Origin of the sequence: Candidatus Liberimonas magnetica (assembly GCA_020523885.1) — a bacterium.
Lineage (GTDB): Bacteria > Elusimicrobiota > Endomicrobiia > Endomicrobiales > JAFGIL01 > Liberimonas > Liberimonas magnetica.
This window is the reverse complement of sequence record JAJAPY010000004.1, coordinates 166,275-223,945: the sequence shown is the minus strand read 5'-3', so window position 1 is coordinate 223,945 and position 57,671 is coordinate 166,275. Positions and strand designations below refer to the sequence as shown.

Annotated in this window: 37 protein-coding genes, 1 tRNA gene, 1 pseudogene and 1 riboswitch; of the genes and pseudogenes, 22 read left to right on the top strand and 17 right to left on the bottom strand. The window is 40.2% G+C overall.

The features are described 5' to 3' along the window. Positions 1-225: 225 nt before the first annotated feature. The 10 genes from LHV68_04795 (at position 226) to LHV68_04750 (ending at position 15,896) form a co-directional block, all read left to right on the top strand. A complete protein-coding gene (locus LHV68_04795) occupies positions 226-1,539 on the top strand; it encodes a tetratricopeptide repeat protein (protein ID MCB4791186.1) in 1,314 nt (437 codons plus the stop codon). Position 1,540: 1 nt separating this feature from the next. After that, positions 1,541-2,500 carry a glycosyltransferase gene (locus LHV68_04790; GenBank protein MCB4791185.1) on the top strand — a complete coding sequence of 320 codons (960 nt, stop codon included), beginning with the start codon at positions 1,541-1,543 and terminating at the stop codon, positions 2,498-2,500. Beyond that, complete coding sequence (locus LHV68_04785; GenBank protein ID MCB4791184.1) at positions 2,482-3,501, top strand: hypothetical protein; 1,020 nt, start codon at positions 2,482-2,484, stop codon at positions 3,499-3,501. The genes LHV68_04790 and LHV68_04785 overlap by 19 nt, the downstream gene beginning before the upstream one ends. A gap of 93 nt (positions 3,502-3,594) precedes the next feature. After that, entirely contained in the window at positions 3,595-4,893 is a 1,299-nt protein-coding gene (gene eno, locus LHV68_04780; GenBank protein MCB4791183.1) for a phosphopyruvate hydratase, read from the top strand. A 58-nt stretch (positions 4,894-4,951) separates the two neighbouring features. Then, entirely contained in the window at positions 4,952-5,281 is a 330-nt protein-coding gene (locus LHV68_04775; GenBank protein MCB4791182.1) for a septum formation initiator family protein, read from the top strand. Between the two features lie 215 nt (positions 5,282-5,496). Further along, complete coding sequence (gene thyX / locus LHV68_04770; protein ID MCB4791181.1) at positions 5,497-6,429, top strand: FAD-dependent thymidylate synthase; 933 nt, start codon at positions 5,497-5,499, stop codon at positions 6,427-6,429. Positions 6,430-6,637: 208 nt separating this feature from the next. Beyond that, positions 6,638-6,724, top strand: a tRNA-Ser gene (locus tag LHV68_04765). A 265-nt stretch (positions 6,725-6,989) separates the two neighbouring features. Beyond that, positions 6,990-7,082: riboswitch (cyclic di-GMP riboswitch) on the top strand. Between the two features lie 256 nt (positions 7,083-7,338). Then, the gene (locus LHV68_04760; GenBank protein MCB4791180.1) at positions 7,339-12,357 is read left to right on the top strand and encodes a fibronectin type III domain-containing protein; all 5,019 of its coding nucleotides are present in this window, start codon (positions 7,339-7,341) and stop codon (positions 12,355-12,357) included. 53 nt (positions 12,358-12,410) lie between these two features. Continuing rightward, on the top strand, positions 12,411-14,408 hold the full coding sequence (locus LHV68_04755) for a LysM peptidoglycan-binding domain-containing protein (GenBank protein ID MCB4791179.1): 1,998 nt from the start codon (positions 12,411-12,413) through the stop codon (positions 14,406-14,408). Between the two features lie 108 nt (positions 14,409-14,516). After that, positions 14,517-15,896, top strand: a complete 1,380-nt coding sequence (locus tag LHV68_04750) for a hypothetical protein (GenBank protein MCB4791178.1) — start codon at positions 14,517-14,519, stop codon at positions 15,894-15,896. A 13-nt stretch (positions 15,897-15,909) separates the two neighbouring features. Here LHV68_04750 and LHV68_04745 read toward each other — a convergent pair whose 3' ends face one another. The 4 genes from LHV68_04745 to LHV68_04730 all read right to left on the bottom strand — a co-directional run bounded on the left by LHV68_04745 (position 15,910) and on the right by LHV68_04730 (position 19,814). Beyond that, positions 15,910-17,112 (bottom strand): response regulator, encoded by a 1,203-nt coding sequence (locus LHV68_04745; protein ID MCB4791177.1) that lies wholly within the window; start codon positions 17,110-17,112, stop codon positions 15,910-15,912. Between the two features lie 102 nt (positions 17,113-17,214). Then, positions 17,215-18,432 (bottom strand): response regulator, encoded by a 1,218-nt coding sequence (locus LHV68_04740; GenBank protein MCB4791176.1) that lies wholly within the window; start codon positions 18,430-18,432, stop codon positions 17,215-17,217. Positions 18,433-18,452: 20 nt separating this feature from the next. Further along, on the bottom strand, positions 18,453-18,815 hold the full coding sequence (locus LHV68_04735; protein MCB4791175.1) for a response regulator: 363 nt from the start codon (positions 18,813-18,815) through the stop codon (positions 18,453-18,455). A gap of 87 nt (positions 18,816-18,902) precedes the next feature. Beyond that, a complete protein-coding gene (locus LHV68_04730) occupies positions 18,903-19,814 on the bottom strand; it encodes an ABC transporter substrate-binding protein (GenBank protein ID MCB4791174.1) in 912 nt (303 codons plus the stop codon). Between the two features lie 933 nt (positions 19,815-20,747). On the opposite strand from LHV68_04730, the gene LHV68_04725 reads away from it, so the two are divergent. From LHV68_04725 to LHV68_04700, 6 genes are all read left to right on the top strand, one after another. Beyond that, positions 20,748-21,254 (top strand): chemotaxis protein CheW, encoded by a 507-nt coding sequence (locus LHV68_04725; protein MCB4791173.1) that lies wholly within the window; start codon positions 20,748-20,750, stop codon positions 21,252-21,254. A gap of 108 nt (positions 21,255-21,362) precedes the next feature. Next, complete coding sequence (locus LHV68_04720; GenBank protein MCB4791172.1) at positions 21,363-23,333, top strand: methyl-accepting chemotaxis protein; 1,971 nt, start codon at positions 21,363-21,365, stop codon at positions 23,331-23,333. A 227-nt stretch (positions 23,334-23,560) separates the two neighbouring features. Beyond that, positions 23,561-24,466 (top strand): protein-glutamate O-methyltransferase CheR, encoded by a 906-nt coding sequence (locus tag LHV68_04715; protein ID MCB4791171.1) that lies wholly within the window; start codon positions 23,561-23,563, stop codon positions 24,464-24,466. 21 nt (positions 24,467-24,487) lie between these two features. Further along, the gene (locus LHV68_04710) at positions 24,488-26,110 is read left to right on the top strand and encodes a response regulator (GenBank protein MCB4791170.1); all 1,623 of its coding nucleotides are present in this window, start codon (positions 24,488-24,490) and stop codon (positions 26,108-26,110) included. A gap of 61 nt (positions 26,111-26,171) precedes the next feature. Further along, positions 26,172-26,582, top strand: a complete 411-nt coding sequence (locus tag LHV68_04705) for an Hpt domain-containing protein (protein ID MCB4791169.1) — start codon at positions 26,172-26,174, stop codon at positions 26,580-26,582. A gap of 224 nt (positions 26,583-26,806) precedes the next feature. Then, the gene (locus LHV68_04700; protein MCB4791168.1) at positions 26,807-27,574 is read left to right on the top strand and encodes a substrate-binding domain-containing protein; all 768 of its coding nucleotides are present in this window, start codon (positions 26,807-26,809) and stop codon (positions 27,572-27,574) included. A 115-nt stretch (positions 27,575-27,689) separates the two neighbouring features. Here LHV68_04700 and LHV68_04695 read toward each other — a convergent pair whose 3' ends face one another. The 6 genes from LHV68_04695 to LHV68_04670 all read right to left on the bottom strand — a co-directional run bounded on the left by LHV68_04695 (position 27,690) and on the right by LHV68_04670 (position 33,095). Next, on the bottom strand, positions 27,690-28,376 hold the full coding sequence (locus LHV68_04695) for a polysaccharide deacetylase family protein (GenBank protein ID MCB4791167.1): 687 nt from the start codon (positions 28,374-28,376) through the stop codon (positions 27,690-27,692). 80 nt (positions 28,377-28,456) lie between these two features. Next, positions 28,457-30,094, bottom strand: coding sequence for a hypothetical protein (locus LHV68_04690; GenBank protein MCB4791166.1), 1,638 nt, complete (start codon positions 30,092-30,094; stop codon positions 28,457-28,459). Positions 30,095-30,414: 320 nt separating this feature from the next. Further along, positions 30,415-30,879 (bottom strand): transposase, encoded by a 465-nt coding sequence (locus LHV68_04685; protein ID MCB4791165.1) that lies wholly within the window; start codon positions 30,877-30,879, stop codon positions 30,415-30,417. Between the two features lie 101 nt (positions 30,880-30,980). Beyond that, positions 30,981-31,739, bottom strand: coding sequence for an ABC transporter ATP-binding protein (locus tag LHV68_04680; protein ID MCB4791164.1), 759 nt, complete (start codon positions 31,737-31,739; stop codon positions 30,981-30,983). 112 nt (positions 31,740-31,851) lie between these two features. After that, entirely contained in the window at positions 31,852-32,433 is a 582-nt protein-coding gene (locus LHV68_04675) for a hypothetical protein (GenBank protein ID MCB4791163.1), read from the bottom strand. After that, a complete protein-coding gene (locus tag LHV68_04670) occupies positions 32,406-33,095 on the bottom strand; it encodes a hypothetical protein (GenBank protein MCB4791162.1) in 690 nt (229 codons plus the stop codon). The genes LHV68_04675 and LHV68_04670 overlap by 28 nt, the downstream gene beginning before the upstream one ends. 420 nt (positions 33,096-33,515) lie before the next feature. Between LHV68_04670 and LHV68_04665 the strand changes: the two are divergent. The 3 genes and pseudogenes from LHV68_04665 to LHV68_04655 all read left to right on the top strand — a co-directional run bounded on the left by LHV68_04665 (position 33,516) and on the right by LHV68_04655 (position 35,039). Next, positions 33,516-34,010: pseudogene (locus tag LHV68_04665) on the top strand (peptidylprolyl isomerase). After that, entirely contained in the window at positions 33,990-34,571 is a 582-nt protein-coding gene (locus LHV68_04660) for a DJ-1/PfpI family protein (protein ID MCB4791161.1), read from the top strand. The pseudogene LHV68_04665 and the gene LHV68_04660 overlap by 21 nt, the downstream one beginning before the upstream one ends. 12 nt (positions 34,572-34,583) lie before the next feature. Further along, complete coding sequence (locus tag LHV68_04655) at positions 34,584-35,039, top strand: C-GCAxxG-C-C family protein (protein ID MCB4791160.1); 456 nt, start codon at positions 34,584-34,586, stop codon at positions 35,037-35,039. Positions 35,040-35,144: 105 nt separating this feature from the next. On the opposite strand, the gene LHV68_04650 is transcribed toward LHV68_04655, so the two are convergent. The 7 genes from LHV68_04650 to LHV68_04620 form a co-directional block, all read right to left on the bottom strand. Next, positions 35,145-35,882 (bottom strand): substrate-binding domain-containing protein, encoded by a 738-nt coding sequence (locus LHV68_04650; protein MCB4791159.1) that lies wholly within the window; start codon positions 35,880-35,882, stop codon positions 35,145-35,147. A 236-nt stretch (positions 35,883-36,118) separates the two neighbouring features. Next, positions 36,119-36,625 carry an NADH-quinone oxidoreductase subunit B family protein gene (locus tag LHV68_04645; protein ID MCB4791158.1) on the bottom strand — a complete coding sequence of 169 codons (507 nt, stop codon included), beginning with the start codon at positions 36,623-36,625 and terminating at the stop codon, positions 36,119-36,121. Continuing rightward, entirely contained in the window at positions 36,622-38,205 is a 1,584-nt protein-coding gene (locus tag LHV68_04640; protein MCB4791157.1) for an NADH-quinone oxidoreductase subunit C, read from the bottom strand. The genes LHV68_04645 and LHV68_04640 overlap by 4 nt, the downstream gene beginning before the upstream one ends. Position 38,206: 1 nt before the next feature. Next, positions 38,207-39,664 carry a hydrogenase 4 subunit F gene (locus LHV68_04635; protein MCB4791156.1) on the bottom strand — a complete coding sequence of 486 codons (1,458 nt, stop codon included), beginning with the start codon at positions 39,662-39,664 and terminating at the stop codon, positions 38,207-38,209. A 7-nt stretch (positions 39,665-39,671) separates the two neighbouring features. Continuing rightward, on the bottom strand, positions 39,672-40,304 hold the full coding sequence (locus LHV68_04630; protein MCB4791155.1) for a hypothetical protein: 633 nt from the start codon (positions 40,302-40,304) through the stop codon (positions 39,672-39,674). Positions 40,305-40,380: 76 nt separating this feature from the next. Further along, on the bottom strand, positions 40,381-41,304 hold the full coding sequence (locus LHV68_04625; protein ID MCB4791154.1) for an NADH-quinone oxidoreductase subunit H: 924 nt from the start codon (positions 41,302-41,304) through the stop codon (positions 40,381-40,383). Between the two features lie 75 nt (positions 41,305-41,379). Beyond that, complete coding sequence (locus LHV68_04620) at positions 41,380-43,230, bottom strand: hypothetical protein (GenBank protein ID MCB4791153.1); 1,851 nt, start codon at positions 43,228-43,230, stop codon at positions 41,380-41,382. A 408-nt stretch (positions 43,231-43,638) separates the two neighbouring features. On the opposite strand from LHV68_04620, the gene LHV68_04615 reads away from it, so the two are divergent. The 3 genes from LHV68_04615 to LHV68_04605 all read left to right on the top strand — a co-directional run bounded on the left by LHV68_04615 (position 43,639) and on the right by LHV68_04605 (position 57,549). After that, on the top strand, positions 43,639-45,657 hold the full coding sequence (locus tag LHV68_04615) for a TonB-dependent receptor (protein ID MCB4791152.1): 2,019 nt from the start codon (positions 43,639-43,641) through the stop codon (positions 45,655-45,657). Between the two features lie 321 nt (positions 45,658-45,978). Further along, positions 45,979-56,448 carry a hypothetical protein gene (locus LHV68_04610; GenBank protein ID MCB4791151.1) on the top strand — a complete coding sequence of 3,490 codons (10,470 nt, stop codon included), beginning with the start codon at positions 45,979-45,981 and terminating at the stop codon, positions 56,446-56,448. A gap of 312 nt (positions 56,449-56,760) precedes the next feature. Continuing rightward, the gene (locus tag LHV68_04605; protein ID MCB4791150.1) at positions 56,761-57,549 is read left to right on the top strand and encodes a hypothetical protein; all 789 of its coding nucleotides are present in this window, start codon (positions 56,761-56,763) and stop codon (positions 57,547-57,549) included. Positions 57,550-57,671: the final 122 nt, after the last annotated feature.

Below are 57,671 nucleotides of genomic sequence, written 5' to 3'. Positions count from 1 at the left end.
AGCCAAAAAGTATATAAATCGCAAAGAAGCAGATGTGATAACGAAGAATTTCTTGTAGATAAACCGAAAAATGTAAGAAGAGTATTTATAATAGGTGAATCTATTGCCAATATATTTGGACAAAGAAGCAAAGAAAAACTTAATAAGGCTTTAAATACCCAATTTCCTGATCATCAATATGAAATTATAAACTGCGGTACAGGCGGCTATGAAAGTAACCGAATCTTGCTGGTTTTTAAAGAAATTGTTGAATATTCACCCGATTTAATATTATTGTTAATGGGTAATAATATTTCCAAAGAATTTCTTGAAATGAATCAACATTTACTTAATGAATATACAAGGTACTTCTATGAAAATTACTGGGTTTGCAGGAAGATATTTAATCTTACACGTAATAAATTAAAAAACAACCCGAAAAATATAGGCGGCATTTATGTTTTCAGGGTTAATTATAATGAGATTTTAGAAATTTCAAAAGCTAAAAATATACCGCTTATCTTATTTACTGTCCCGGCAAACATGAAAGATTATCCGCCAAGCAGCCCCAGTATTCCTATAGATGATAAGGATTTTATTATTGCAAGGCTCGAAATGGAGGAAAATAAATATAACTCTGCAATAGAAATATTTACTAAATTAATAAAAACGGAGGAATACAAAGCAAATCCTTACGTATATTTTTATGCTGCTAAATGTTTTGAGAATATGTCAAAATATAAAAAAGCAAAAGAAATGTATTATGAAGCGATTGACCTGGACTATGGCGTAAGGCGCCATAGCAGAATAAACGAGATAATTAGAGAAATTGGAAGGCAAAAGAGCTATATGTTTGTTGATATCGAAAAGATATTTACAGAATTTAGTGAAAATGGACTGCTTGGTTTCGATTTTTTTTCTGATCCTTGTCATTGGAGAAGCGCTTATGACGAATTGATTATTCCGGAAATTCTAAAAGAGGTTAGCAGGTTTAGTGGCAAAGGCCCGATACTCAATCTGAATACGGATGGCTTTAACAGAGAAATAAACCGAAAAGCTATTAGCGAAGAAGCTTCAAGAGCGATATTATATGAATGTAATGAAGGTTTTTATGGTGTTTTTAACGTTTTTTTATCGGCGGAAGAAGGGGTGCCCTTAAAAGAAGCTTTTGTTTCAAAATTAAGGTATATATATCCAAAATGCAATAAGAAATTGCAGGCTCAGGTTGGCTTAAAGGATAATATAATTGAATATCTAAAATTAAATATCTGGCAAAATAATACTGAAGCATTAAATAAAAATTGGAATGTTGTATTATGGAATATTGGAGAAGCATTCAGGCAAATGAAGGATTATGCTCCTGCTCTTGAATATTTTAATGCTTCTATAAACACAAAGAGTGATGATATTAATGCGTATTATTTCCGGGGCATGACTTATTATATGCTTAAAGATTACCAGAAAGCGAGAAATGATTGGAATATAGTTATTAATAAGGATGCAAAATATAGCTGGTTAAACGATTTAGTGCCTTTAAACGATAATAAAAACATTAAATAAAATGAAGATATTGATAAATTTAGTAACTCATAGGATTGAAAAACTCAAAGCCTGCTTGGGCAGAATTGCAAATAACGATATTTTGATTGTTGTTAACGGATATGACAAGGAAATAGTGGATTATTTGAGCGAGTTTAAAACTGACAAGCTTAGCTATATTGTAATAGAAAACAAAATTGGCAAAAGCAAGGCAAGAAATATCGGGATAGAAAAGTCCCAAGCCGATATAATATATTTCCTGGATGACGATGTTTTTTTTGAAAAAGACAACATTAAAATCCTCGAAGATAAATATGAAAAATACCCTGATGTTAAAATAATAGGCGGGCCTAACCTGACACCCGTGAATAGTTCTTATTTCCAGAGAATATCGGGATATATATTTGAATCTCCTTTTACGGCCTGGAAAATGGGTAATAGATATAAAATAAAAACACCAGGTGATGTATATTGTGATGATAAAAAGTTGATACTATGTAATCTGGCCATTAAAAAAGAAGTATTTGACAAAGAAAATATATGTTTTGATGAAAGGTTGTATTATAATGAAGAAAACCTGCTTTTAGAAAAATTAAAAGAGAAGGGATATAAAATGCTATATTCTCCTGAACTGACGGTTTATCACTACAGGAGAGAAGATACTTTTGGCTTTGCAAAGCAGATATTCGCTTCAGGAAAAGGCAGGGCGATAATGACATTCATAATGCCGAAAACATTGTCTTTATATCATATAATTCCTTCACTATTTTTAATTTACATAGTTTCATTGATTTTTAGCCCTGTATGGCCTGTACCCGTGTATGTGTACATTATTGCGAATTTAAGCAATTCAATATGGGTCACAATAAAAAATAGGGAAAATATATTTAGTTTTATAACAGTTTTTATTTTATCATTCATCGCACATATCTCATATGGCTTTGGATTTTTAAATGGATTGGCATGGAAAAAACACAGTTAATTATTAATATTTACGGTATAACGCTAAAGATAGATTCTAATTTCGAACTTATTAGCAGGTTGAAAAGAGATTTTTCATATTTTCTAAATACTGTAACAAAACCGGTTGTGCAAAAAACTTATAAAATTGATATTATTGCAAACCTTCAAAAACCGCCGTATGATATTTTGCCTAAGAACAAAATCTTTATAAAAAAAGAAGACCTAAGTTGGCATGAGTTAAATGAGAAAAGATTTATTGACTACAACGGAAAAGCTTTGAGTATTTATGATTATAAAAATGATAAGTGCGAAATATTTTCAGATGAGCTTGACCTGTTGCATGAACTTGTATATCTTTTGATACATTCAAGAACCGGTGAGATTTTAGACAAACACGGAGTCCACAGGGTCCATGCCCTGGGTGTTTCTTATAAAGGCAAAGGCCTGCTGTGCCTGCTTCCTCAAGGCGGGGGGAAAACAACACTTTGCCTTGAATTATTAAAAAATGACAAAATAAAACTTTTATCGGATGACACGCCTCTTATAACGGATTCCAGACAAATATTGCCGTTTCCGTTAAGGATAGGCTTAAGCCAGGATTCCGGGTCAGATATACCTGAGGCTTTCCAGGGTAAAATGATACGCAGAAAGTTCGGGCCAAAAACACTTATAGATATTGCGTTTTTCAAAGATAAGATATCTCAATCTGTACCGGTGTCCGTACTTTTAGTGGGCAAGAGAATAAATTCAAGTGAATCAAAAATAATTAAAATAAACAGGCTGTCTGCCGTAATACCGTTATTTAAAAATTGTATTTTGGGAATAGGTATTGCACAGATGCTGGAGTATTTTATCAGGTTCAACATAAAAGATATCATCTCTAAAGTTGAAATACTTGTTTCAAGGCTAACCGCTTCTTTAAGTTTACTTATGAATTCCCGGGTTTATATTTTTAATATAGGAACGGATACAAGTAAAAATGCTTTGCTTTTGCTTGACTATTTAGATAATCTGCCTTAAGGGTTTTATGGGGTTTACAAGATTTATTAAAAGTAGTATTATAATATAACTAAAAAATTATCTATTGAATGAAAATTATACAAGGGAGGAAATATGTCAAAGATTAAGCAGGTGATCGGCCGGGAAATCATAGATTCTCGCGGAAACCCGACAGTAGAAGTAGATGTTATTTTAGAAAACGGAGTATTAGGCAGGGCCGCTGTGCCGTCCGGCGCTTCAACAGGGGAAAGAGAGGCGCTTGAGTTAAGAGACGGAGATAAAAGCCGTTTCCTGGGGAAAGGCGTTTTAAAAGCTGTTAGCAATGTAAATAAACAAATAGCACAAGCTATTGCAGGAATGGAAATAACCGAACAAAAAAAAATCGATGATAAAATGATAGCACTTGACGGCACAGACTTCAAATCCAATCTCGGAGCGAATGCTTTACTTGGAGTATCTCTTGCCTGTGCAAGAGCAGCAGCTCTGGAAAACAAATTGCCCTTGTATGAATATATAAGAAAAGCGTACGAAATCAAGTCAAATGACTATGTAATTCCTGTGCCAATGATGAATATCTTAAACGGCGGAGCTCATGCTGACAACAATGTTGACCTGCAGGAGTTTATGGTCATGCCGGTAGCTCAGAAAACGTTTAGGGAAGCATTGCGCACCGGCGCAGAGGTTTTCCATAACTTAAAAAGCGTTTTAAAGAAAAGAGGCTATGCAACAAGCGTAGGTGACGAAGGCGGTTTTGCACCAAATTTGAAATCTAATGAAGAGGCGCTGGAAGTAATAGCAGAAGCTGTATCAAATGCGGGGTATAAGCTGGGAGAGGACATACTTATCGCCCTTGATGCAGCTGCAAGCGAGCTTTTTGAAAATAATCAATATGTCCTTGAAGGCGAAGTTTCAAATAAAACAAAAACTTCAGCTCAAATGGTTGACTTTTATGCGGACTTACTCGCTAAATATCCCATAATATCCATAGAAGATGGATTAAGCGAGAAAGACTGGACCGGATGGAAAGAGCTCACGCAAAGATTAGGCAAGAAGGTACAGATTGTCGGGGACGATGTCTTCGTAACAAACACGAATATATTTTCCGAAGGCATAAAAAAAGGTATCGCAAACTCGATATTAATTAAGGTCAACCAGATAGGCACTCTTTCAGAGACCGTAGCTGCCGTTAAGATGGCATTTGAGGCAGGATATACGGCTGTGATCTCGCACAGGTCAGGGGAAACAGAGGATACTTTTATAGCCGATCTTTCCGTGGCTTTAAATACAGGCCAGATAAAAACAGGCTCAGCTTCCCGTACCGATAGAATATGTAAATATAACCAGCTCTTAAGGATTGAAGAAGAGCTTGGCAAAAAAGCCAAATATTTAGGAAAGAAAGTTTTTAAAGTTTAAGATTTGCCCGCCTTCTTGGAAAGCCCTCCCCCGTCCGCTACCGAAACAATGACGGACTATGGATGGCAGGCGTTATTTAGAGGAGCCTGAGGCTCCTGCCGGAGGGGCTCCGCTGAAACTGCCGAAGAATATAATTTATATTATTGTTGGGGCTATAATTTTCCTATTTCTTTTTGGAAACGCTGGCTCAAGAAAGCTTGTAAGGCGTTTTTGGGAAATTTACAAGTTAAAAGGAGAACTCGAGCAGTTAAAAAAAGAGAATGCTCTTTTGAAAAAAGAAATATTTTTGTTACAAAATGATCCATCTTATGTAGAGCGCATAACCCGCAAAGAACTTGGATTAATAGCCCCGGGAGAAGTTGAATACAGGCTTAAAAGGGAAGAATAAACAATTACATAGTAAAAGTGCGACTGGAATCAAAATAACCGCTTAGGAAGGGATGACAGTCCGCCAATGCTTCAATGGCGGACGCCAGAAGGGAAACCTTAGGTTTCCCTATGGGGAGCGTTCCGGCGAACAAGTTACAAATCGAGCCAGAACAATCCTGAGCGAAGCGAAGGTAAGTCCTGCCAACGGCAGGACGCGACATAAGGGAGATTGACATGGATAAAGAAAGCGAAAAACTGACGAGGATCACCGTCCCTGAGTTAGACCAGGTGTTGGGAAAACCTTTTAAAGTGTTAGATGACGGTTTTGTCAGAGTAGTTGATTATATGGGTACCGATGCTTCGATCGTTCAATCAGCCAGGGTTTCCTACGGTGCCGGTACTAAAACAATGAACGATGATGAGACGTTGATAAGGTACCTTATAAGGCATAAACATACTTCCCCGTTTGAAATGTGCGAAATAAAATTTCACCTGCGGGTTCCCATGGATTGCTGGAGGCAATGGATAAGGCACAGGACAGCCAATGTCAATGAATACTCGACCAGGTATTCCATAGCTATTGATTCTACCTCTAAAACAAAAGAAGACCAATGGCGTATGCAGGCTTTAAGGAACAGACAGGGAAGTGCAGGTTTTATCGATATTAAAAACGGAAGAGAGCTTTCAAAAAGAGAAGCAGAGTTGCATGAGTTACTCCAAAATGAGTACAAAAGAAGGATCGAGCTTGGAGTCGCAAGGGAGCAGGCTAGAAAAGACCTCCCGTTATCGACTTATACAGAAGCATACTGGAAAATAGATCTAAACAACCTGCTTCATTTTTTAGAGCTTAGAATGGAAAATAAAGCACAGCTTGAGATCAGGCAATACTCCGAGACGATCGGAGAAGAAGTCGTCAAAAGATGGTGTCCTATGGTATGGGCGGCATTTAAGGAATATCAGTTTGAACCGGTTAAACTTTCAAGAACGGATGAGAAAATAATCAGCTTGATCTCAAAAAATGATATTAACGGAGCATTAAAGTTTGCCGAAGAAATTGGTTTTATCAAAAAGAAGGAAGGCGGCATAAAAAGAAACCTTGAGTGCCTGGAACTCGAAGATAAACTGGTACGTTTAGGAATATCAATCCCCTGGAAAACCCAAGATTAATGAAGCTATCCCGCCTTCGCCTAAAGCTACGCGGGCAAGCTAGTAGGGTTGAGAAGGACTGTGTCCTTCGTAGCCCGAAGGGCGAAGAAGGAGAGATGTCCGAGTGGGTCGCAGTGCGACGAATAAGGAGCACGAGAATTGCGACGAGTGCGAGTTGGTGAGCACTCAGGAACCACATCCTGGGCAGCTCGTAATGAACGAAGTGAATGGAGAGATGTCCGAGTGGTTTAAGGAGCACGCCTGGAAAGTGTGTGTATCAGTGATGGTACCGTGGGTTCGAATCCCACTCTCTCCGTTTTTTAAATCTATTCGAAGGCGACCCGAAGCGCTGCCCTGTGGCAGAAGAAGCGAGGGCGCCGGGCTTTGGATGAGCCCCGGAATGGGCGAGGGAGAAGGAATCCCGACCGAGTTTTCAACGAGGAAGTGCCGCAACCCTTAAATATTATGAGAAGCGGCCACTATCTCCGTTTTTTAAAATCGTCTTTGTTTCAAATTATAAAAATATTTTTAAAAAGCCTTGACAAAATTGAAAGTTTCTGCAATAGTATTAATAGTTTAAAAAACGATAATAGCAAACTCTGAGAAATCGGAGGACGCAAAGCTGCGGGGCTAAATCTCGGGAATTATCGGGACACGCCAGCCGGGTTGCCGAAATAAAAATCTGATTAAATAATGCCTTTATGGGCATAAAGGGCTGATTTACGTTATCTCGGGCCTTATCAGATTAATAATACCAAAATCTCTAAATTGGTGTTAATCAATTTTGGCAACTTTTTTACAGGCTACCGCAGAGCAGTTAACGGTAGTTTTTTTATTTTAAACCGGAAAAACATAATATATATATTTTTAATGTGCGAAAAAGCACATTGAAATACTTAATAAAATAACCTAAACTAATAATGGGACTAAATGAAAGCTGTTATTAAAAGTTTAATTGTAATTTCAATAATTTTAATGTTTTTTAGTATGAGGGGATATGCTTTTCCCGAAAGCATTTCAAACCTTACGGCTCTTTCTATGGGTGGCGTGCCTGAAGGCAAGATCACATTGGTCTGGACAGTCCCGGATACAAGAGACGGCCTGTCTACTCCATCGCAATATCAGATTTATCCTGCGTATGAGCTTAAATATGCTACAAGACCGATCACTAATTCAAATTATAGTTGGTGGGGTAATACTTATGATACATTAAGCTGGACAAATTTAGCTTCAAGTGGGACTATAGAAACAAGAGATATAAGTAATTTGTCACCTGGGGTAACCTATTATTTTGCTCTTAAGGCAAGCGATAATGAGGGAGTGTACGGGGTTTGGAAGTCATCGATAGATGTAGAATCGGTAAATACAGCTAATTTTAATTATCCTTATGTAAATATAGCTGCACCAACTTTTAGATATGATAAGTTCGCTGTTTATAAAACATCGGTGGTCTGGGTTTGGAACCTATCTCCAAATGCGGCTGGTTACCGCGTAAAAAGCGCTACAAGTTCAACGAACATTTCCGTAGATTTATCCGCAAGCACAACGTTCTGGATACAGGAAAACCTGACACCTAACAGCACAGCTTCGATTTATCTACAGGCATTTAACGGGCTCATAAGCAGGGATTCAGGGATAATAACATCAAGTTTTACTTTTGCGAATCCTCCGACGAATATAAACGTAACAGCTAACACCGTTTCAAGCCTTGCCATACAATGGGATACGAACAGCAACTCCCCGCAAACCAGGTACTCAGTTCAAATCAAAGGCGGCCCGTTCCCGTCTTTTACAAAAGTTATGAACCTTGTCCGTTCAACCACGCATTATGATTCCGGCTTGACCGAAAAAGCAAGTTATGATTATAAGGTATGGGCAACGAATAATAACGGTTTCCCGGAAGAAGTCATCGCAGAAAAAGTTTCTTACTCTACAACTACTTTAAGCATTCCTCCGTCTCAGCCGCTGCTTTTGGGCACAAGCACAGGCATGGCGCTTGACGGGGATGTTATGCTCGAATGGCTTTCATCAGGCAATGACGGGACGAACGGGATATGCACGGATTACCTTCTTAAATGGGCTACTTACACGATAACATCCCAGAATTTTGGCACGGTTGCATCGTCTCTGGTTGCGCCTAAAGGACAAAGTGTGTCAGGAGCGAATGAACGATATACTCTGACAGGAGCAGGGCTTTATCCCGGAGCGACATATTCGTTTGCCTTAAAAGCAAGAGATAATGTAGGCAATTATTCTATAATGTCTGTTGCAAAATCTACGGCTACTCTGGATAAACAGCCCAATTCGCCGACAAACATTACAGCTGTGGTAAAAAGCTCTTATTCTGCGAACATTGCCTGGTCTAACCCGTCTTTTACCGGCACAGATGACAGGGATAAATATAAAATATACATCGCATCAATTCCTCCATTTTCGCAGTTTGTGTATATTAATAATAAGGAAGTAAATCATCCCACTACTTTTTATATGTATAAGGGACTTGTTGCTGAAAATTCCTATTATTTTAAAGTGTCCTGTAGTGATAAGGGTATTAACATAGCCCAGGGACATTTTAGCGGCAATGCTCTGGAGTCTACGCTTTCAGAAACTAGTGGATTAGTACGGACACCTGATTCGACCTCCCCTGCTAGAATTTCAGCAATTACCGCACTCCCCGGAGCAACTGAAGGGAAGGTTTCTTTAAGATGGACAAACACGGGCGACAATGTCGTAAGCGGAGCCATTGTAAATGGAAAACTGCGAATAGATTGGACGAATACCCCGTCGCCGGTTTTCAGTACAAACCCCAATGCCTACACTCATGTCTACAGGACAACGTCAACAGCTCAAGGCGTTGTAAATAATTATACCGTAACAGGATTGACCAGCGGCTTGACATACTATTTCAGGGTATGGCTTGCAGATGAAGCCAATAACTGGTCCGGTATATCAAAAGGAGCAACAACTTATGCGCAAGTTGACGTAACACTGCCCGGAGCAATTACAAAGTTCAGCGTACAACCCGGATGGAGAAAGGTAAGCCTTTCCTGGGTCAGCCCCGGCGATGACGGTTACACGAATAATATATCCGGAGGAAAATTTGAGATAAAATATTCATCGCATTCAAATATGTCCTCTCCTTTTCCTGTGATAACTATATCGACCAGTGTTGTTAAAGGTACGGTTTGTTCTTATACGACACCAACAAATTTAAGCAACAAAACCACTTATTATTTCAGCATTCGTACGGCTGATGAAAGGGGTAACTGGTCAAATATTTCTGTAACCACTCCTTCCGCGTGCCCCAGAAATAGTCCTCCGTCTGCATTTAACCTAACCTCGCCCACAAATTATTTAATAGTAGGCAGTAGTAAGCCGGTTTTTTCCTGGAACAATTCTACAGATAGTGATACCTCCTCAGGAGACACTCTTTCCTACACATTATATTATTCCACCACAGTCGGTGTCACAGGCAACGTTGTCCAAGGCAATGCAGGGGCCAGCCTGACCTTTACTCCAAGTACAGCTTTGACCGAAGATGTTACCTATTACTGGAAAGTGAAAGTTTCAGATTTAGACAGTATAAGCACCTGGTCATCGCAGTCCTGGGCAGTAAGGATAAATGCGGTCAATAGCGCTCCTTCATCGTTTAACCTGGTTTCGCCGTCCAATGCAAATATCACAAATATAGCTACACCGTCTCTTTCCTGGAGCAGGTCTACGGATAAGGATCCGGGAGATACGATCAGTTACAGGGTTGATTACTCAATATACAGCAATTTCATTAGTTTTAGCTCATCCAGCTGGCAGAGCGCAAGGTCTTTTGTCACACCGCAGCTTGATGAAAATGCAACATATTATTGGAGAGTCTGGGCCTCAGACGGTTTAAAAACTACTCTTTGCTCTACAACATTTTATTTCAGGGTAAATGCTGTGCTCCAACAACCGGTTGCTTTTAACCTGGTATCTCCAGCCAACAATACCCGTTTTACTGCTAACCTGATAAACTTTACGTGGGATAAAACAACCCAGCCTGACCCTGCAGTTGACGAAAAAGTAAAATATAATTTAAGTTATTCATTGTTTTCTGATTTTGTGTCGAGCAAAACCCTGACAGGGCTTACGAATAATACAACATCTCTTGTTGTCCCGTCTGATAATCACAAGTATTATTGGCAAATCGATGCAGTAGGGCCTTACGGGATGGTTAAAACGTCAAATCAAAGGCTGATGTTTTATACTGATGCAATAAAAGAACTGCCTGTTTGGAGTGGTTATGAGTTGATAAGTCCTACCGGCAGCATTAAAATAACAGATACTTTAACGCCTTTGTTCAAATGGAACTCTGCTGCTGATGCTGACCCCGTTGACACAATAAGGTATTTCCTGCAGTATTCTGTTGTCCCAACGTTTGAAGGCGCTCCTACTATACCCATAGGGACGGATACATATTATCAACCGCTTTCTGACAGCCCTCTTCTTGACCAGTCTACATATTATTGGAGAGTGAGGGTAAGCGGGTTTGACCAGAGCATTCCTCCAAACCAGGTGGACACAGCATACACATTTACTTCTGTAGGTGTTTTTATAATATCGATGACCAACAACCCTCCGAAAACGTTTGATTTGACTTCTCCTGCAAACGCAGGTTTAATAACCACAAAAACACCATCTTTCAGCTGGAGTGAGTCAGTAGATACAGATCTAAACGATTATGTAAGGTATAGTTTATATATATCGAGTATTTCTGATTTTTCAAGTATTTATTTTTCGACAACTTCTCTTTCAACGGCAAGCCTGGCACTTCCAAAAAGGCTCCTTGAAAACAGGCAGTACTGGTGGAAGGTCGTTTCAAACGACAGGAAAGGGTTAAAAACAATATGTATTTCCAGTTTTACGTTTACAGTGCCGGTATTAAACATACCGGTGGCGCCAAGCGGATTAAAGGGCGACTTGTCGGATAATCAGCAGAATTTCACCCTGTTTTGGAGTACTGCTGTTAAAAACGAAGACGGCACGGATATAGATGACCTTTCGGGGTATAAGATTTATCGTGCTCTTTCTCTTTCGGCTTTCAACTATACTACGCCAATAGTCTATATATCGAGCGGTACAAACCAGTGGACAGATACAACAACTCAAGGCGGGATGTTCTATTATCTTGTCCGTTCAATGGATACTTCGGGTATAGAAAGCCAGAACTCGATGATCCTTGAATCACTTAACCCGGACCAGCTGAACATCGTTTCAAGCGACAACGAAGTTCTGGTCGTTGTTCCTAAAGATGTGTCAAAAAACCTTCTAGCAGAAAATAATGCCTTGCATAAGAATTTAAGCCTGAATATCGAGCGTAAAACAAGCTCGGAGACCGATACCATACTGAGGGTCTATGACGTGAATATAATCGACGCCCAGTTGAACAAAGTCTCAGATTATAAGTTCGATACACCCTTAAGCATGGAGTTCAATTATTCTGACATATCCCAGTCCATAGCGCGTAAGGCACGTTCAATACAATTTAATCCGAACACCCTGGCACTTTACTGGGATAACGGTGTGGAATATATAAAAGTCGGCGGATATGCGAACACTACAAAAAAGAAATTTATAGCGCTTGCCATTAAGCCCGGAGCATTCCAGTTGAGGCAGACAAGCCTTGCGGCTGGTTTTGGCCTTGCAAGCCTGACTCCCAAAAAGGTATTTACGCCGGGAATTTCACCTTACGAAAAAATGACATTCATAATAAATAATCCGACCGGAGACAAGGTCCTTGGCAAAGTTTATGACCTGAAGGGAGAATTTGTCGCTGACCTAAAAGCGTTAAGTGACCCGACAAACACTACCGTGATATTAGAATGGGACGGTAAAGAAGCTCATAAAGGAGTTTATATTTACCAGATAGAGGCCGAAGGGAAAGTGATCAACGGTACTATCATGGTGGTAAGATAGAAACGTCAGCGCTAAGCATTAAGCGGTAAGAATTAAGCAAAAAGAGTTAAAAAATGAAAAAGAAATTAGAATCATTGAAATATATCTTTAATAGGCCAAGGAGAACTTTTATTCGCCATTCCTTCAGCTTTTTCATTTTTATTGTTGTTTCACTTATAACTTACAGCTTATCGCTTACCGCTGTAGTCGCTGATTATGATGATACAGGGGCAGGTGCCCGGGCTATGGGTATGGGAAATGCGTTTACTGCTCTGGCCGACGATCCGTTTTGTATCTATTATAACCCGGCAGGACTTGGTTTTATCAGGCAATCACAGATAGGGGCCGATTACGGTAAATTATGGGTAGGCTTGGACGATAATTCTGACCTAAGCACTTCTTTTATCTCGGCTGTTTTTCCATTTTTCATAACGGAGTCCGGAAAGCTCGCGATAAATAAATTCCCAAAAAAAATAAGAACTAGAAAAGTAAAAAAGGCCAGGGTATTCATAGACGATAAAAATAAAGCAAAAGAAAAACTGCTGCTGCTGCTCAATACAAATAAGTCTCCTAAGAAAGACGGTACGTTATCAAGCGTATCAGTTTCAAGCACAGCTTTCGCAGCAGTTTCTTCAAGCGGCATAGCAGCGCCTAAAGACAGCGATATAACAAAAGATAAGACCGTTATCAGGCATTTCGGCACTTTTGCTTTTGGCTGGCGGAATTTTTCGCTTACAGACTATTACGAGGAGTCCTCCTATTATCTTAGTTTCGGAAAATCTTATAAAGAAAGGCTGGCATACGGCATAAACCTGAAATTCCTGTCAGAAAAATACAATATTGACGATTATCTGGTTAAAAGCCCGGTTTTTGATTACGGTAAAAAGGACACTGTCTCAAATTACAGTGTAGATGCCGGATTGATTTACAATATACTTCCTCGTTTCTTCTTCGGGTTCTCGGCCAGCGATATAAACCAGCCGGATCTGGGTTTAAAGGATACTGATCAATTGCAGGCGACTTACAGGCTGGGGTTCGGCTGGAGGCAAAAGAGCATTAAATGGGCTATCGATGGTATAAACAATTCAAACAAGTGGTATACAGCCTTTGGCCTAGAAAAATGGTTAAGTGAAACATTCGCCTTACGCGGCGGGCTGAAAATGGGCGGCAACAATTATGTGAATTCCGGAGTAGGTTTTTCTTTGAATTTTATCGGGACGCAGATTGATTATGCATTCCAGATACCTTTAGTCGGGATAAAAGATATAGGCGGGTCTCACAGGTTAAGTTTAGTCTGCAGGTTCGGAGGCCAGCCGAAAGAAGAACTTGAACCCGGGAGCCTGGAACTTTACTATGCCAACCTGAAAGATGAGGTTTCAGGTTTAAAAAAGAACCTTAGTGATGTGCAGTCGGAAAAAAAGAAATTAGAAGAGATACTGATAGAAGAATCGACCTTAAGGATCAGGGAAAGGATAAAAGCGGCAGAATCAGACGCAAAGAAGATACGGTATGAAGAAAGAAAGAAAACAACCCTTCAGGAAGGCAGTGTTCAAAGAAGTCATATAGTGCGTAAAGGCGATACCCTGCAGTCGGTTTCAAGGGAATATTATGGCGACGAAAAATATTGGAACAATATTTATCAGGCAAACAAAGAAGATATCGGCCGCGGCGGAGCTCTCACCCCGAACCAGGTGCTTATTATACCCTCTTTGTCCCAGTCCATCACTACAGCACCCCCTACCCCGGGCCAGGAGCCAATACCTGAAAACGTGCCCGTAAAAAGAGTCGACGTTGATACCCCAATCCAATTAATCGAGGTCAAACCTGTGCCAGTCTTAATTGAAACTCCTAAACCCAAGGAATTAAAGAAAGAAAGTGCAAAAAGTCCCAATAACAAAGCGGAAAACACAGGGCCAAAGACCCACATCGTAAAACCGGGCGAAAACTTGCAGAACATAGCTCAGAAATACTATAATGATCCCAGCCGCTGGAAAGATATTTATAAGGCAAATAAAGACAAAGTTACCGGAGGGCAGGTAGCACCAGGACAGGAAATAACGATACCACAATAGCGTAGAGCGGATAGCGTTTAGCGTATAGGAAAACCAAAATTATAATTTGTTTTGTGACTATCCGCTATACGCTCTACGCTGAACGCTCTCTAATAATGAGGTAAAAATATGGTAGAAGATGCATGGGATTGGGTACAGGAAGAACTGCAAAAAATACAAACAGAAATGCCAGTAGATTCTGAGATGATGCAGGTTGTAGATGCCATCAGCGTCGCAGATTTCTGGAAAAGGCGTTACGACGAAGAGCAGATGCTCTGGCAGCGTAAGCTTGAGACCAAGGAAGACGAAAAGAAATCGCTCCAAACACAGACTCAAAACCATGAGATGCTTATAAAAGAACTTTCCTGGCAATTAAAGAACCTTGAAAATAGATGGGAACAGGAAAAGCTTTTACTGGAAGACAGGCTCAAGACCAAAGAAATAGAAACTTCTCTTGATAAGGCAAGGTTCCAGTGGGAAACAAAGTTTGAATCTCTTGAAAAAGAGAACAAAGACCTGAAATCCCAGCTTAGCGAAGTTTCAGGGATAAGCGTACTGCCTGCAGGCAAAGCTGTACAGGAGCATATAGATATAAGGGTGCAGAATGAGGCTGTAAAGGAAGCCGAAGAAAAGATAAAAGCCCGCCTTGAAAAAATCGAAGCTGAAAAGGCCGAGGTGGCAAAAGCTTTACAGGAAAAAGAAATCTATCTTGCAGTTGAAAAAGAAAGATGGCAAAAGGTAGAAAAAGAACTGAGCCAGATGTCATCTTTTATGGATAATCGCCTCAAGAGTTTAAAAGACAGGGAAAAAGAGCATTTTGTAATATTAGAAGACCTGGCAAGAGGGTTTGCCCATCGGGTGCGTAATTACCTGGGCATCATGTCCGGTACGATCCAGCTGTGTATCTCTAATTATAAAATGGAAGACGAGATGGAAGAACAGCTGAAAATAGTCGATACCAATGTTCAGGACATGCTCGGTTCGATAGAAGAGTTCCTGAAATTTGCAAGAATACCTGAGATGAGCATAAAGAAACTTGATATTAATGAACTTTTAGAAGAAAACCTGCAGTCATTTGAGAATAAATTCAAAATACAAAATGTTTCAATAAAAAAAGAATTTGGGACAAAAATAAATGTTTTTGACGGAGATAAGAACCTGCTTAATGAGGCTGTTGGCTATTTGCTGCAGAACTCGCTTGAGGCTATGCCTGAAGGAGGCCAGCTGACTTTGTTTACAAATTTTGATGAGAACAATGAAATGATAACCGCTAAAATAGCGGATACCGGTACGGGTATTTCAGAGACGCATATCAAAAAAATATTCCAGCCTTACTTTTCTACAAAAAAAGGCAGGAAGGGCTTGAGCCTGACCGCCGCAAAAAGAATAATTAATCTGCACAAAGGGACTCTTCAAATAGAAAGTGTTAAAGGCAAAGGTACAACGGTTGTTATAAATCTATTTATAGAACCGAAAAAGGAAAGTTTACCGCTGGAAAAAAAGGCATGAAAAGCTATTATAGTTAATCGGCAGGCTTTAAACTAGTTAAAGGACAACGGAATATTGTTTGAATGCCGCTTGCGCACAGCCAGATTGATTTGCCGTCAAAAGCCATCGCTGTTATGTGGTATCTGCTGTTTTTGAATTTATCAAGGGTATAAACAGCCTCCAGAGAAAAATTACTTCCTTTCACTTTATATATTCTGTTCGAACCCGCATCCACAACGTAAAAACTCCCGCCTTTTTTAAACATGCCGCAGGGATTTGCGGCAGGGCTCCTATAAGTATTCACTATACTTAAATCATCTATTTTATGTTTATTTATCTTTCCCTGCTGAAAATCTATGGACCAAAGGCTCGTGCCGTCAAAATAAATACCGGAAATACTAAGTCCCGTGGCATTGTAAGTAGAAACGACCGACAGGTTATAATCTAATTTATGCTTACGGATCTTTTGATCAAAAGAATTACATGTCCATAGATAATTGCCGTCACAGGCAATGCCGTTGACCTGTATACCGGCAAGCTTATAGGCAACGATTATGGATAATTTATCGTCCATAGAGTGCTTATAGATAGATTCTTCCATCAGGTCACTGACCCACAGGTTTTCACCATAAAAACAAATTGCAGACGGGTTTGAATAAGGAATGGAAAACTCCTTTTCCGGCACAGGTCTATTAAACAGGAATTTAAAGGAAAAAAATCCGCCCGACAATAAGATAAATGCCGCCATAACGGCAAATAGCAGGGGAGGTTTTATTGCGGTCTTTTTTATATCTTGTTTAATGGATATTTTATCTGCTGCAGGTTTTTGCTGGGTATTTTTTTCAACGTCGGTTTTGCCGCCGCTGCCAGTTGTATTGCCTTGCCCTAAGGCATTTTCTACCAAACTTAACAGCTTGTCAACTTTGTACGGTTTTGAAACATAATCGAAAGCGCCCTGCCGTACGAGCTCGACTGCGGTTTCAACATCGCCAAAGCCGGAGAGCATAATGACCGGAAGGTCGGGTTTTATTTGTTTTATTTCGGACAGGACCTCAACCCCGTCCATATCCGGTAAACGTATATCCAAAAGGACCAGGTCCAGGGTTTCATTTTCAAAGATTTGCTTTGCTGACATACCGTCTTCAGCTTGTAAGACATTATGTCCTTTCTGCAAGAGTATTTTCGCAGTTACCTGGCGCATCCCTTGTTCGTCATCGATAACCAGCACTTTTGCCATTGTTTGTATTCCTATACAGCTGTATAATATTGGTAGAAAGACTCAGAGATAATTTTAAACACCAAATAATTTGTAAAATGATATGGATTTTATTTGAACAGGTCAGAACTTTATAGGTTTCAAAGCATCAAAAGATAAACAGAATATCTTCCCTTTTTCATCGGCTGCTGCCCATATATTCTTCCCGTCCCAAGTCATACTGGAAAGCTTGTATTTCATATCGGAAAATATTTGAATAGAATAGACATCGCTTACGGTAAAATCCTTAACAGAAACTTTAAATACCCTTGCAGTCTTGTAATCCCCGATGTAAAAATATTCTCCGTTGCGGAACATACCGCAAGGGTTTGGAGCGGGGCTGTCATAAACTCCGGTTACAGATAAGTTATTATCGATCTTGTATTTATAAACCTTGGTCGTATTGCTGTCTAAGACCCATAAATTTACGCCGTCAAAGTACATCCCAGCAGGGCTGCTGTTCGGGCTGGCATAAATTGCCTTAATAGTAAGAGAATCGTCGATATTATGTTTATAGATCTTTTGTTCGATGGAGTTACATGACCAAATATTGTCTCCCGTAAAAGCCAGCCCCGAAGGCTGGGTGTCTGCTGTTTTATACACGGATAATATCGATAATTTATCACCTATTTTATGTTTATATATGTTGCCTGTTACCCAGTCGCTCACCCATAAATTCGGCTTAATATAGCACATGCCTGTCGGGTTTAAGTATGGAACACTATATTCTTGTAATGTTGGTGTTTTAAAAAGTCCTTTGCCTAAAAGAATGATAAACAGAAGTGCTGCAAATGACAGGCCAGGCATCATTAGTTTTTTTGATTTTAGTTTTTTAAAAATCGCGTCTGCAGTTACGGATGAGCCTGCTTTACCGGATGTTGTTTTAACCTGGGAGGCAGCCGGCTGTGCTGTGGGTGCCGGAGCAGAAGACATAGGGCGGGGTTTTGATTTGAGGACTTTTTCTACAATGGTTTTAACCTCATCTATTTTAAAAGGTTTGCTGATGAAATCTGAAGCGCCTTGTTTTATGGTTGATACAGCAATATCAACGTCTGCGGAACCGGACAAGATTATGCCTCTGATATCCTGGTTTAGTTTTTTAAGTTCTCTTAAAACCTCTATCCCGTCCATATCGGGCACCTGTATGTCAAGCAAAGCAATCTCTGGCAGATCTCTTTTTGCTATTTCAATTGCCTGCCGGCCGTCTTCTGCAGTTACGACCTCATGCCCCATGGACTTTAACGTACTTGCCAAAATATCCCTTAAAGAAGACTCATCATCCATTACCAGTATTTTTGCCATAGGTCTTTATCCGCCTTATACTAACCAAGCAATTTCGATATTTTTTCGATCAACAGTACCTGGTTATATGGTTTTGTTATATAATCATTTGCTCCTGCTTCAGTAAGTAGTTCTTTTTCTTCGCTAAGATCATTGCCTGTGCACATAACAACCGGTATTTTTGCAGTTTGCGGGTTTTTTCTAATGTTTTTGCAGGCTTCCCATCCGTCCATTTCAGGCATTTCTGCATCAAGCAAAATTATATCAGGAAGGTTTTGTAATGCGCTGTCTACGGCTTCAATCCCATTTGCAGCCTCAAAAACCAGGTGCCCGGCCTTTGTGATGGACATCTTTGCTATCTTCCTCATCATTTCTGAGTCATCAGCAACTAGGACTTTTGGCATTTTAAATACCTCGTAAATGTTTTTTTTGGGTATATTTATGGGGCACTGAAAAACTCATTGCCTCCTTACCGAGGGATTAAGTTTTTTTCATTGTTGAAAGACTTCAACGGCTTCTTTTATAATACTGTCCTGGATCGTAAGCCCGATCGTTTTTGCCGTGTTTTGATTCAAAGAAAATACTATTTTGTTTGGGTATTCAATATCAATGTTTTTTGGTGATTCGCCTTTAATAATACGGTTTGCAAGCTGGCCTGTTTGTTTGCCTAAACTGGTATAGTCGGGTTCTATTGATAACAAAGCACCTGATTTTGTATAAAATCTTGAAAGGCCGATAACAGGTATTTTTTGTGCAATAGTGTTGATTAATAAGAATTTTATTATTTGAGAATTATACAGTTTAATATCCGGTAGTATCAGGAAACAATTGATTTGTTCAATTAATGATTTCAATTGTGTTCCAAATTCATTTGTATTTTTTACTTCTTTAGCCACAACCGTTAAATTGAGCTTATCTGCCGCCTGTGTTATTTTTGTCACAGATGCAGCTGATTCGGATGTATATAAGATCCCGATATTTTTTGTACCGGGCAGTATCTTTTTGATTTCTTTTAATCTTGTTTCAGGCGTGATATCCATTAGTACGCCGGTTGCAGAGTCGTTGGATCTGGCATAGTTGGTGACCATACAAAAAACTACCGGGAAGCTTGAGAGTTCCGAGATCGCAATTTCTAATGATTCATTCCCTAAAACTAAGACCAGGGCTGGTTTTGCGGTTTTTATGTCTGTAAGGACTGATTCTTTACCTCTGTCTTTTATATTATATATTGACAATTTAGGTGTAATACCTGAATCCCGTAAAGACTGTTTAAATCCGTTTATAGCATCATTATACGCTTGAAATTCAGCTGATACAATACAGGCAATAACCGTTTCAGCAGAATATAGCGGGGTAGAGAAAAAAAAGACAAAAATAAATAAAACAATTGCTAAATATTTCATTCTAATACCTTCTATGAAAACAAAGTCAAGAAGAATGACATAAAAGAATTTAATGATTGTATAGTATCAAAAAAAATATTTTTAGTCAAGGTGTTTAAAACTTCTTTCAAGCTAAAGTAAAGAATTCCGTTTTTAGAAAGAGAGAAATTTTACTTAATTGTGTTGTAGTAGGTATAGTGTGGGCCTAGTTTTGGCGAAAAGCATTATTATACATCGTTTTTTCTTTCTTTTTCGTTAATACATGCGACATGAAATCCCCCGACTTCCTGTCGGGGGATGAATGCAGATGATGTCGCAGTAGGTCGCGTTATTAAAGGAGCCTCCGTCTCCTGCCGGAGGGGCTCCACTAACGTTGAGAAACAACTCTAAACTTTCGTATAGGGTCATTTTACTGTGGTATCTACTTCTTTTTCGGCTATATCGTAATTTCGGCAATAAAAGCAAGCACTATTTTATAAACTAAATTGATGTAAAAAATAGCAAAATATGGCAATTGATATTAGTTAATACATATTTAAAAATATTATTTTTGTTGTCTTTCCATTAATAACAACAATAGACACTAGATAACAGAAAATAGTAATTAAAGGTGTTATATGGTAAATAGCAATAGTTAAATATTTTTTCTAAAAGTATTGACAATAATGATAGAAATATAATATAATCATTATCATGTCTGTCCAAATTGGCCAGCAGACTGTGTCGAAAAGTACTTTTTGGATTTGAAATAACATTTTCTGTCATTCCTGCGAAACTTGTCCTCGAAAGTCTTAATCGGGGAGCAGGAATCCCTATCGACAAAAGTTTTAATTTCTGGATACCCGCTTTCGCGGGGTATGACACTTAATTTGGACAGCTATGAATCATTATTATTCTTAATGCAGTCAAGTAATATTTATTTTATATGTTTCTTTTTGGTAATTGGAGGAAGTTATGCCACAAGCAAAAACTAACTATCGCAAGTTAGTGGCTTTTTATCTGGCTGACGAAGAATATGGTGTCACTATAACTCAAATACAAGAAGTAATACTTAAACCCGCCATTACATTTATCCCTGGAATGCCTGATTTTATAGAAGGAGTAATAAATTTAAGAGGAAAAATAATACCCGCAATTGATTTAAGAAAACGTTTTAAGCTCCAATACAAATCTGATACCGATAAAACCCGCATCATTGTAGCAACCACAACGGATCAGACAGTCGGCCTGGTGGTGGACGGGGTTTCTGAAGTCATAAATCTCCCGGAAGACAAAATAGACCCAATGCCTCCGACTATATCATCGATAGATGCTGAATACCTGTCAGGAGTCGGTAAAATGGAAAAAAGGCTGATAATACTTCTTAACGTTGAAAAACTTCTAAGTGAGATAGAAAAAGTTGCCATCGAACAGCTTTCAAAGAAAGAAAAAGTAAATACAGAACAAAATGAAACAAAGTAATACCTTAGGAAACTTGTCTACACAGATTTTACATAAAGATTGCAATCAAGTACAGGATTTTAAAATTCATACTTAGGAAACAAAATAATCAAACATGGAGGTTCGTTTATGGAATTGTTTATGTTAAAGAAAGCAGGCATTAATCAAAAAATCATCGGATACTTTCTTTTAATTATGATAACCATACCTTTGCTCATAATAGGTCTAACCATTACAAGATCAAAACAATATTTGATCCAGGGCGTACAGAATAAATCTAAAATTGTAACCTCAAACATCGCATCGGCCTGTGCTGATTCCGTGATGGCGATATCTTATGGAGATATTATGGTATCAGAAGGAGAAGTCGACAGGCTTAACCGCCTGCTTGAAGTATTAAAGAAAACGGATTCGGATGTTGAATATGCGATTTTACTGGCTAAGGACGGAAAGTGTATTACTTCTACAGAAAATGAATTTAAAGGGCAATTACTAAATAAAACTGCATTCGAGGTAGCAGCATTGTCCCAAGAACAATTAGGGATATTTCAAAATCCGTCCAAGAAGGATATATTTGAGACCGTAGCCCCTATAATCGCCTCAGGCCAAAAAGTCGGGATATTAAGAACAGGGTATTCAACCAAACCCATATCAAAAGTGGTAAATAATATAATAATCATTTCGTTTTTGATCGGCATCATTACTATTCTTGCAGGAAGCCTGTTGTTCTATTTTATGCTGCAAAAGGTATTAATCACGCCCTTAAACGAGGTAATGTCGGTGGCTAAAAAAATAGCAGACGGCAATTTATCGCAGAAAGAAATCGAAGTAAAAACAAATGACGAGCTCGGGCACCTTGCACAAATATTTAACCAGATGCTGCGGGGCCTAAGCGAACTTGTGAAAAGAGCGGAATTAATAGCAAGCGGGATAATAGGGGCAGATATTGTGGAAGAAAAAATAAAAACAGGAATGAACCTTTCCCAGGCATCGTCTATGGGTGATGTCAAATCTCAGGGCGACCTGGCCGTTGCCTTTGACAGGATGCAGACTGAATTGAGAAAATTAACCATACAGGCAAGAAGAATTGCCAATGACGATTTAAACAACCCTGCTTTAGATATACAAATATTCGGTGAACTTGGAGAGGCATTCAGTCAAATGACCTCAAATCTTAAAAACCTTGCGAACATTGCCGAAGCTATAGCTAACGGCAACCTCAAGACCAATGTAACGGTACATTCAACTCAAGATGTGCTGGCAAATGCATTTTCAAAAATGATCACAAATTTAAAAAATCTTGTCGGTACTGTGCTGCAACTGTCTAATACAACACATCATTCCGCAAATAATATGGCTCAAACGACAAAACAGGCAAACCAGACAATGTCTCAGGTACAGTCTTCGATCCAGCAGATAGCATCTGCCATCAATCAGGTGGCAAAAAGCGCCCAAGGGATTTCTATCATGGTACAGAATTCAAATAAGATCGTGGATACAGGGAGCTCAAATATATCAAAAGTCATAGAAAAATTCGCCTCGGTCCAGAATACGATAGAAACAACCGGACGTTCGATAAGCAAACTTAACGAAAGGTCGAACGAGATCTCTGAAATAGTCGGTTTAATAACAAAAATAGCTGATCAGACAAACTTGCTTGCCTTGAATGCCGCTATAGAAGCGGCCAGGGCCGGTGAAGCAGGCCGCGGGTTTGCAGTAGTCGCAGATGAGGTTAGAAAACTTGCAGAATCATCCAGCAGTTCTGCGGACAAAATATCCAACATAATAAAGGAAATACAAACAGATACGGAAAACGTCGTAACGTCTTCCAAGGAATCCCTTGATGAAGCTAAGGTCGTTTTGGAGCTTGCAGACAAAATGCAAACAGGCTATAACGAAATAGTCGAAACGATCAAAGACATGAACCTGCAGGTTGAACAAATAGTTGCAACTGCCGAAGAGACCGCCGCTTCGGCAGAGGAAATTACAGCCGGGACACAGGAACAATCCGCCGCCATAACAGAAATCGCAAATAACGCTCAAGGTATGGCCGACCAGTCCAAGAACCTAAAGCTTGAAGTAAATAAGTTCCAATTGTAATTTATTGCATTGGAATTTGAAAATCCTATACATGATTACGGTGATTATTAACTTCGATGGTTCGACAAACTCACCATCTTGAGCGAAGTCGAAGGATTACACAGATTAAACATGCGACATGAAATCCCCCGGCTCCTGAGGGGTTCCACTGGCAAAACCGCTTATATAATCATTGTAATCTTTGTATAAAATCTGTGTAATCGACAAGTTTCCGAAGGAATTAACTTGTGGGACCAACTGCCGAAGAATATTATTTCAATAAACTTTTAGATCTTATACATAAAAGACTTTCAATTAATTGCAGGCAATATAATGAAGCTTATATAAAAAGGCGCATAAATGCAAGGATCTCGGCCAATGACCTTGAATTAGACAATTACAACGCCTACATTAAAATATTAGAAAAAAATCCCGAAGAATTAAGATATTTATTCGATGCGTTGACGATAAATGTTACAAAATTTTTCAGAGATATAAAGATCTGGAAATATATTCAGAACAATGTTTTGCCGATCATAATACGAGAAAAAAATACGTCTTATAACAAAAGTATCTCTGTTTGGTCTTGTGGATGTTCTTCAGGAGAAGAACCGTATTCTATCGCGGTATTATTATCCGAACTATATGAAAAACATAACTATAAAATCTATATAACAGCAACAGATATAGACGAAACCTCTCTTTTAAAAGCACGGAATGGGATCTACAGCACGGAATCTATGACTGAAATCCCAAAAGAATACATAAATAAATATTTTACAAAAATAGAAAATATCGGTTTATATAAAATAAACGACAAAATAAAAAATCAGGTTATTTTTAAACGCAAGGATGTATTTGGGGGCGAGGTTTTTTGCAATACCTTTGATATCGTGCTTTGCAGGAATATGCTGATCTATTTTAATGCCCAGGCAAAAGAAAAATTGGTGAATATTTTTCATAAATCTCTTGTTGAAAACGGCTGGCTGATCATCGGCGAATCTGAAATCCTTTTTGAAAGGCATTTAAAAAATAAGTTATACTTTTACGACGAAAAAGAAAGGATATACCGGAAAGAAAGACGGAATGAGCAGGAAAAAACTGACCAGGAAAAAAGAAACAGGTGGTGGCACGGATACCCGCCCAAAAGTTAAAACTGCCGGGAAATACTAAAAATGATAAAAGTACTTGTGGTGGATGATTCAACATTCTTAAGAAAAATAATTAAGCAAATACTTTCCTTTGACCCCGAGATCGAAGTAATTGATGAAGCTGGTGATGGCAAAGAAGCTATTGAAAAAACATTGCTTTTAGGGCCGGATGTTATTACTATGGATATAATCATGCCGGGTTTCGACGGTCTATGGGCGCTTGAAGAAATCATGAAGCAGCGGCCCACTCCTGTTATTTTAGTCAGTTCAATCAGCCTGCCTTCTTCAGACGTAGTACAGGAAGCTTTCTCTTTAGGTGTCGTAGACGTAGTCATCAAACCGGAGAAGCAGGAAGATACTTCTGCGATCAGAAAAGAACTCATTGAAAAAGTTAGAGCAGCTTCTAAAATCAACAAGGTCAGGCTCCTTGAAAATAAGGCACTGCAATTAAATAAGAAAAAACCTTTAACTAATTCAAAAGCTACCCAAGTTGTCGTAATAGCGACCTCAGCGGGAGGCCCGCCTTCCCTTTATGAAGTAATATCAAAATTCTCTGAAAACTTGTCGGCAGGGATAATTATTGCCCAGCACCTTCCGAGTGTTTTTGTAGATTCCTTTATAGCTCATTTGCAGACAAAGACCACCCTGCATGTCAGGCATGCGAATAAGGGCGATATTCTCCGGTCAAGAGATATCCTCTTCTCTCCCACTGATTCAACCCTGGAATTGTACAACACCAAAAGAGGAAAAGTAGTGAACCTGATAGATTATCAAGTGCGCTTACAGCCTGACATTGACAAAGTAATTATTTCCTGTGCAAAAGCTTTTAGGTTCGAAACCATTCTGGTCATACTTTCAGGCCTCGGCAATTCTGGAGTAAAAGGCGCCGAGGAAGTAAAAAAATTAGGGGGCAAGGTAATAGTTGAAGACGAATCAACCGCGGGAGTGTTTAACGGGATGCCACTAAGTGTTATAACATCAGGTTTTTATGACACGACAAGCTCTTCTTATACTATCGCAGCTACAGTAGAAAGATATCTTGGCTCAAAAGTTGATGCAGCCGGTCAAAAGAATTTTTATGTTAAGGGAAGCGTACTTAAGAATACCATGAATTACTTGCAAGAAAAAGAACGGGAGAAGGTTTGCAGCGATATTCTCGCAAACATGACAGAAAATTCAAGAAATACCCTGTCAGGCGAAATAAATTCTTATAATTATTTTCCGGGCAGCATTTACAATGAGCTAAATGAAAACATCTTTAAATTTTTAAGCAAAGCTAACCCTAATATAATAGAAACTATCGCTTACGAAAATGCAAGGAACTGTTACCGGTTATTCAAAAAAGGCCTCGATATAGTGCCTTTAGATGTTGAAAATTTAATTACTGTCCTGGAAACCATAAACAAGATTATTTTTCCTGAAGTGCAATGGGAAAAGGTTTCATTAAATCTTGAAAAAAAATATTTAAAATTCATACAACGGAACGGCGGTTATACAGAATCAAATTCGGAGATACTTGCAAATGCGACTAACAGTTGGACATTATATTTTTTTGAGCAGGCGAAATTGACCTTGACCAGGATCGAAAATGAGACCGGCAAAGATAACAAGGGATATTTTATTGCCTGCAGCGTGTGGTGGAAGTAAGCCCCTTTAGAAATAATATCTGTAAAGAATAAAAAAAATACGGCCTTAATACTAGAATCAAATGGATGAAATGGACATTTCCCAATTCAAAGAAGTATTTTTGTCTGAAGCCAAAGAACACCTGGTTTCACTAAACTCTGCTTTGCTTGTAGCGGTTAAAAATCCGTCAAATAAGGAAACCTTAAATCAGGTCTTTAGATCGGCACATACCTTGAAAGGCATGGCTGCTATAATGGATTTTAACAAAATAACCGACCTTTCACGCACTATGGAAAACCTTGTTGATAAACTCCTTAGAAATGAACTCAGGGCTACAGCCGAAATTGTTGATTTGATTTCTAAGACTTCTGAAGTTTTAAAAAAACTTATTGAAGATGTTGAGACTAATACTGATTCAGGCATAAATATTGATGCATTGATGGCTTCGTTTGGCAAATTGACCGATCTCCAAAAACAAAAACCATATCCTTGAAAAAAGCATCAATTTCATTAAGTTGTACCTCAGGTTAAGAAGTTAAATCCTGCTTTATATGTAACTTGCTTGCGGCAGGGCTAACCAAAAACAGGTTAGACTTGACTTATTAATAATTTATTTATATAATTTAGGCATACTAATAGTATCTCTCTACAGCAGTCTACCTGCATTAACCTGGATACTCCATTGGCAACAATCAAAATAAGACGGGGGGAGGAAAAATGAAAAAAACAATTGTTTTTTTTGTTTGTAGTTTAGCCATGGTTTTTTCAGTTCAGTCTGTCCAGGATGTTATCAGGATGTACGGTGCAACGACCGTTGTCGAATTCTTGGGCCCTTACAAAAATATAGTTGAAAAAAACCTGGAGTGCAGGCTGGAAATTGTAGGAAATGCCGCAGGCGTAGGGCTTATGAACCTTGACCAGGGTAAATGTGACGTAGCTTTAACAGCTACAACTCTTGAAAACACCCTGAATGCCGCAAGGATGGGAAAAAGAGACATAAGTAGTAACGGGCTGGTATTTACGTCCTTAAAAAATGATGAACTGGTATTTATCCTTAATAAGTCAAATCCAGTTACAAATTTAACAAAAGAACAGCTTAAAAAAATCCTTATAGGCAGTATAACTAACTGGAGAGAAGTCGGCGGGCCGAATTTAACGATAGCTGTTATTGCAGGCAAACCTACATGTGCAATCAGAAACCTTATAAGAAAAGAATTATTTCCCGAAGCTGATTTTTCACCCCGCACGAAAGAATTTACTCTTTATGATGCATTAGTTGCAGAGGTAGAGTCTACTCCTGGGGCAATTGCTGGAGTAAGCAGGACGTATGTTACGCCTGATGTGAAAATAGTAGATTCTGTCAAACTTTCAAGGCCGTTGGCGTTCATAACAAAAGACGACTCTCAAGGAAAAGTAAAAAAAGTTATAGAAGAGTTCAAGAAGGCTGTATCTGAAACAGAAAAACCAGCAGAACAAAAGCAATAATTGGTGAAATAAGGTTAATCCAACATGTCTCCCCGGGTTGGCAGCCCGTCGATCATGGTGGACATGCAGGTTGTTGGCGCGTCAAAAAAAGCCGCCAATCATATTGGCGGAGTTTTTAGTTTTGTATTGCAAGCAGTTCACTTATTGTAACAATACTATACCCCTGCCTTTGTAGTTCCTCTATGAAATCGGAAAGCATTTCAAGCATAGGTTTATCTTTTTTCCCGGAGTCATGAAGTAAAAAAATAGCGCCGGGTTTAATATGTTCAGTATATGTTTTAAGCAGCTGTTCCTTGGTCATTTTTTTCCAGTCGGTCCCGAAAGACCAGTTAATTAATACCAAAGTCTGTTCTTTAGCTATAGCTTTTACCCATTGCCTGACATAACCGTTCGGCATCCTAAGTAAACTTACCTTAATACCGAGCGCCTTCTCTGCCTCTTTCCGGGTTTTTTCTATTTCGTTTATCAAGAATTCCCTATAATCGCTTTTCTTATAAGCATAAAAATTCGGGTGGCTGTACAGGTGTATTCCTATTTCATGGCCTGCGGATTGCACTTCTTTTGCTATATCCGGGTATTGCGCTAATTTTGCCCCTTCCATGAAAAAGGTCGCTTTGATATTGTGCTTCTTTAGTATATTAAGCACTTTTTTTGTATTCGGTGCAGGCCCATCGTCAAAAGTAAGCGAAAGCGCTTTCTTGTCTTTAGGCCCGTCAGCATAAAACACTTTCTGGTTTTGAGAAAAAGCAAAGTTTGATATTAGAAAAACTAATAAACAAGCTAAATAAATTTTTTTCCTCATGATGTTCCTTATTATATCAAAATTGTTACTAACCGTGGGACTTGCCCTCCGTAGTCCGGCAAAGCGGGACGAAGGATGGGTCATTTTTCTATCCTTCGCAGTTTTTTAAGCCCTATATAAACAGGCAATATGTAAACGATCATATTTAGAACTATAAATCCAATCCCTATCCTCCATAAGAAACTCCAGGGTATTTGAGTCATACCGAATTTTACGTGATAGTGGTTTTGTATAGGGATCGACAGCAATGTCATATTCAGAGCTACATAAAAAAATGCGGATATGATATACATCAGGCCGCCGAAAGAAGCTTCTATCTCTACTATATTTGACAGGTCAAACCTCGGAAAAACCGTTCCAAAAGACATCGCGAGGGTGCTGAGGCCCACGGCCATGATTATCGTTGAAACAGATGTCACGCAAAATATGAAGTTGTCGGTTTTTAAAAGATAGTTGGAGGCCAGTATTAATATCATAGCAAGTGCTATTACAGGGATGCTTCCAAAAATAAGTTTTGACCAGAATAATTTTGGCCGTGATAAGGGTGAAGCAAACAAAAGCCAGGCGCTGTCGCCCTCAATGCTGATCGAGGGGAATATCAGGCGCAGGGCAACGGCCGAAAGTATAAAGCCGATAAGCGCTATGTTCGCATATGATACAAGATTTTGAAGGTCCATTGTGTCGAGAGGCAGTTTGTATATGCTGAATAGGTAGACAAAGATTATTGAGCATAAGATAAGGATTTGCGACCACTGGCTGATGTCCCTGAAAAAAATGATAAAATCTTTTTTTATTAAAGTGTAAAGGGGGGACAGAATATCGTAGCTGTGCTTTTTAAGGGATTTTTGCTTTGCGAGTATCTGGCCTTCTGCCCAGCCGACAAAATAAAGTTTTTTTGCAAAACCGATAAGGGCTATTAAAACAAAAGTCACCGATCCATAAAGCAGCATAAAATAAAAAAGCAGGTTGGTTGTGTTCTTTGCTATTATACTGAATATCCCTGCTGCCACCCACCAGGAAGGCAGGTAAACCGCTGTAGGCGCGTCAAGGTATGAAAGGTATTGGGCGATCACAGCCAAGCCGTCAGGTTTAACGAAGCGTTCTGGCTCAAAAAGCCTGAAAAGCACGTAAAGGGCTGTTATGATGATTATGGCCAATAAAACAAAGTAATCCCTGACCTGTCTTTGAGGCAAAAACCGCATTAAAAAAAGATTGATCGTTTGCCCGAGCAGGGAAGCCAAAAACAGGAACGGCAGTAGTAACAGAATCACCAGGAAATAATAAAATATCCCGGTATGTTTTACCCTGCCAAGTGCTAATAGAACCGGGAACAGGGCTATAAAGACCATCCAGGATGAATTAATAAAATTAGCAGTTGATTTAAAAGCAAATATTTTCTTGACAGAGAGCGGCGTTGTCATAAGCCACGTGATGTCTTTGCTTGTAAATATAGTCGTAAAGGAAGTTACCACACTTGAGAAAGCCACCATGAAAAACGAAGACAGAAAGATAAGCGCCAAAAATTTATTTACTAAAAGAGGCCCAGCGATCTGCACGGAGTTTAAATATGCCAATAGCCTGAAGGAGCCAAAATATATAAATGAAAGAAATCCCAGGCCAATAAGCAATATGACGGATATCTTAACATCGTCAAAAAAATCAAGCCTGAGGATACGGTTTCTGAAGATACGATACTGGAGTAAGATTAAGTTTGTCATAGGTTTCATTTGTGTGACACAATTTGTAAAAGGCAACTTCGCGGGGCTATCCTGCCCCTGCACCCCCGGGTCCATTTTCTTTGTGCGCCCAAATAAAATGGACGAAAAGAAATGCGCCCCCTTGGCTATTCGTTCGCAATTTTTCGGCGGCTGCGGAACTCGTCCCGCCAAGGCGGGACTCAGACAGTCCTCGCCGACAACTCCGAAAAATTACTCAACTCATTACCAGCCAAAAGGGGGAAACTTCAAAAACACAGATAATTCAACTGATTTAGACTATTATGACTAATTATCTTTATAGTTAATACCTTATTGCCTAACTACGTCCCCGAAGTTTCTCTTATATGGTCATTGAAAGAACGCTGCCATATTTTACCCGAAATATTCAGGTTGTTTTGTTTAATATATTTTAAATATTCAACCGAACATTTCGATTTGAATGAACAAACAATATCAGATACCGTAGGGGCGGGCCTTGCGTCCGCCCGTAACAATACAGAATTGTCAACAATTATAATACCGTGGATATGATTTGGCATGATAATACCCAATTCGACATTATTATATTGTTTTTTGATGTTTTGCCATTGGCTGTCAATTATTTGGCCCAATTTTGATAATCTGATTTTATAGTGGGCGGACGCAAGGCCCGCCCCTACGGCATCAATAATTTTACCGAAAATATTCTTTCTGTCTTTTGAACATATTGTTACAAAATAATACCCGTCCAAAGAATAATCATATCCTTTTAATCTGGTTTGTTTTCTTGATTTGTATGTGTTCATTAACACCTATTTTTACGTCAATGTATCTATTGTCAAAATAAAATAGTTGCTGATTTAAATAAATACCTTAATTTTGCAATATTTGCATTTTACAATTGTTTTTAGAGGTATTTAAGCATTTCGGCGTACTGGGTGCCGCCGGTAAGTTCTAGGAATATGTCTTCTAGGTTTTTTGACTTGATTTTGTCTTTAAGGGCTTCAACGCTGGAGACTTCCGTCACCTTTCCTTTTTGAATTATGCCTACCCTGTGGGCCAGTTTTTCAGCTATCTCAAGTACGTGCGTGCTCATAAATATCGTTACTCCGCGGTTTGAGAGTTCTTTAAAAATATCTTTTACAAGCCTTGCTCCTTTTGGGTCAAGGCCCACCAGGGGCTCATCAAGTAAAAGCACCTTCGGGTTGTGCAGGAGCATGCTTGCAAAAACAAGTTTTTGCTTCATTCCATGCGAATAGGATTCGACCAGGTCGTCCTGCCAGTCTTTTAGTTCTAACATTTCAAGCAGTTCAGGTATCTTGTTTTTCTGCTCATTGACGGGAACGTTGTATAAGTCACCCACAAAACGCATGAATTCAAAGCCGCTCAGGTACTGATAGACGAACGGCTGGTCTGAAATAAGGCCTATGGATTGTTTTGCCTTCTGCGGATCGCTCTGGATATCATAACCGTTGATCGTGACCGAACCGCTGGTGGGGATAAGAAGCCCTGTGAAAAGTTTTATAGTTGTGGTTTTTCCTGCACCGTTCGGCCCCAGAAATGCGAATATTTCGCCTTCATAAATTTCAAGGTTTAAGTTGTCTACTGCTTTTATGTCTCCAAAGTTCTTGGTAAGATTTGATGATTTGATAGCAATATTACTCATAAGTTTATTCTAAAAAATTTTCCAAATTGCAAGAATCAAAAATTCATGTTGGTTATTGTTTCTTGGTTATTTATTGGCTATGGTCTCTTGGTTATTGAAATTTGTGCTTATATTAAAAGAATCTATTTAAATAAGTCAATATGTTTGCTGCGATGATCGGTATCCAGAAGTTGTCGTTCAAAGGCCAGGGATAGAGTTCGATTACCGTGATCAATAAAGCCCCGATGATCGCAAGTTTGAAGTTTAAAAAGAACAACCCTATGATGAGGCATACAATAAAACAGGATATGCTTCCTTCCAGCGTCTTTTCTCTGTATACTTTCCTCTTACCGTATTTTTTTCCAAAAAGAGCAGCGGCTGCGTCGCCGAAAGCAAGGTATAAAAGGCTTACCAAAACTATTTGTTTGTCCGGGAAAATAAGCATGGTAAGAAAAGAACCGGAGATCGTCCATGGAAGCCCGCTTATTTTATTTATTTCCTCTTCCCTGTGTACGCCGCCAAGTGCTTTTAATATCCAGACATTAAACGTTGGGCTGAATTTTCTTAATGTTTCGCCGAGTATGACTATAACAATGAGCGCAGCCATGCCCCAGATAACTGTTCTATAAGGTAAAAACCAGTAAGCCAAAATATAAATAATAGTTAAAAAATGAAATGTTTTTCTTTTTATTTCATCGAGCGGAAAGAAACCCATAATTTAATGCCCTCAACATATATATAGTTCCAGAAAACAGCTGTTTTATTATAGCTTAAATAATAGTAAGTTTTAATGCTGACCATTTCGGGAAAAAGTAATTTTAGCAAACCTGATAATAAAATACAATTGATAATCAGAATAAAGATACTTGAAAAGAAAACCCCGAACACTTTAAAGTCGGTTTGTCCCTGAAGTATCGCATACCAGGTCAGGCTTAGGTGGAAGGCAAGGGTAAAACCTGCCAGAAAAAGAAAATAGGAATAATATTTATTAACAGCCCAGAAATACCCTGCTAGCCAATATATAAATATGAGTAAAACCGTATAAATAGGTATGAAATACGGGGATAAGGTTATCCATACGTTTGTCTTGGTCAGTTTTACGCTCCCGCCGTTTGCGCCTACATTAAAACCTTTTACCTTTGCCCCGCTTAATAAACCGACCAGGGCATGGGTAAGCTCGTGCCCGAAAACATAAGTTTTTATCGGTTTAAACAAAGCCGTTTGGAAAATAAAATAGCTTGCCAGGCCGGCCCAGAACGTGATCGAATTGACAGTGGCATTTTTCCCAAGGTTTAAGACCAGGTTAAAGAGCTCTACGGCCAGGGCGAGTGCCAGCGGTATAAGCAATAATGCTATAAGAATCCTTGCAAATTTCATGATTTTTTAAAAAAATTTAGAATCTGTGTAATGTTTCGACTTTGCTCAACACCATGAGTGAAATCGAATGGTCAACAAGTTAGCGAAGGGATTAACTTGTTAAATTTAGCAACTTTAAGCGGTATTGTCAAATAGAGACAATACTTGATTACGGTGATTATTAATTACGATTACAGCGATTAAAAGCTTATCATCCCATGTAATCACGGTAATAAGAGATCGTTGGTTTTTAACGATCTCAAATCCGTTGACTAAAAATTTCTATTTATGTTATAATCTGTAAACAGAAATTATAAAAATACTATGGAGGGTTAAATGATGAAAGAAACATTCACATTGCTGGCAATTTTCGGAGTTATTTTAAACACAAATCTTTATGCAAAGTCCAAGGGAGATGATAGTTGGAAGAAAAAAGCCGGGATGTATGCCATTTTTGATACGACTAAAGGCGAGATAGTATGCGAGCTTTTTGAACGCCAGGCGCCGTTAACGGTCGAAAACTTTGCCGGGCTTGCACAAGGCACGCGTGAATGGGTAGACCCTAAAACAAACCAGAGAGTTAAAAAGAAATTCTATGACGGTTTAACATTTCACAGGGTCATACCGGATTTTATGATACAGGGCGGATGCCCTCTAGGCAACGGGACCGGCGGGCCGGGGTACCGTTTCTCTGACGAAATAGTTTCAGACCTCGTTTTTGATAAACCGGGGCTTCTTGCCATGGCAAATTCCGGGCCTAACACGAACGGTTCACAGTTTTTTATTACAGATGCTGCGACCCCATGGTTGAACGGCCATCACACAATATTCGGAGCGGTTGTCTCAGGCCTTGATATCGTAAGAACGATAGCCCGGGTCCGAACAGGGGAAAACAATAAACCTTTAGAGGATGTTATTATAAAAAAGATTGCAATAAAAAAAATAGAAGGGTCTTCAAAAGATGATAAAAAACAGGGTGTAGACGCACCTTCAAAAAAGGCTTTATTTGTACTTGCTCCAAGAGATTTCCGGGATGAAGAATATTTTGAACCAAAAAAGATATTGAGCGACGCCGGCATAAAAACAGTTACAGCAAGCCTGATGCTGGGAGATCTTCAAGGCATGAAAGGTGCAAGGACAAAAGGCGATATTTTGATAGTTGATGCAAATACTAATGACTATGATGCTATAATCTTTGTAGGCGGTTCCGGCGCACAAGTCCTTTGGAATAATCCGGCTGCGCAGAAACTGGCAAAAGACTCGGTTGCCGCAAACAAGATACTTGGCGCAATATGCCTTGCCCCGAACACGCTCGGCAAAGCCGGGGTTTTAAAAGGAAAGAAAGTAACGGGTTTTCCTTCAATAAAAGGCGAACTTTCTGCGGCAGGCGCTAATTTTACAGGCAGGGCTGTAGAACAGGACGGTAATATTATCACCGGTTCAGGCCCTGAAGCTGCAAATGAATTCGGGCTTGCACTGCTAAAGGCTCTGAAGTAAAAAGGTAGAAAGATGCTTGACGATACCGAAAATAAAAGTTTAAACGAACAAGCGGTTTCTGTGTTCAATAAAGGCTTTAATTGCACTCAGGCAGTACTTTCTACTTACGGGAAAAAATTCGGAATAGACAGTTCAACGGCATTAAAAATAGCATCGGCTTTTGGCGGCGGAATGGCGCGGATGGGCGAAACCTGCGGAGCCGTGACCGGGGCATTCATGGTTATCGGTCTTAAATATGCAACGGGCATGGATGCCAAAGAAAAGATATTTTCCGTAGCAAATGAGTTTGTATCCAGGTTTAAGGCGCGCAACAGATCGGCTATCTGCAAAGAGCTGCTTGGCTATGACATAAGTACCCAGGAAGGCATGAAATCCATAAAAGAAAAGAACCTTATCTCCACCCTCTGCCCGAAACTCGTAAAAGACGCATCGGAAATCCTTGAAAAGCTGTTAGAAGAAAACCAATAAATAGGAATATGAACTGGAAAGTGAGTGGAGCCCCTCCGGCAGGTTTTAATGCGGAAGGAATAAAACGCTTGTTTTTATGTATTAAAATATGCAGGTGTATTAAACCTATTTGATCAAGCTTGCAAAAGTATCTATAACTTCCTTTATTTTGTCCGATGGTTCTCCTTTTGTAATAAATCCCAAAGGCCGTGACAAATGACGGGTATTAAGTATTTTAACTTTTGGAGTAACATGCATCAGGCTTACGCCCGCGATTGCACCCTGCGTATCTTTTACCTTTGAAACAATGAGGTCGCAGGAAATAAATTCTTTCACATTCGGAGTAAAGTCGGTATCCGGGAATAGTTCTTTTCTTATAAGGTTCCTTGTTGCTCCAGTTACTTTGTCGGCAACAACGGTTACAGGTAGTTTAGGCCCGCCTACTTCCTGCCAGTTGATTATCCAGCCGGTAAGTATTTTTTTAAGCTGAGCATCGGTAAGCGACGTAACCGTGTTTGATGAGTTTACAATAAAAACCAGCTCGTCGTTTTTAAAAACAGTAACCACCAGGCCTTCAGGGTTGATATTCTTTTTGCCCATTTTAGCGGCAGTTATGGTATTTTCAAGGTTTGTAGCTGTGAGCGCTATATCGCATCTTCTGTCATTAAGGTAGATAAGCCCCATGCCTGCGGTATTCCCGACTATTTCTAATGTGCATCCTGTCTTATTCTCAACAACGTCTTTGTACGGGTTTAACAATTCAGCAACTGTCGTTGCTCCGTACAAGCGTATAGTTTCTTCACCGAAACAATAAGAAAATATACTCGCCGTAACCAGAACAGCACAAATGATGATTTTCTTCATAATTGCTCCTTCAAAACAAATTTATGATGCATTTATTGGTGAGCAAAAATGATGTAAGAATGGAGGTAACGAAAGAAATGATGTTTTAGTGGAAGTATGGCTTAATTATATAACTAAATTACAGCCTTGTCAACACATTTGTGATAAAAAACATATTTTACAAAAATCATTGTAAAGTCATATTATTTTTAAGAATAGAAATTATAATTGTAAATATTTTGTGAAATTACAAGTGGTTATTTCTTCAAGAACAGGATCAAATAACGGATGATATCTATTGGTTTTGGCGGGCAGCCGGGTATATGAAAAGCTACTGGCAGAACGTTTTTTACGCCTCCGAGGGTATAATAAGAATCACTGAACTGGCCACCGTTCAGTGCGCAGTCGCCGAGCGTTATGACAAAGCTGGGTTTTGGCATTGCCTCAAAAGTTCTTTTAAGGGCAAGCTCCATGTTCTTTGATACAGGCCCGGTCACAAGCAGTGCGTCAGCATGGCGCGGGGAAGCCACAAAATCTATGCCGAACCTTTGAATGTCATAGATAGGGTTGGTAGCAGCTATTATTTCTGATTCGCAGGCGCCGCATGAGCCTGTGTCGACTTCCCTTATATGAAAAGAGCGTTTGAACTTATTATATACCAGGGTTTTAAGCTCTTTTCCCAATGTTTCTATTTCAGTATCTGAAAATACGATAGGTTTTGTAACTATGCCTTTTTTAAAACTGTTCTTGAATATATTTATCATAAATCATTCCCCGGATAAGACAGGTCGAAGCTTTTGTTGCACAGCGGAAAATCAGGAATTATATTTCCCGGTGCTGCATAACTAAGCCCCTGCCAGTTATGAAATGACGGATCGGTTATTTTGCACCTTTCTATCAGGCCGGACTCGCCAAGCATCAGCCAGTAAAGCACAGGGCCTCTAGAGCCTTCGCAATACCCAAGAGCATACCCTGATTTTTTTGCTGCCGCTTGTTTTGTGAAAAGCTCCCCTTGTCTAAGAGCTGCGGCGCACTGTCCGATTATTTTTATTGACTCTTCAAATTCCTCAATCCTTACATTCAATCTTGAAAGGACATCGCCCCTGGTTTGCTTTGCCTGTTTGAATTCAAGATATTGATAAACTCCGGGAAAATCCTTTCTTAGATCGTTTTTTAGTCCTGAGGCCCTTGCCGCAAGGCCGATTATGCCTATATCTTCCGCTGTTTTTTTGTCCAGGATACCTGCCGTATCAACCCTGTCCATGAAAGAAGAGCTCGATAAAAGCATCTCCTTCAATTCATTAAAATCTTTTGAAACGGCTTCGATAGATTGCAGTAAAGGACCTAAGCTGTCTTTGGGGATGTCTTTAGAAACCCCTCCGATGACATTTACTCCTTTAAGGTACCTGCTCTGCGTAAATTTATCGTTTAAAGAAAGTATAGACTCTTTTATGACCGAGGCATGTGCCGAAGGAAAGCTGAAACCCACGTCAAGAGCTATGCCTCCTATTGTATTAACATGGTTATACATCCTTTCAAGCTCAAGGAACAGGCACCTGAGGTATTGTGCTTTAACAGGTACGGCATATCCGCCTATCTTTTCAACCGCATGGCAGAAAGCTAAAGTGTGGGCAAAAACCGAATCCCCGCTTATACATTCCGCAAGTTTCAGGCAGTCTTCGGGACGGCTGTTTTCAAATAGTTTCTCAACCCCCCTATGCGTAAACCCGAGCCTTATCTCAAGGTTTATAATGGGTTCTCCTGCAGCGCTGAACCTGAAATGACCGGGCCCTATTATCCCTGCATGGACAGGCCCTACCGGTACTTCAAATATGCCTTCACCGTCTGTTTTTGCGAAAGGGTAGATCCCGGTGTTTCCAGGTTTCAAATTATTTTTATCGAATTCCTTTCTTAAAGGGAAATTTCCCGCCGGCCAGACTTCATCGTGCAGGTGAAGCATCCTCTGGTCCGGGTTTCCAAGCGGGATTAGCCCGAACATCTCTTTTATTTCCCGCTCAAATAGGCTTGCTGAATATATTTCCTTTGATAAGGAGTTGTACTCAAGCTTGTTTGAAGGAATATTCGTGACAACAAAAAACCATGTCTGGGATGAAATTCCCTGGAATGCGCAATAAAGGTGGAATGAACCGGACTCTTTTGTTTTGTCTACTGCAAAGAACGTCATTACACAGGAGCGGAGTTCTTTATGGAGAGCCAGGCATACTTTATTAAAATCCTGGATAGTTACGGTCAGATATGCCTCGTCCTGGCGGCAAAGCTCTATTTTTAAAAAAGAGGTTTTATATTCCTGCACGATCTTGTTTAAGACAGCTTTATAGTCCATGTTAAAATCCTTTTAAGAGCACTTCAACTGTAGAATTTATGATCTTATCAAAGAATGCAGGCATTGTAATACCGAAAAAAGCAATGAATATGAATAAAAAAATAAAAGCAGATTTTACGCTTAGAGGTTCTTTCGCTATGCTCATATTATCGGGTTTTTTCCCGAAAACAATCTTAATGATATGATAAATTATTGCGCCGAAAATCAAAGCTATAACCAGCAGGTAGATCAAACTTGAGATATAAGAACCTTTCATAAAACCTGAGATCAATATTATGATCTCGCTGAAAAATATCGAGAAAGGCGGCATTCCGGCAAGAGCAAAAGCACCTGCGATAACAAAAAATCCGGTAAAAGGCATAGATTCTATTATTCCGTTCATTAAGTGCATATCATGAGTTTTATATTTTTTAACTATGTTCCCTGCGCCAAAAAACATAAGCGCTTTTGTAACAGCGTGGTTGAACATGTGGAACATTGCTCCGTATAAACCTAAAGGCCCTCCGATACCTAAGCCGAACAAAATAATGCCTATATGTTCTACGCTGTGGTATGCAAGAAGCCTTTTAATATCTTTTTGCACCAGGATAAACCCTGCGGCTATGACCAGGGAGAAGATCCCGAAAAAGACCAAAAGGTTGCCTGAAAAATCCGGCCCAAGAGGCCTATTTATGATCATTATAAATCTAAGTATCGCATAAAGGGCGGTTTTTAAAAGTACACCGGATAAAAGTGCGCTTATAGGGGTAAGCGCCTGGCTGTGGGCATCGGGCAGCCAGGTATGCATAGGTGCAATGCCTGCTTTAGTCCCGTAACCCACAAGAATAAATATGAACGCTATCTTTAAAACCTTAGGGTCAAGTTTGTGGGCAACAGCAAGCATATCTGTCCAGTTAAGGCTCCTTATTCCGCCGTTAGTCGAAACCGTGTAATACAAAAGTATTATGCCTAAAAGTGCCAGCGATATGCCTAGTGAACAGATGATTATATACTTCCAGGCAGCTTCAACTGATTCTTCTTTACCGTAGAAGCCTACTAAGAAAGCTGAAACAAGGGTTGTCATTTCAATAGAAACCCAGACTATGCCAACATTATTTACCGTTGTGGCAAAGATCATAGTAAATGTGAACAGATTAAATAAAGCATAATACAACCTGGACTCTTTTTTTGATATCGTGTTGTTATCAATGTCAGCACTTATATATTCAATAGAATAGAGTGAAGAGGCAAAACTTATTATTGATGTTAAGAGGATAAAAAAACCGCTCAGTGAGTCCAGATAGAAGAAATTATAAAATAAAATCGTTCCTTTCAGGAGTTTAAGGCTTAAGTGCAAGGCAAACACCATAACCGCAAAGTATCCTGCGGAATTTAAAATGCCGATCTTTCTGGCATCCTTTAAAAATAACGGGACGATCGCTAAAAAAACTATTATCCCGAGTATAAGAATAGCTTCCATTTTAAACCTAGCCTTTTAATTTCGTTAATTTACCCACGTCAATGTGAGTAAATAAGGTGTTTATTTTATATACAAAAATCCCGAGTATTATTACGCAGACAAAAATATCAAAGAATATCGCTATCTCGACAAAGAAAGGCATGTTGCCGCATAAGGCTACTGCTGCAAGGAAAAGCCCGTTTTCTATGACAAGAAGGCCTAGGACCTGGGTAATGGCCTTCATCCTGAAAACCATGATGAACAGGCCTATTAATATGACAGACAAAGATATTGTAAACGAGATCATAGCCGGTTTGTTATACATGCCCATCAGCCCTGTCGCAAACATATATGCCAGGTATGACAACGACAATGCGGCGATAAGTGACAGCAGGGGGTTTATAAAAAGCCCGGCGTTCTCTTCGATCTTTAATTTCTTGACTATCCAGGACAGAAAATACGGTATTAACGAAACCTTAAGCAGTAAAATTAGCGCGGCAACAAAATAAAGCTCGCCGCTGTTTGTCCCTGCGGCTATAAAAAGAGTCAACAAAAAAAGGAAAAAAGATTGGAACATAAAACCGTTGATAAGGGCGCTTATGCGCTTTGAAATGACCATCGTATAAGTTGAAATAATGATCAATGCTAAAAATAAATTCACCCAGCCCTTCCTCCTACATATTTTATGTAACTTAAAGCCCGCTCTTCCTTATGTTAAAAGGAAGGGCGGGGTTCATTTAAAACCCCGCAACTGCCGCGATCATAGAAATAAAAGACAGGACAAACCCGAAAGCAAGAAAATCAATCACTCTGAAAAGGCGCATTTTCGCAGTTGAAACTTCAACTATACCTGCTATTGCGCCGATACAAAATATTTTTAAGGCGAACACAGTTGTTCTCGTTAATACTTCAAACAGGCCAAGGCCGGCTATCGCTCCGGGAGGTATAAGGATATTGGCGATAAGGGCATAAAAAATGATCTGTTTTACGTGGCTTGCCAGTTCTATCAGGGCAAGGGACCTCCCTGAATATTCCAGAACCATGGCTTCATGGACCATGGTGAGTTCCAGATGGGTTTCCTGGTTGTCGACCGGCAGCCTTGAAGTTTCGGCGATCATTACTATAAAAAGGGCAGCACCCGCGATAACCGTTGACAGATGGACCGGGTGGCTTGCGCTTATTGCGTCCATGCCCGTAGAACCGTTTGTCACAGACACGGTAAAAAGTGCAAGAAGGGCTACGGGTTCTGTAAAACTGGCTATGAACATTTCCCTTGAAGACCCCATGCCTCCGAATGCACTGCCTGCATCTATGGCTGCAAGTGCAATAAAAAACCTGCCCAAAGCCAGTAAGAATATAACTGCAAGCACGTCGCCCATAATATTAAATGAAATATTAGAAGCTATCGTAGGGATAATGAACAATGCGGTCGTAACCGAACCGAAGACTATGAAAGGAGTGCAGGTAAAGATAAATGACGTATTTTCTGAGACCACTTCTTCCTTTGAAAGAAGCTTGAAAAAATTAAAATACGGCTGAAAGATACCTGCGCCTTGCCTCATGCGCAGGGTATTTTTAATTTTTCTTATAACCCCGCTCAAGAGAGGAGAAACCGTGATTAACAACAGTACCTGAAATAGAATAAGAGTTATTTTGATCATAATTAACTTCTTGATTACACAGATTTTATACAGAGATTATAGTGATTACATATATAGGATTTTCAAATTCCTATACTAGAATTTGTTTATAAAAACCAGCAACAGAACAAGGGCAATGAAAATATACGCCAGGTAAAAATGAATGCTTCCGGACTGGAGCCTTCTTAAAAGGTTTGCAGTTCCGAAAACCCTCTTTAATATGGATTTATATATATAATTTTTAAATACCGGAGTGATCGAAGTTTCGTATTTGCGGGATTTGATATGGTAATAAGAATCTTTTACTTCTTCTGTTTTTCTGTACGGCCTGTAGAAGAAATTCAAAGCTATCCGGAACGGTTTTGAAAATGCAGTGGCTGTATACTCAGTTCTTGAATCAAGGTTGTAATACCCGCAGCCCCAGGTGCTTGCGGCCGTTACTTTTCTTTTGCCAAGTATCAGGTATGCCGAAAAACCCGCAGTCATGATGACCAAGGCCAGCACAGCCGCCATAAGCGGGCCGGACAGGAATATACCGCTGTTGTTTTGGGGTGTTATTATAAAGTTGTTGAGCGAAAAACTTAAACCTGCCGTATTTGCGCCTGTTATATATCCTGAGATCTCGCTAAGAAGCTTTAAGACCGGAACGGCAAAAATCCCCAAAGAAATGCACAGAACGGACATAGAAACCGTAACATAAACCATTGTGGAAGGGACTTCCTTCGCATTTTTTGCCTGTTCGCTTCTGGGCACGGCAAGAAAGGTTATCCCGAACGCTTTTACAAAGCATGCTGCGGCAAGCCCTCCTGTAAGTGCAAGGGCGGATGCATAGACGGACATAAGGACCCTTGTACTTCCAGAGGCTCCGTGCAGGATGCCTGCAAAAAGGGCCTGAAGAGTAAGCCACTCGCTTATAAACCCGTTTAGCGGAGGCAGTGCGGATATCGCCATAGAACCTATAAGAAAAGAAAAAGCTGTCCAGGGCATTGTCTTAATGAGCCCTCCGAGTTTTTCCATGTCCTTTGATCCAGTGCTTTTATAAACGCTTCCTGCGCATAGGAAAAGAAGGCTTTTAAATACTGCATGGTTCATTAAATGATACAAGCCTGCGGACATCGCAAGTATGGCAGGGACAGGCATGTTTAAACTTAAAAACACCATAGATGCGCCTATCCCAAGAAGAATTATTCCGATATTTTCTACGCTGTGGTATGCAAGGAGGCGTTTTAAGTCGTGTTCCATAAGTGCGTACATTACGCCTACAAGGCAGGAAACAGCGGCAATTATAAGTATGAGGTTGCCCCACCAGAAAGTGTTTACCCCGAGAATAATGATAACAAATCTTATGAGCCCGTATATCGCTGTTTTTATCATCACGCCGGACATAAGGCTTGATATATGGCTTGGCGCCTGCGGGTGCGCGTACGGCAGCCAGATATGGAGCGGCACTATCCCGGCTTTTGTTCCAAAACCGGCCAGGAACAACAAAAACAACAGGTCCTTTGTGTTTTGAGGCATTATCCGGCAAGCCTGTTTCATAGCCGCAAAATCGAACGAATGAGCGTGCCTGTACATCAGGACAAAGGCTGCGGTTATAAAAGCTGTACCTAGATGCGTCATTATTATGTATATAATTCCGGCTTTTACGGATTTCCATTGTCCGGTGTCAAAGACCACCAGGAAAAAAGATACCAGGGACATGATCTCCCAGGCTAATAAGAAGAAGAAAGCGTTGTTGAAAGTGACTACCAGAAGCATCGATACTATAAAGGCAAAAAGCATCACCCAGGCATAAATTATTTTTTTTCCGGAATACTCGCCTTTTAAGTAATTTATCGAATAGATCGCTGAAGGGGCTGATATAAGCAGGATCACAAAAACAAAAAAAAGAGACAAAGGGTCGGCTGTAAATAGTTTAGGTATAGAAAAAAACAGCTGATGAATCATTTCAAGACTCCAAAAGAAAAAAAGCACTTCGATAATTTTAGATACTTGAGTTTGTAGGAACCATTAGCCTTTAAGATCGGTTTCTTTACGGCGGTTAATAGGTGAGTTCCATCGCCCTGAACATAGAAGTAAGTTCAAATATTGTTATTATTTTATATAAAATTTTTGTAAAAAAGTCAAGTTTGAGAACTTGTCAGTTTGAGAACTTGTCAAACATAAAAACCTATGGTTATCCGGAAACGTTTCTGCAGGTTAGGCATGTCTGACACCAACATCTGACACCGGCAACTTGACAAGGATTAATCAATATGTTATTTTTAGCTTATCATTCTTAAGTAACATTTGTAAAACAAAGATAATGTCCAAAGATAGATGAAAAAAGATGAAAACAAAAATGGAGGGAAAAAGATGAAAAGAACAATTGCAGTTGTTTTAGGTTCTGTTTTCTGTTTCGCGAACCTGTCCTTTGCAGAAGAGGTGCGTTCAGTCGAAGAGCTTATGTTCATGGACATCTCGGTAATGACCGCTTCCAAGAAAGCTCAGAGCCTCTCAGATGCGCCTGCTACAGTAAGTGTTATTACTTCGGAAAATATAGAGAATTCAAGTGCGCTTACCATACCGGACCTGCTCAAGATGGTTCCCGGTATGGAAGTCATGGCTTTTGATGAAAGGGACCAGCAGGTAAGCATACGCGGGTTTAACGGTGTTTTAAGCAACAAACTGCTGGTTATGATCGACGGCCGTTCGGTTTACTGGGATGCGTACGGTTATGTGTTCTGGCCGCTCATGCAGGTAGGGCTTGAAGAAATAGACAGGATAGAAATCATAAGAGGGCCCAGTTCTTCCCTGTACGGTGCAAATGCCTATTGCGGGCTGATAAATATTATCACGAAAAAACCAGAACAAATAGCCGGCACGCACGTTTCTTTGATAGCGGGCAACAGGAATATCCTTATACCTTCGGTCATGAATGCCTGGGTAGGAGATAAGGTTTCATACAAGGTTTCCGGAGAATGGAACAGGATGAACAAATGGCAGGATGATTCAAAAAGCGCAGGTGATATCTCAAAGGGGAATGCCTTTGTTGAATATAAATATAGTGAAAATCAAAGTCTTGCTCTGTCTGCCGGAAGGTCGCACGTTATAGATTACCGGTTTTTTCTGGGAGAGGATTTGGGTTCAGCCAATTTTACGGGAGATCTTGATTATATGAGGTTTGACTGGAGTTACAAAACTCTTCAATTCAGGACCTATTATAAAGAAGAAAATGCTGGCAGCATATTAAATATCAGATCGAATGAAAATAAGTCATGGAAAGGTTCGTCGCTTGATGCAGAAATCCAGCATTCCATCGATCTTGCAAGCAAACACTCTATTTTATGGGGTGTGAACGGCAGGTATAACCGTGTAATTTCAGGTGGGTATGTCCCCGCCTTGTCCCAGAGCTTATGGGCAGTCTTTGCGGAAGACCAGTTTAAACCTTCGGACAAACTATTGATCTCTGTCGGAGGCAGGTATGATATGCACCCTCTTGTAAAAGAAACTATTTCCCCAAGAGGAAGCATCGCCTATAATTTCGATAATAACAACACCCTAAGATTATCTGCAAGCAAAGCCTTCCGCCAGCCCTCTTTAGTGCAGTCGTACATAGACTGGACACAGAACGGTACTTATTCGGTGGCTCTTATACCTGGTGTGTCTATACCTTACACTTCTATCGTTAGGGGAAACAGCGATCTTAAAGCGGAAGGCATAAAATCTGTGGAAATCGGATATCTTAACCACGGGAAAGAACGCTTTAAAATGAGCGCAAATGTGTTTTATAACCAGTACGACGAATTTATCACGGTGACTTCTCTTCCGACTTACTACGACGCCAACGACCTTTTTCCCGGTTCACCCGGAGGTTTGCTTACAAAACAGCTCATTAGCAGCTATGCAAATGCTGGAAAAGCAGATGGATACGGAAGCGAGCTTGAATTTAACCTGCTTGTTATAAAAGGTTTGTCTGCGGTTTTAAACTATTCCTATATAACCATAAAAAATACGGAAGACGATATAGCAACTGCTTTAATAAACGAAAAAGACGCTACACGCATGGATGTGCCCAAGCACAAAGCCAATATAGGGTTAAATGCAGACCTTGGAAAAGCTGTGTCTTTCGCGGTTACGGCTAACTGGGTTGATAAAGCGATCTATGATATCAGCGACGGTTCAGGCAATGAGTATCTGGCGGATGTTGACCCTTATGCTGTTTTGAATATGAAATTAAACTATAAGTTATCAAAAAATACGCTCATATCTTTGTCTGCATCTAATCTATTTAATAACTCCCACTATGAGTACCCAAGAGGCATAAATCTTCCGGATGAAAGCAGTTTTGCAATAGGGCGCTTGTTCTACGGGCAAGTTAAGTATTCTTTTTAGACAAAAAATATATTTTTTAACAGCACCCTGTAAAAGGGTGCTGTTTTTGTGCGCACGGCACGTGCGCACGCTTGGGGTTCACCCACCCTATAGAAAATCCCATCCAAAGCATAAAATCAATAATAACAGAATACTGCATTATTTTAGAGTCTTCCAATGGCGGGCATCCTTTTTGGTGCTAATAATAACCAGCCTGCCTGATCCGCAGGGCGTAGTTAACAAAATTTTGAAATATTTTACATTTTCTACTTGAATTTTTTACAATAATGAAATATATATATTATATAATGATTTTTCTGTAGTATGGACAATATTTATTTTATGAAATTTATATTAATTGGAGCACTCATTATTTGTTTTATAGTTCAGATGATAAGCCCTTTGGCTGCATTACCGGATGTGTGCCCGAATACCGCTTTTGACAGTGCAGGCGATGTGTTCAAGTCAAGCTTTCAGATAACAAACTATCTATCCAAGGCATCAACTGCACTTCTTGAAATGGTTTTAAGCAACTCTCCGTTTAAAATACCCCTAAAGACTACATCTTCAAAACGGAAAAGTTCGCATGCTGCTTCATCCCAGCCAAGAATAGCAGGCACTGCACTAAGACTTGAGAATTCAAAAAACGTCAAATTCAATCTCCTGACTTCAACTATAACCAACTTAGTATTGCAAACCCGAGGTTTAACTTGCATTGTTAAATTACAATCAACTCTGTCCCGCATTCCGCATGACCCACCGCTGATCTTTTTATTGTTTTTATTACTGTTTTATATTCTTCCCCGCGGGGCAATTGACAGCGTTCTTATGTATTCTCGTATAAGGAAGATCAGCCTAACCTATACTTTTGGGTTAGGTTTTTTTATTGCTCAAAGAGCGCGTGATTTCCGAAGGTCATGCGGGGTATGCACCCTTAAAAAGATAATATCTTTGATTACCTGTATATGTTTTATATTGACATCGGTGATAGCGCAGCCAGCTTACGGAGCGCTTGAACCAAGGAAGAGCAGTGTCCCGGATGTAAAAACGATCTTTGACAGCTTTATACTTCCAGCACAAGTTGGGCGGATTACGGAAACCCATACAGAGGCTGAAAGCAAGGACATTAGCTTCGAGTCTAGCGTGCCATCAGGTAATTTGGACGGAGCTTTCGCAGATACCAACCTGCCAAAACAGGTTGTAATAAACATCCAGGACCTGCACTGCCATCCTGAGGTCCAGAAAAATATTGCAAAGATACTTGCAAGCCTGGATCAGAAGTACAACCTTAAACAGGTGTACGTAGAGGGTGCAAGCGGGGCTCTCGATACATCCTGGCTTACAGGTGTAAGGGACCAGGATATACGCAACAAGATACTGGATGCTCTTATTGACAGCGGCAAACTCACAGGCCCTGAGTATTACTCAGCCCAGTCAGGCAAGCCAAACCTGCTTGTTGGCGTGGAAAATAGAAAACTACACACTGAAAACCTCTTGAGATTACAATCTATTATTCAAAAACAGAAATCCCTGCAGGAGCATGTAGATACCCTTTCATCCGATATCGATATCCTAAAAGAACGGTACTACAACTCCAAAAACAAGAAATTTGAAAGACTTGTTCAGAAATATAAAGACGGCACAATAAAGCCTCAACAATATTATAAAAAGATAGAAGATTACTCGCAGAAGCTTGATATAGACCTGGCGCTCTTTAAAAATGTCTCTAGTTTTTCAAGAACATTCAATGTTGCCAAAGAACTTAATTTTAAAAAGATAGGTGTTGAACTCCAGGCATTCATAGCTTTGCTCAAGCAGAAACTGCCATACAGCACCTATCAAATGCTCCTAAACAATACCTCTAACTTCTCAAAAGCTAATGAACTATATTTGTACCTCTCAAAGATAGCGGCACAGAACCCTTCTCTGACAGCTGAATATCCCAATTTAAAGAGGTTCTTCGAGCACATGGCGCTAACTGGTGCGGTTAACCCTCTTGAACTCATTAACGAAGAGCAGCGCCTGGAAAACGAAATACATTTTCGCCTTATACTCAAGCAGAGCGAGCGCGATATAGTGTTTTTGGCAGGATTTGTAAAGTATCTAAGGGATTTCATCGGCTATAAAGTCTCATTTGACGATTATAATTATGTCCTGGCAAATTTCCCTAAATTTGAGCTTTTATGGGCTAAGTATGTCGGTAATTATAAGCTTTCAGAGTTTGATAAAGACATTGCGCTCCTTGGCGAGTACTATAAGGTAAACGTTACCCGCAACGAATGCCTGCTTGATAACTGCGATATACAGAAGAGGGCAGGGGGCAGGGGACAGGTAGAACTTACTCCAAACTTCCGCTTTATAGCCCAGGGACGCACCGAACCTCGGACTCAGAACCCAATTTCAGAGCTGCTGAGCAAGTCTGAAATTGTGGTGCTGGTTACAGGCGGTTTCCACACCCAGGGACTTACCGGTCTTATGAAAGAGCGCAACCTCTCCTATGTGATTATCACTCCAAATGTTACCCAGGGCACTGACTCTGCAGAAACCATATACCAGGAGTTATTGGAGAAAGAAACAGACGCTCTGCGCAAAGAATCAGCCGAACCTATAAAAACTAGCTTTATTCCTTCCCACCAACCCATTACTGCCCTGGCACTGAAACAGCTTACTGATTTGCTTGCACAGCATAATGGAAAATGGGACAAAGTTACAGCAGCCGGGGAATATGCAGAAATAGTGTTAAAAATAAATGCAATTCAGGAACTACTTAAGAAAGGAAAGATTTCCGAGGTCAATGATTTATTTAAACAGTCTTTTCCATCAGACACTGGTATTGCCATAACAGTATTGCCAACTGCAACTTTAAAAACGTACACCATAGCCGTTGCCATCCAGGGCGATGTGGGAGCCGAATATACCTATAATGCTGAAAAAGGAACAATCGATAACGGAAAACTCGACTCTGCTCACCCCAAAAAATCCTCTGATGCAAGAGACATGGATAGTGTTGTCAGGCAGGTACTTGGTTACTGCGAGCCGGATAAAGTATTGGATATCTTTGGAGTCAATAGTTTAGATGAGTTACCGGCTAACATTGATGAGTTGGCAAAAACGCTTGAAAAAACAGAACTAAAAACCTTGCTTACAGAACTATTTACGGACGTTGCCGTGCAGATTAAAAATGACAAATTAACCGAAGGCGAGAAGACGGCATTAGATATCGTTACTAACCACACATTGCGTGTTTTTTGTGCTTTCCTTCAGATGTACCGCATGCAGGATGGCCAGGATACCCGGCAGGCAGGGGGGATAGGGGCATTATATAGCCAGGAGGATAACACAGTATTTGCCAGGCTTAAAGATATGATGGGCGAGGGTAAGGGTATTTTAAATGCTGACGTATTTAGAAAATGGGCCTTTGTTGCCTTGTTCCATGACATAGGCAAGTGCGATGAACAAGTAGTACATGTAACCACTAAAGTACATGAAATAACAAGCGCGGAATTCATAAGAAGATTTAATATAATCGGCAATCTTGCGTTGGATGTTGAGGAACGTGACGAAATATATTGGCTTATTAAGACCCATCTCAGGTTTGGATCACATGGGATAGGGGAATTGCCTCTCGATTCATTTTATGAGTTGTTTGAGGACCCTGAATTCCGGACTTATATCGCACCTCAAGGCATTATTGACCAGGCAAAATTTGAAAGGCTGTTTAAAGCAAACGCTCTTTTCTGGGTGTTTGATTCTGCAAGTACTGGCTGGTGCCGTAAGCGGCCGTTTGATTATCTGTTTGAAATTTCAAGTAAGTTGAATACTTTAACCGGGTGTAGTATTGAAGAGTTTAAAGGAAAAATTAAAGCTTTAGCAGAATCTGCACCTATGTTTGAGAAACGCCTGGGAAGGCTTGTCTCAGCGTTCTTGACGAATCCTGGAAAGGACAACGATGGATGGGAAAAGTTACTCGCTGCAGCGGAAAAACTTATCGCGGACGGCACCATAAAGAGCGCGGATTGGGAGTTTTTCAAAGGGCATTTTCCGCATATGGCAGTATGGGGCAGATTTTCACATCTGTGCGCAGAACCGCTAAATCAGGGCAAAGATCTCTCTAATACTGTCAAAGCATTTGTGCTTTGCACTAAAGCTGCGGACGGCGAATCATGCACGGAAATTCGTATGGTGACAGAAAGTGGTGCTATGCCGGCTATCAAAGAGGTGGACACGTATGCCGGATATCTGCATACCGTATTAGACCGTGCGGTTGACATTCAAAAAAGCGGCGATGAGATTTATTTTATAGATGTCCGGGGCAACCGCATAGACGGCCTAACCATGAAAAAGGATCCTGCCGCATCCCGGTTAATCGTCACTATACAAAAATTGTCAAGAGATGTTGACACCTCCGCTGTACTCTCCCAATTAGTCAATGGAGTCAAGTCTGACACCAAAACCGCAGGGGCAGCTCAAGGCCGTACTAATTTAGGTTTTGGAATAATTCCGAAGCCTTTAAATTATATGGCATATTATATAGCGTTGCCGTATGTTTTTATGCATGAACTATTCCATTGGCTTGTTGCAAGGATTTTAGGTTTTCCTTATGCTGAAATTCAAGTTCTAAAAAACTTTAGGCCAGTAAAGCCTGGAGTTAAGTATAATTCACCGATTCCTGTATTTTTAGATGAACTGTTTTGGCTGGCTCCAGCCGGCTGGGTGGGAGAACTTGTTTTTGGGCTGGGTACGTATATGTTATTTAGGACAGGAATAACAGAGCTTGTAATTTTGGCAAGCCTGTTTACTGTTTCAATGATTTTTGCAAATGCTTTAAGAATTCTTGGCGGAGAAAAAAATGACGATTTAGAATATTTTAAATTAGCAATAAAATACAGGTTGGATGAATCAAGAAAGAAAGAAGTTATAAAAGTTGATAGTTCTCCCAACCAGGGTCTTGGCAGAAATATGTACAGTATTATTTTACAGGTGTTAGGGCCAGTGGCACAACTGCTTTTGGCAGGTAAAATTCAGGAAATTGCCGGGAATATGGGATTTGCCATACTTGCAGAAATACCTAAAGAAAGGGTTTATATAAAACAAAATGAAACAAAGGTCATTATTAACGGAGTTGAATATCCGGTAAAAATAAGGGAATGCAAAGGCGATATTCTCTATATTGACCAGACTACAGTAGGTTTTGCTACTATTAATAAAGAAGAATCAGCACAAGGCAGTATAGTAATAGATGTGGCGCACGGGTTTTCTGAATATTTTAATCCTAAGGAAAGAGAGACTGCGATAATTCATGAAATAAACGAATCTGTAGCAAGAAAAGGTGACAATAGGGATTTCAATTATTACTGGCTGAACGAGAAATACAGGAATATCCAGTCACAAAAAGAGCTGGATGAGTTTGATGCTTTAGTTAAAGATCCGGAAAGAATAAAACAGTTAGTTGCAGGGCTTGGGACAGACGAATTCATAGAATCATACCACCGCTATATACACCATACAGCCGAAGCAAAACCTGAATATGCCGACGAATCAAACCTGATTAAAAAATCAGATGATGCTCTTGCACACATAATCGCTAGAACAACTTTTAAAGTAAACGATAGTATGAGGAAGATACTTGAATACCTTTTCCCGGGCAAGGATTTTACAAGCGTTGTACAGGCAAGCATATATTCTCTGGCAGGTAGGAGTGCTGCAGCAAAACAGAGAAAAATCGTTAAGCAAAACGTTGAAATGCTAAAGAAGATAGACATTCACTCTCTCGGGGCAGAAAACTGGTTCTCAAGAGTTCATGTATATATGGACAGGAACGGACAAATTGTCAGTATAGGCGAAAAACCTGAGCAGGATACAATAGAGTTGATATTGAATATTAAAAGGACAGGCAGAGGCATATCAATAAAAGATTTTTCGTTTTCATGGAGACAACCATTAAGCCAGTCTCAGCACATGATAGTTGCAGAAACAGAAAACATGCTTAACCTTGATTTTGAGGCAAAAAAGACAACAGTTGAGCTGTCCAAAACAAACGGAAGTAGTGAAGTAATATTGGATAATGACAAAAAGATATATCTAGTTATCCCCGGGAAATCCATGGTCACCATGAATATTGAAGATGGGAAAATATATATGGTGTTCCAGGGAAAAGACTTCCAAGGTAAAAAGGTGCAGGTACCGACAAAGGTGCGCAGTTTTACAGTTGGGCATTTTATATTGAACATAAGCAAGATAAACGATGGCTGTTTTAGGGTGCGCATAAGCCTTGCTGATAAAAGGCCCGGCAAATCAATTGTAAATGTTGTCAGTTTTAAAGCCGACTTCCGTGAGAATATGCAAATATCTGAAAATGGATTTACTGAAGGTTCCGTTGACCGCTTTGAGAAAAAATTTAGCGGTGATATGCAAATCATTATTGAGCCTAAGCAAAGAAACTTACTGCCGGGTTTGATCTCGCTTAAGGATGGGAAGATAACTTTTTCTGTACACAGCCCTAAAGGAGATAAAAATACTAATTTGGAATTCGGCAGGTCATATAATATTGGCCCGCTTGGGGTCTGGTTTGCAAATAATAACGGGGTATACACTGTACAGATACGTCCCAATGCTGATACCAGGGTTACTTTTATACCAGGCTATGAAAAGACTAAGCCAAAAATAGTCTCTAAATCCGGCATTGAATCAGTAATGAACTATATCAAGGTCAGGTACCCAGATCAGGCAGAAAACATAATTGCAAAATGGGAAACCCTGCCCGAAACAGAAAAGGAAAGATACAATAAAGAAGCAGCCGAGATATATGCTCCCATAGCAGAGATGGAGCAGGTTGAGAAAGCTCGTAAAGGCGGAAGAGAAAGTATAGAAGCGTTTATAGATAAACACGGACCAACTACAGCAGAAGAGCGCAAGATACTGATTAACGGCATGTATTCTATAGATTATTTTTTGATGAGACTGGCAGAGTGCAGTGTCCCTGCATTAGCAGGTGTTAAAGGCATAGAAATATTAGCAGAATTTCTTGCAAATCAGATTATGAGTGGAGATAAGTTTGGGAAAGAATGGCTTGGCAAAGAAGGCATTGAATATTTAAGGTCCCAGGGGATTGATACTAAGGAAGAGCTTGCAGAAATTATACGAAAAAACGTAATGCTTGGGCTTGAGATGTTTCCTGATATAGGGTTGTCAAGTTTGAGTATAAGCCAGCTTGCCAACATAGCCGCGCATGCAGCCTGGAACCTTTCGCATAAGAAAGGGGAAAGGCTGTGGAGTTGGGAGGGTAATGCACCCAACACCCAATGGGGAAGTACCACGGGAGATAATGCAGGCAGGGCAAGCGTTGCTAACCGGCTAAATGTTGATCCTTCAAATATCTATTCAGAAAGGGTCCGGGCAGAACTCCAGATGCACATGGAAAACCCGTCCCCGTTGCAGGCAGGATTAGCACAGGCAGAAAAACTTCTTGCCCTGTTGGCAGGGAAGAACCTCGAGGCAAGCGCAGCAAAAGAAAATGTACAGGCAGATGTTATGGTCGTTTGCGGGCATAATGATATTGAGGTTATACTCGATGCCATAGAAGTATATAATTCAATGGCCAAAAAGCCGAAATTAATCATAACCGGCGGGGTTGGGAAGGGTACACCGGAGTTAATAGCTTCGGTATTTAAACGTCTGGGGCAGGAAAAATTCAGTTCACTTACCGGAACGCAGCTCACAGAAGCACAGATTGCCGGATGGGTGGAAGAAGCGGCTGGTATTGAAACAAAATATGCCCAACCGGGATTTAAACCTTTTTATAGTAAGATTCAAGAATTAGGTATCACAGAGGCCAAACTCATTAGACTGCTTTTTGAATATGAATTGGAGATCAAACTTGCAACCCAACCAGGAGAATCCCAAACATGTTTTATAGAAGACCAGTCAAGGAGCTCATTTGAAAATGCGGTAAAAAGTATTGATATTTTACAGAAACTTGCCCAGGCATCTTCCCGCCCTCTTTCAGTGATAATCAATCAGGCACCATATGCTCAACTGCGTACTTTTAAAATGTTTGAGAAATTATGCAGAAAGGCCGGTATTAAAAATACGTCATTGGCCAGTTATACTACTACCCAAACAAGCCGTGTTATACCAATCAGGGAATTACTGCTGGAGTTTTGGCGGCTGGTATTGTTTGTTGGTTGCGGCGACATTGAGTTTGAAGGCGGCATTACCAACAGCATGCTAACTCCCTATTGGGATGCGTTTTTTTCCTTACTGACGTCGAATGGGAATTCAAAAGAAATCCAGGAAAGCCTTCGCGGCCTTGCCCTTGGCCTTAATAAACCGGGCCCGGACGGTAAGTCCGCACCTGTCTATCCAACTTCACAAAATTTGAAAGAACGGCTGAAGCTTAATCAAGCAGAGCCATATCAGGCCATGTTATCACAGTTGATTGATTGGGCATACGATGATACTTTTAAACCTCTCAATTTGTCCCTCACACAAGTTCAAGCTATCAACACCTTCTCTTCGGGCCGGCTTGGTATAAGCGCCGGGGCTGTGGTGTTGGTGGCAGTGAAAGCTATGGTCAGACCCAAAGAGGCCGTTAGTAAGGCAGTGCGGGTAATATTGGACTTACCCTACCCTAATACTTTATTAGGGGCATTGGACGGCAAAGCGTGCGTCGCTTTTGGCGAAGTTGCCGCGGAGTGGTTAAACTGGAGCGGAGTGCCGGTTATAGAGATAACTCCGAAGGTTTATACAGAGACAGAGATAAAAGAAACCGGCGGTATGGAAGATTATACAGCAGACGGGGAGAATCAGGTGCCGTTTGTAGTGATAACCGTAAACGGAAAAAAAGTATCTTTACGGATATTTGCGCATAAATGGGTTGATGGACGTGTGGAGCTGCAGTTGGCAGTGCCTGACGAATTGCCTGAAGGTTTGACGCCGCAAGCTGTTGCGGAGGCGTTAAATAGTTCTTCTGCCGCAACGGCCGGTGCGCGGTGGTCCCTCTTGCTTACTCTGGTTGAACACAGGGGTAAAGAAGCACTGCTGGCTGGCGAGAACAGTTTCAGGCAGAGGCTTTTGGGGTCCTCTCGTGACGCTGAAAATGTTTTTGATGGTATTGTTGTTAATATAGGAAGCGATCCGGTAAATCTGCCGGAAAAAAGCGAACTGGAGGTAACCTCGGGTAATTTGAGCCTGAGTTTCCCTGAACTTAAGGACATTGAAGCCCGGCTGAGGTATGCCGGGGTAATGGTAGCAGCAAGCGGAAATAATTCAGATATACAAGCTTCACAAAACGTGGACTGTGTATACCAGCCGGAAGATACCCAGCGTTTAGTCCAAGCCTATGGCCAGGCACGAAGAGTCAGAGGCGCGGGAGTTGAACCTCAACTGGATATAATTGTTGAATTAGCTCAACAGGGACTTACAGTAGAGAAACTGCCGGACATTGTCGCTCAAAGCTCGAAGTTGTGGTCCGGCAAGGTAAAAAATGCAATAGTAGCTGGATTGATAAAACCAGATGCTTCCTTAAACCCGGACGCTGTGCCTGCCGGCACTATACCTAAACTTGAGGATGCTCAACAGCAGGCAAATTTCAACGAGTTTAAGAAAGGATTATCACTAACTGACCAGCAAGCCTATGCTTTGTGGTGTGCGCGCGGATATAAACTTGGGCTTACGGTACCGGACCCGGAGCAGGTCAATACAGCGGTAGAGGGTGTCATGAAAGCAGCTGACTATGGAGAGTCCGGCATAGTGGTTTCCTTTGGCTATAAAGTAAGTGCTGACGATATTACATCGTTTATGAATAGATTTAAAGATGCTCAGCAGACAGCTGCCCAGGCCGAACAGGCACGCATACCGGCTGGTTTTGTCACACTGTCTCTACCTGTAGAGGTTTTATGTACGGAAGGGCTGGTTGTACGAATGAAAGAATTAGGCATTAGACCACAGGCAATTGTTGCAATCGGGCATGAAGGAAGCATAAATGCTTTGGATAAAGATGTATCTCTGCGGTTTGTACTGCCTGAGACTAAAGAAGTAACCGCTGATGAGGTTACAGCTGCCCTTAATACGGCAATTGGCAGCGGGAGAAACATCTGTGCAGACAGCGATCTTCCGGTTCAGGTTAACCAAAGGTCACGTATTACATTACAGCAGTTTGCCGATACCCTAAAACATGCCTTCACCAGTGCAAAACTTTCCGGTGATGCTCTTGCCTTAGATCAGCAGTTAAAAGGTACCCGGGTGTTTAGCAAAGAAGAAATCCCAAGTATAGAGAATGCGAGAACATTGATTGCCGCGGTGAGTAATTATCTTACGCAGGATAAGGCAGCCAGAATAGCCGGCATGAATGAAACAGTAGAAATTGTCCGGCAGTTCAGCAGCTATGGTATAAAGCGTGCTCTTGAACGGTACGACGCTGGTGGGGATGCAAGTGTTAAAGAGTCAGCGTACCTGGAAATCATGAACCTTTTAATTGGCGCAGGTATAGCAGTCGTAACCCGGGGCGAGGAGTTTACTGAAGACAAGGCCTTAGTGGCTTATGGCCAGCTCAAGCTTATTAAGGAAACTGAAAATGCACAAGTACAAGAGGAAGCTAAAGAGATATCGTTGGAAGCAGTTACTAAGTTCAAGGACGCAGTTATTGCTGAAATCGCCACTACTCCTATTACCAAAATATTGCAGAGCCGTGGTTTAACCGCAGAGGCTCTTTTACAGGGATTTGTATATTATAGGAAGTTCCCTGGTCTTATTGAACGTGTAAAGCCGTCTTTTGACGCAGCAGCTATCAACGCGATCCAAAGCGCAGCATAAAAATTAAAAGGGCACTGTGTTTCCCCTGTTGCCTTTTGTTTATTTTAATAGCTTTTTTAAAGACATTTTCATTTGATTTAGCATTTAATTACATAGATAAGGGATACTTGCCCGGGCCGATGACCCCGGCAAAAGCATAATTATTATACGGTCTTTCCGACGCAGGGTGCAGCTTAATTATCCAATATCTTATAGAATTTACAATTATTTTTCAAATTTTCCTTGATTTTTTGGAACTTTTAAGCTAATATTATTATACAAGCTCTCAATATCGTCGAACAAAAGAAAGAAACGTAAGTCAAGGAGAATAAAATGAAAAGATTATTATTAGTAGTTCTCGGCATCTTGTTTGTTGTACCAGCTATGTCGTATGCATTTACAATCACTGCATCATCGGCAACTGCCTGGAATGCTGAAATGAGGCCGTCAGGCGGCATGCAGACCTGGTTTGCGGTAATTAAAAGGCGTTCAGATAACGTTACTGTGAGTTCATTTACCTGGACAGGGATTACAGTAGCTAATCCGGGCTATAAGATCGCCAACCAATATATTTTAGTACAATCTACGGTAACTAATTTAATAAACTGGAGAATGGTTATCTACACAGATAATACCGCGGCAAAAGCAGGGTTCAGGATATTTTATAACGATGCAACTCCGTCGCAGCGCGCAGTGGCTTGTTCAACTGCAGCGTTCAATAATTTTGGCTTGGTCGGGCAAAATGTATCTCCTGATGGCTCAAAATCTGGTTTAGCGTTATCCTGGATGGTGCTGGATGTAGCGTCAGCTACACCTACAACGCCGGTATTTATGGTGAGCAGGCCCGTTACAGGCACTGCAGGATTTACGAACTATATGTGGAAGTTTCTACAGGATAAGGGAAGGGCCAATGTAGGCGGTGCGCTAGGCTCAGCCTGGGATATTACGTCAACCTATGTCAGGATCTGGGACGCTACTGGTTATTACTGGAATGAGGACCCTACAAAAGCAGCCCCGGCAAGTGACAATAATTTATATATTTACTTAGGCGTAGATACAACGAAGACTTTGGCGCAGTTTTATACTACAAAATCCTTAACAATAGAAGCCATGTCATACTAAAAGAAGGGTAAAAGCATGAAAAAGTTATTGCTGGCAGCTCTTGGCATCTTGTTTGTTGTACCTGCGGTGTCGTATGCATTCACCATAACTACATCATCGGCAGTCGCGTATAATGGTGAAAT

Bases quoted from the DNA above. Each gene is read 5' to 3' on its own strand.
- LHV68_04790 (MCB4791185.1), top strand. From the start codon at position 1,541: ATGAAGATATTGATAAATTTAGTAACTCATAGGATTGAAAAACTCAAA.
- LHV68_04785 (MCB4791184.1), top strand. From the start codon at position 2,482: ATGGAAAAAACACAGTTAATTATTAATATTTACGGTATAACGCTAAAG.
- eno (MCB4791183.1), top strand. From the start codon at position 3,595: ATGTCAAAGATTAAGCAGGTGATCGGCCGGGAAATCATAGATTCTCGC.
- LHV68_04775 (MCB4791182.1), top strand. From the start codon at position 4,952: ATGGATGGCAGGCGTTATTTAGAGGAGCCTGAGGCTCCTGCCGGAGGG.
- thyX (MCB4791181.1), top strand. From the start codon at position 5,497: ATGGATAAAGAAAGCGAAAAACTGACGAGGATCACCGTCCCTGAGTTA.
- LHV68_04760 (MCB4791180.1), top strand. From the start codon at position 7,339: ATGAAAGCTGTTATTAAAAGTTTAATTGTAATTTCAATAATTTTAATG.
- LHV68_04755 (MCB4791179.1), top strand. From the start codon at position 12,411: ATGAAAAAGAAATTAGAATCATTGAAATATATCTTTAATAGGCCAAGG.
- LHV68_04750 (MCB4791178.1), top strand. From the start codon at position 14,517: ATGGTAGAAGATGCATGGGATTGGGTACAGGAAGAACTGCAAAAAATA.
- LHV68_04745 (MCB4791177.1), bottom strand. From the start codon at position 17,112: ATGGCAAAAGTGCTGGTTATCGATGACGAACAAGGGATGCGCCAGGTA.
- LHV68_04740 (MCB4791176.1), bottom strand. From the start codon at position 18,432: ATGGCAAAAATACTGGTAATGGATGATGAGTCTTCTTTAAGGGATATT.
- LHV68_04735 (MCB4791175.1), bottom strand. From the start codon at position 18,815: ATGCCAAAAGTCCTAGTTGCTGATGACTCAGAAATGATGAGGAAGATA.
- LHV68_04730 (MCB4791174.1), bottom strand. From the start codon at position 19,814: ATGAAATATTTAGCAATTGTTTTATTTATTTTTGTCTTTTTTTTCTCT.
- LHV68_04725 (MCB4791173.1), top strand. From the start codon at position 20,748: ATGCCACAAGCAAAAACTAACTATCGCAAGTTAGTGGCTTTTTATCTG.
- LHV68_04720 (MCB4791172.1), top strand. From the start codon at position 21,363: ATGGAATTGTTTATGTTAAAGAAAGCAGGCATTAATCAAAAAATCATC.
- LHV68_04710 (MCB4791170.1), top strand. From the start codon at position 24,488: ATGATAAAAGTACTTGTGGTGGATGATTCAACATTCTTAAGAAAAATA.
- LHV68_04705 (MCB4791169.1), top strand. From the start codon at position 26,172: ATGGATGAAATGGACATTTCCCAATTCAAAGAAGTATTTTTGTCTGAA.
- LHV68_04700 (MCB4791168.1), top strand. From the start codon at position 26,807: ATGAAAAAAACAATTGTTTTTTTTGTTTGTAGTTTAGCCATGGTTTTT.
- LHV68_04695 (MCB4791167.1), bottom strand. From the start codon at position 28,376: ATGAGGAAAAAAATTTATTTAGCTTGTTTATTAGTTTTTCTAATATCA.
- LHV68_04690 (MCB4791166.1), bottom strand. From the start codon at position 30,094: ATGACAAACTTAATCTTACTCCAGTATCGTATCTTCAGAAACCGTATC.
- LHV68_04685 (MCB4791165.1), bottom strand. From the start codon at position 30,879: ATGAACACATACAAATCAAGAAAACAAACCAGATTAAAAGGATATGAT.
- LHV68_04680 (MCB4791164.1), bottom strand. From the start codon at position 31,739: ATGAGTAATATTGCTATCAAATCATCAAATCTTACCAAGAACTTTGGA.
- LHV68_04675 (MCB4791163.1), bottom strand. From the start codon at position 32,433: ATGGGTTTCTTTCCGCTCGATGAAATAAAAAGAAAAACATTTCATTTT.
- LHV68_04670 (MCB4791162.1), bottom strand. From the start codon at position 33,095: ATGAAATTTGCAAGGATTCTTATAGCATTATTGCTTATACCGCTGGCA.
- LHV68_04655 (MCB4791160.1), top strand. From the start codon at position 34,584: ATGCTTGACGATACCGAAAATAAAAGTTTAAACGAACAAGCGGTTTCT.
- LHV68_04650 (MCB4791159.1), bottom strand. From the start codon at position 35,882: ATGAAGAAAATCATCATTTGTGCTGTTCTGGTTACGGCGAGTATATTT.
- LHV68_04645 (MCB4791158.1), bottom strand. From the start codon at position 36,625: ATGATAAATATATTCAAGAACAGTTTTAAAAAAGGCATAGTTACAAAA.
- LHV68_04640 (MCB4791157.1), bottom strand. From the start codon at position 38,205: ATGGACTATAAAGCTGTCTTAAACAAGATCGTGCAGGAATATAAAACC.
- LHV68_04635 (MCB4791156.1), bottom strand. From the start codon at position 39,664: ATGGAAGCTATTCTTATACTCGGGATAATAGTTTTTTTAGCGATCGTC.
- LHV68_04625 (MCB4791154.1), bottom strand. From the start codon at position 41,304: ATGATCAAAATAACTCTTATTCTATTTCAGGTACTGTTGTTAATCACG.
- LHV68_04620 (MCB4791153.1), bottom strand. From the start codon at position 43,230: ATGATTCATCAGCTGTTTTTTTCTATACCTAAACTATTTACAGCCGAC.
- LHV68_04615 (MCB4791152.1), top strand. From the start codon at position 43,639: ATGAAAAGAACAATTGCAGTTGTTTTAGGTTCTGTTTTCTGTTTCGCG.
- LHV68_04610 (MCB4791151.1), top strand. From the start codon at position 45,979: ATGAAATTTATATTAATTGGAGCACTCATTATTTGTTTTATAGTTCAG.
- LHV68_04605 (MCB4791150.1), top strand. From the start codon at position 56,761: ATGAAAAGATTATTATTAGTAGTTCTCGGCATCTTGTTTGTTGTACCA.